The 57,671-nt window shown below is 71.9% G+C and carries 45 protein-coding genes, 2 pseudogenes and 2 CRISPR repeat arrays (1 of these 49 cut by a window edge); of the genes and pseudogenes, 18 read left to right on the forward strand and 29 right to left on the reverse strand.

Annotated elements, in window-relative coordinates:
- The 4 genes from P3T29_RS03915 to P3T29_RS03930 form a co-directional block, all read right to left on the reverse strand.
- A protein-coding gene (locus P3T29_RS03915) for an SAF domain-containing protein (protein ID WP_280714830.1) crosses the window boundary here: on the reverse strand, positions 1 to 273 show its 5' end (the start). Its footprint begins 516 nt before the window's first position; the window shows 273 of its 789 coding nt (coding positions 1-273); the start codon lies at positions 271 to 273; its stop codon lies off the left edge, out of view.
- 43 nt (positions 274 to 316) lie between these two features.
- Complete coding sequence (locus tag P3T29_RS03920; protein WP_280714831.1) at positions 317 to 1,048, reverse strand: hypothetical protein; 732 nt, start codon at positions 1,046 to 1,048, stop codon at positions 317 to 319.
- A gap of 209 nt (positions 1,049 to 1,257) precedes the next feature.
- Complete coding sequence (locus P3T29_RS03925; RefSeq protein ID WP_280714832.1) at positions 1,258 to 1,881, reverse strand: hypothetical protein; 624 nt, start codon at positions 1,879 to 1,881, stop codon at positions 1,258 to 1,260.
- Positions 1,882 to 2,019: 138 nt separating this feature from the next.
- Entirely contained in the window at positions 2,020 to 2,874 is an 855-nt protein-coding gene (locus P3T29_RS03930; protein WP_280714833.1) for a hypothetical protein, read from the reverse strand.
- A gap of 146 nt (positions 2,875 to 3,020) precedes the next feature.
- Between P3T29_RS03930 and P3T29_RS03935 the strand changes: the two genes are divergently transcribed.
- The 3 genes from P3T29_RS03935 to P3T29_RS03945 all read left to right on the forward strand — a co-directional run bounded on the left by P3T29_RS03935 (position 3,021) and on the right by P3T29_RS03945 (position 5,485).
- Entirely contained in the window at positions 3,021 to 3,467 is a 447-nt protein-coding gene (locus P3T29_RS03935) for a pyridoxamine 5'-phosphate oxidase family protein (protein ID WP_280714834.1), read from the forward strand.
- 65 nt (positions 3,468 to 3,532) lie between these two features.
- Complete coding sequence (locus tag P3T29_RS03940; protein ID WP_280714835.1) at positions 3,533 to 3,988, forward strand: MaoC family dehydratase; 456 nt, start codon at positions 3,533 to 3,535, stop codon at positions 3,986 to 3,988.
- Between the two features lie 312 nt (positions 3,989 to 4,300).
- Positions 4,301 to 5,485 carry an MBL fold metallo-hydrolase gene (locus P3T29_RS03945; RefSeq protein WP_280715081.1) on the forward strand — a complete coding sequence of 395 codons (1,185 nt, stop codon included), beginning with the start codon at positions 4,301 to 4,303 and terminating at the stop codon, positions 5,483 to 5,485.
- 37 nt (positions 5,486 to 5,522) lie between these two features.
- Here the strand turns inward: P3T29_RS03945 and P3T29_RS03950 are convergent, their stop codons facing one another.
- A complete protein-coding gene (locus tag P3T29_RS03950) occupies positions 5,523 to 8,135 on the reverse strand; it encodes a DUF6493 family protein (protein ID WP_280714836.1) in 2,613 nt (870 codons plus the stop codon).
- Complete coding sequence (locus P3T29_RS03955) at positions 8,132 to 9,541, reverse strand: SWIM zinc finger domain-containing protein (protein WP_280714837.1); 1,410 nt, start codon at positions 9,539 to 9,541, stop codon at positions 8,132 to 8,134. Before P3T29_RS03955 ends, P3T29_RS03950 begins: the two co-directional genes overlap by 4 nt.
- 114 nt (positions 9,542 to 9,655) lie before the next feature.
- Between P3T29_RS03955 and P3T29_RS03960 the strand changes: the two genes are divergently transcribed.
- From P3T29_RS03960 to P3T29_RS03970, 3 genes are all read left to right on the forward strand, one after another.
- Positions 9,656 to 10,555 (forward strand): acyl-CoA thioesterase II, encoded by a 900-nt coding sequence (locus tag P3T29_RS03960; protein ID WP_280714838.1) that lies wholly within the window; start codon positions 9,656 to 9,658, stop codon positions 10,553 to 10,555.
- Positions 10,556 to 10,847: 292 nt separating this feature from the next.
- Positions 10,848 to 12,050, forward strand: a complete 1,203-nt coding sequence (locus P3T29_RS03965) for a hypothetical protein (RefSeq protein ID WP_280714839.1) — start codon at positions 10,848 to 10,850, stop codon at positions 12,048 to 12,050.
- A gap of 35 nt (positions 12,051 to 12,085) precedes the next feature.
- Positions 12,086 to 12,295, forward strand: coding sequence for a hypothetical protein (locus P3T29_RS03970; RefSeq protein WP_280714840.1), 210 nt, complete (start codon positions 12,086 to 12,088; stop codon positions 12,293 to 12,295).
- Here the strand turns inward: P3T29_RS03970 and P3T29_RS03975 are convergent.
- On the reverse strand, positions 12,256 to 13,914 hold the full coding sequence (locus P3T29_RS03975; RefSeq protein ID WP_280714841.1) for a DUF2398 family protein: 1,659 nt from the start codon (positions 13,912 to 13,914) through the stop codon (positions 12,256 to 12,258). The two genes, P3T29_RS03970 and P3T29_RS03975, sit on opposite strands and share 40 nt — an antisense overlap.
- Before the next feature lie 151 nt (positions 13,915 to 14,065).
- Here P3T29_RS03975 and P3T29_RS03980 point away from each other — a divergent pair, with 151 nt between their 5' ends.
- Together P3T29_RS03980 and P3T29_RS03985 are read left to right on the forward strand one after the other, a co-directional pair.
- A complete protein-coding gene (locus tag P3T29_RS03980) occupies positions 14,066 to 14,926 on the forward strand; it encodes a sterol desaturase family protein (protein ID WP_280714842.1) in 861 nt (286 codons plus the stop codon).
- Positions 14,923 to 15,627, forward strand: a complete 705-nt coding sequence (locus P3T29_RS03985; RefSeq protein ID WP_280714843.1) for a lysoplasmalogenase — start codon at positions 14,923 to 14,925, stop codon at positions 15,625 to 15,627. The genes P3T29_RS03980 and P3T29_RS03985 overlap by 4 nt, the downstream gene beginning before the upstream one ends.
- 18 nt (positions 15,628 to 15,645) lie before the next feature.
- Here the strand turns inward: P3T29_RS03985 and P3T29_RS03990 are convergent, their stop codons facing one another.
- The 11 genes from P3T29_RS03990 to P3T29_RS04040 form a co-directional block, all read right to left on the reverse strand.
- Positions 15,646 to 16,449 (reverse strand): exodeoxyribonuclease III, encoded by an 804-nt coding sequence (locus tag P3T29_RS03990; protein WP_280714844.1) that lies wholly within the window; start codon positions 16,447 to 16,449, stop codon positions 15,646 to 15,648.
- Positions 16,450 to 16,623: 174 nt separating this feature from the next.
- Complete coding sequence (ggt, locus tag P3T29_RS03995) at positions 16,624 to 18,426, reverse strand: gamma-glutamyltransferase (RefSeq protein ID WP_280715082.1); 1,803 nt, start codon at positions 18,424 to 18,426, stop codon at positions 16,624 to 16,626.
- A gap of 131 nt (positions 18,427 to 18,557) precedes the next feature.
- A CRISPR array of direct repeats spans positions 18,558 to 20,416; the repeat unit is 29 nt; unit sequence CGGCTGACCCCCGCTCGCGCGGGGCGGAC.
- A gap of 21 nt (positions 20,417 to 20,437) precedes the next feature.
- On the reverse strand, positions 20,438 to 20,758 hold the full coding sequence (gene cas2e / locus P3T29_RS04000) for a type I-E CRISPR-associated endoribonuclease Cas2e (protein WP_280714845.1): 321 nt from the start codon (positions 20,756 to 20,758) through the stop codon (positions 20,438 to 20,440).
- Positions 20,759 to 20,792: 34 nt separating this feature from the next.
- The gene (cas1e, locus tag P3T29_RS04005) at positions 20,793 to 21,716 is read right to left on the reverse strand and encodes a type I-E CRISPR-associated endonuclease Cas1e (RefSeq protein WP_348532792.1); all 924 of its coding nucleotides are present in this window, start codon (positions 21,714 to 21,716) and stop codon (positions 20,793 to 20,795) included.
- A 71-nt stretch (positions 21,717 to 21,787) separates the two neighbouring features.
- A complete protein-coding gene (gene cas6e / locus P3T29_RS04010) occupies positions 21,788 to 22,432 on the reverse strand; it encodes a type I-E CRISPR-associated protein Cas6/Cse3/CasE (protein ID WP_280714847.1) in 645 nt (214 codons plus the stop codon).
- Positions 22,429 to 23,259 carry a type I-E CRISPR-associated protein Cas5/CasD gene (cas5e, locus tag P3T29_RS04015; protein WP_280714848.1) on the reverse strand — a complete coding sequence of 277 codons (831 nt, stop codon included), beginning with the start codon at positions 23,257 to 23,259 and terminating at the stop codon, positions 22,429 to 22,431. The genes cas6e and cas5e overlap by 4 nt, the downstream gene beginning before the upstream one ends.
- Positions 23,256 to 24,431, reverse strand: coding sequence for a type I-E CRISPR-associated protein Cas7/Cse4/CasC (gene cas7e / locus P3T29_RS04020; protein WP_280714849.1), 1,176 nt, complete (start codon positions 24,429 to 24,431; stop codon positions 23,256 to 23,258). Before cas7e ends, cas5e begins: the two co-directional genes overlap by 4 nt.
- Before the next feature lie 52 nt (positions 24,432 to 24,483).
- On the reverse strand, positions 24,484 to 25,161 hold the full coding sequence (gene casB / locus P3T29_RS04025) for a type I-E CRISPR-associated protein Cse2/CasB (RefSeq protein ID WP_280714850.1): 678 nt from the start codon (positions 25,159 to 25,161) through the stop codon (positions 24,484 to 24,486).
- Positions 25,158 to 26,720 (reverse strand): type I-E CRISPR-associated protein Cse1/CasA, encoded by a 1,563-nt coding sequence (gene casA / locus P3T29_RS04030; RefSeq protein ID WP_280714851.1) that lies wholly within the window; start codon positions 26,718 to 26,720, stop codon positions 25,158 to 25,160. The genes casB and casA overlap by 4 nt, the downstream gene beginning before the upstream one ends.
- 214 nt (positions 26,721 to 26,934) lie before the next feature.
- Entirely contained in the window at positions 26,935 to 30,009 is a 3,075-nt protein-coding gene (gene cas3, locus P3T29_RS04035) for a CRISPR-associated helicase Cas3' (protein WP_280714852.1), read from the reverse strand.
- Between the two features lie 22 nt (positions 30,010 to 30,031).
- Positions 30,032 to 31,828: direct repeats of the CRISPR family, unit length 29 nt; unit sequence GTCCGCCCCGCGCGAGCGGGGGTCAGCCG.
- Between the two features lie 15 nt (positions 31,829 to 31,843).
- On the reverse strand, positions 31,844 to 32,908 hold the full coding sequence (locus tag P3T29_RS04040) for an ROK family glucokinase (RefSeq protein WP_280715083.1): 1,065 nt from the start codon (positions 32,906 to 32,908) through the stop codon (positions 31,844 to 31,846).
- Between the two features lie 667 nt (positions 32,909 to 33,575).
- Here P3T29_RS04040 and P3T29_RS04045 point away from each other — a divergent pair.
- Complete coding sequence (locus P3T29_RS04045; RefSeq protein WP_348532789.1) at positions 33,576 to 34,658, forward strand: alpha/beta hydrolase-fold protein; 1,083 nt, start codon at positions 33,576 to 33,578, stop codon at positions 34,656 to 34,658.
- Positions 34,659 to 34,743: 85 nt separating this feature from the next.
- Here P3T29_RS04045 and P3T29_RS04050 read toward each other — a convergent pair whose 3' ends face one another.
- The 4 genes and pseudogenes from P3T29_RS04050 to P3T29_RS04065 all read right to left on the reverse strand — a co-directional run bounded on the left by P3T29_RS04050 (position 34,744) and on the right by P3T29_RS04065 (position 41,400).
- Positions 34,744 to 36,612: a glycosyltransferase family 39 protein gene (locus P3T29_RS04050; protein WP_280714854.1), complete on the reverse strand. Its 1,869-nt coding sequence runs from the start codon at positions 36,610 to 36,612 to the stop codon at positions 34,744 to 34,746.
- On the reverse strand, positions 36,612 to 37,652 hold the full coding sequence (locus tag P3T29_RS04055) for a glycosyl hydrolase (RefSeq protein WP_280714855.1): 1,041 nt from the start codon (positions 37,650 to 37,652) through the stop codon (positions 36,612 to 36,614). The genes P3T29_RS04050 and P3T29_RS04055 overlap by 1 nt, the downstream gene beginning before the upstream one ends.
- A gap of 323 nt (positions 37,653 to 37,975) precedes the next feature.
- Positions 37,976 to 39,499 (reverse strand): annotated as a pseudogene (locus tag P3T29_RS04060) (glycosyltransferase family 2 protein); the annotation flags it as partial.
- Positions 39,500 to 39,807: 308 nt separating this feature from the next.
- Positions 39,808 to 41,400 carry a PucR family transcriptional regulator gene (locus P3T29_RS04065; RefSeq protein WP_280714857.1) on the reverse strand — a complete coding sequence of 531 codons (1,593 nt, stop codon included), beginning with the start codon at positions 41,398 to 41,400 and terminating at the stop codon, positions 39,808 to 39,810.
- Between the two features lie 482 nt (positions 41,401 to 41,882).
- Here P3T29_RS04065 and P3T29_RS04070 point away from each other — a divergent pair, with 482 nt between their 5' ends.
- From P3T29_RS04070 to P3T29_RS04110, 9 genes and pseudogenes are all read left to right on the forward strand, one after another.
- Positions 41,883 to 42,773 (forward strand): FAD binding domain-containing protein, encoded by an 891-nt coding sequence (locus P3T29_RS04070; protein ID WP_280714858.1) that lies wholly within the window; start codon positions 41,883 to 41,885, stop codon positions 42,771 to 42,773.
- A complete protein-coding gene (locus P3T29_RS04075) occupies positions 42,770 to 43,255 on the forward strand; it encodes a 2Fe-2S iron-sulfur cluster-binding protein (RefSeq protein WP_280714859.1) in 486 nt (161 codons plus the stop codon). The genes P3T29_RS04070 and P3T29_RS04075 overlap by 4 nt, the downstream gene beginning before the upstream one ends.
- On the forward strand, positions 43,252 to 45,612 hold the full coding sequence (pucD, locus tag P3T29_RS04080; protein WP_280714860.1) for a xanthine dehydrogenase subunit D: 2,361 nt from the start codon (positions 43,252 to 43,254) through the stop codon (positions 45,610 to 45,612). Before P3T29_RS04075 ends, pucD begins: the two co-directional genes overlap by 4 nt.
- 281 nt (positions 45,613 to 45,893) lie before the next feature.
- Complete coding sequence (locus tag P3T29_RS04085; protein ID WP_280714861.1) at positions 45,894 to 47,387, forward strand: NCS2 family permease; 1,494 nt, start codon at positions 45,894 to 45,896, stop codon at positions 47,385 to 47,387.
- A gap of 73 nt (positions 47,388 to 47,460) precedes the next feature.
- Positions 47,461 to 48,672: an XdhC family protein gene (locus tag P3T29_RS04090; protein WP_280714862.1), complete on the forward strand. Its 1,212-nt coding sequence runs from the start codon at positions 47,461 to 47,463 to the stop codon at positions 48,670 to 48,672.
- Positions 48,673 to 48,763: 91 nt separating this feature from the next.
- Positions 48,764 to 49,057 (forward strand): hypothetical protein, encoded by a 294-nt coding sequence (locus tag P3T29_RS04095; RefSeq protein ID WP_280714863.1) that lies wholly within the window; start codon positions 48,764 to 48,766, stop codon positions 49,055 to 49,057.
- A gap of 95 nt (positions 49,058 to 49,152) precedes the next feature.
- Positions 49,153 to 49,365 carry a CopG family transcriptional regulator gene (locus P3T29_RS04100; protein ID WP_280714864.1) on the forward strand — a complete coding sequence of 71 codons (213 nt, stop codon included), beginning with the start codon at positions 49,153 to 49,155 and terminating at the stop codon, positions 49,363 to 49,365.
- A gap of 162 nt (positions 49,366 to 49,527) precedes the next feature.
- Positions 49,528 to 49,980 carry a universal stress protein gene (locus P3T29_RS04105; protein WP_280714865.1) on the forward strand — a complete coding sequence of 151 codons (453 nt, stop codon included), beginning with the start codon at positions 49,528 to 49,530 and terminating at the stop codon, positions 49,978 to 49,980.
- A 3-nt stretch (positions 49,981 to 49,983) separates the two neighbouring features.
- A pseudogene (locus P3T29_RS04110) lies at positions 49,984 to 50,227 on the forward strand (flavoprotein); the annotation flags it as partial.
- A 128-nt stretch (positions 50,228 to 50,355) separates the two neighbouring features.
- Here P3T29_RS04110 and P3T29_RS04115 read toward each other — a convergent pair.
- The 7 genes from P3T29_RS04115 to P3T29_RS04145 all read right to left on the reverse strand — a co-directional run bounded on the left by P3T29_RS04115 (position 50,356) and on the right by P3T29_RS04145 (position 57,554).
- Positions 50,356 to 52,074 (reverse strand): SDR family oxidoreductase, encoded by a 1,719-nt coding sequence (locus tag P3T29_RS04115; protein ID WP_280714866.1) that lies wholly within the window; start codon positions 52,072 to 52,074, stop codon positions 50,356 to 50,358.
- Positions 52,071 to 52,907: a M24 family metallopeptidase gene (locus tag P3T29_RS04120; RefSeq protein WP_280714867.1), complete on the reverse strand. Its 837-nt coding sequence runs from the start codon at positions 52,905 to 52,907 to the stop codon at positions 52,071 to 52,073. Before P3T29_RS04120 ends, P3T29_RS04115 begins: the two co-directional genes overlap by 4 nt.
- Before the next feature lie 11 nt (positions 52,908 to 52,918).
- Positions 52,919 to 54,001 carry a PDR/VanB family oxidoreductase gene (locus tag P3T29_RS04125; protein ID WP_280714868.1) on the reverse strand — a complete coding sequence of 361 codons (1,083 nt, stop codon included), beginning with the start codon at positions 53,999 to 54,001 and terminating at the stop codon, positions 52,919 to 52,921.
- 15 nt (positions 54,002 to 54,016) lie between these two features.
- Positions 54,017 to 54,916, reverse strand: coding sequence for a metal-dependent hydrolase (locus P3T29_RS04130; RefSeq protein WP_280714869.1), 900 nt, complete (start codon positions 54,914 to 54,916; stop codon positions 54,017 to 54,019).
- Positions 54,917 to 55,160: 244 nt separating this feature from the next.
- A complete protein-coding gene (locus P3T29_RS04135; RefSeq protein WP_280714870.1) occupies positions 55,161 to 55,829 on the reverse strand; it encodes a hypothetical protein in 669 nt (222 codons plus the stop codon).
- Between the two features lie 82 nt (positions 55,830 to 55,911).
- Positions 55,912 to 56,691, reverse strand: coding sequence for an IclR family transcriptional regulator C-terminal domain-containing protein (locus P3T29_RS04140; RefSeq protein ID WP_280714871.1), 780 nt, complete (start codon positions 56,689 to 56,691; stop codon positions 55,912 to 55,914).
- Positions 56,692 to 56,957: 266 nt separating this feature from the next.
- The gene (locus tag P3T29_RS04145) at positions 56,958 to 57,554 is read right to left on the reverse strand and encodes a TetR/AcrR family transcriptional regulator (RefSeq protein WP_280714872.1); all 597 of its coding nucleotides are present in this window, start codon (positions 57,552 to 57,554) and stop codon (positions 56,958 to 56,960) included.
- Positions 57,555 to 57,671 lie beyond the last annotated feature (117 nt).

Genomic DNA, 57,671 nt, shown 5'->3' on the forward strand with positions numbered 1-57,671 from the left:
CCGGGCCACCACCAGGTCGTCGGCGGTCAGCGTCTGCCCCATCGGCACGTCACGGGCCACCGCCAGCACGGCGATCCGCTGCCCGGTGCTGTTGTAGAGCACCGCGCCGCCGAGCCCGCCCGCCGCGATCAGCGCCACCGCCATGGCGAGCACGGCGGGCCTACGGCGGCGGGCGCGCAGGGTGCGCGGGGGCGTGTGCGGCGCCGCCCGCGCCGGCTCCGGGGCGAGGGTGGCGGTGCCGGGGCTCGGCGACGGGAAGGTTCGGTTCTCCACCGGGCTTCGGCCTTTCGTACGAGGGCGGGACAGTTGCTGACGGTCAGTTGTTGAGGACCTGCATCTCGCCGACGCGGAGCGGCAACGGCTGGTCGGCGGGGACCTGGTAGTCAAAATCCAGGACCTGTTTCTGCGTGCTCACCACCGTGGCCGTGACGTGCCAGGTCACCACGGCGGTCAGATAGAAGTTGTGGTCCGCCTTGAGCGCCGAGCCGGTCTTGTAGACGTAGGCGCAGTCGGTCGCGTCGGCGGGCGCGCCCGGGGTGTACGGGGTGCCGGGGGTGGTGCAGTCGAGGCCCGGCGAGCCGTCGCCGGTGTCCCAGTGCACGCTCTTGACCACGGCGGTGGCCGTGACACTGATCTGCCGGCCGGGCACCGTGGCGGACTCCGGACCGGCGCTGGCGGCCGTCCGCTCGTACCAGAGCCAGACCGGGGCGCCGACCAGGGCGGTACCGGCCGGGGCGGCGTGCAGCTTCGGCGCCGCCAACTGGATCATCCCGGCGGCCTGCCACCCGAGGTCGACCGGATTGTCGGGCGGGGGCGCCCCACCGGGCGGCGCGGCGAAGAACTCCGGTGGCTTGGGCGACAGCCCGCCGCCGACCTGACGGCAGTTGACCTCGTACATCGCGCCCTTGGCCGGGTCGTTCCCGCCCCACTCCGGGTCACCGGCCGGCGGCTGCGGATCCGACCGGTGGTAGTAGCAGCCGTCGGAGGTGTTGAACCACCCGAGATCGTTGTCCCAACAGGGCCACTGCTGCCCGTTCCAACTGCACATCTGCACCCCTCCGCCGCCTCCCCCCGACCCGCCGGGGCTGGTACTCCCGGGGCTCGGATTCCCGCCGGGTTCGGTGATACCGATGCAGATTTCGTTCACCGCACACGGATTCACACCACCCGTCGGATCGGCGGCGACCGCAGGGGTGATCGTGGCGGCGATCATTCCGAGCAGCACGGTGGCGCGAATCATCATTCGCCAACCAGACTTCAGCATGTTCGGCCCACCTCGCGTTTGAAGTCGACGATCATCCAGCGGCCATCCGATTTACGGAGCGAAACAGTGGCGGTGTAACGGGTGAGGCGCTGCGGCGGATCCTTCGGCGTCTTGGTCACGGCATCGGCCTGGTGCCAGTCCGTCACATCGAGGCAGTCCTCGATCACCGAAGTCTGCGGATCGGTTGTGAGATCGAGGGTCTTGACCACCGGGGCGTTACGTGGTGCACCAATCATCACCAGCTTGGCTTCGTGCAGTTGGTGCAGGCTGGCCAGCGTCTGACTCAGAGCCAATCCGGTGGAGAGCGCCCGAAGCTGGGAACCGTCGGAATCCGATTGACCGAAAGCCGCAGTCTGAGCGTCCCACCAGCTCTGATACGCCATCAGCACCACCCGCCCCATCGCCCCCACCGGACCCTCGGTCGGGGCGATCGCACCCGGGCCCGAACCACTCGAAGGAGTTACCGGAGCTGCCTGGCCGAGACCGGCCCCGGGCGTCGCGAGACGGTCGGCGGAACCGGCCGAAGGGTCGCCGCCGCAGGCGGTCAAGAACGTCAGCAGAAACACCCCGCCAACGCCAACCACCCCAGAGCGCATCATGATTCCGCGCTGCCGCATCGCCCCACCTCATCGCGACCGACCCGGTCAGTGGCCGTGGTCGCCAGAAGAAAAACCGCCGTCCCGCCGGGTGCCCTTCGGGGGCATCGATTCTTCGCCAACCAGCCCCGCCCGGGCAACACCTCGGGCCACTTGACCTTACGCGGAAGGCGGATCGGTTGGGGCACTTTCGCGCCACAGAACTGCCAACAGTTCGTCGGAAAGCGACAATCCGGCCAATGCGCCCCGCACCGAGGCCCGATTGCGCATCAGCAACCGGCCACCGCCGCCGGGTACGGGCACCAGCAGCCGCGCGCCGTCCAGCCCGACCTGCTGCAACTCCGCCGCCACGGCGGGCTGCAGCTCCTCCGGGCCGACGGCGGCCGGCGCCCCGGGGACGCCCTGCTCCAGCACCCGCCCCAGCGCCCAGCTGAACGACCCCTCGCCGCCCGGCAGTACGGCCTCCCGGCCCCGGCGGACCGCCTGGCCCCGCCGTCCGGCGAACAGCCCGACCCGGCCCCAGAGCGGCACCCGCGAGTGCGCCAGCAGCTCCCCCGCCCCGTCCTCGCCGCCGCGCTCCAGCGCCGCCCACGCCGCCCGGTCGGCGACGGCGTCGACCAGCAGCAGGGTCTCCTCCTGGTCGCCGTGGACCATCGTGCTGACCACCCAGTCCCAGGCCAGCCCGCGCCGGTACGCGTTGTCCGGCGTGCTCCCGCCCGTCACCAGCGCCAACCGTCTACCGCGCGGGTCGGCCGCGACCTGACCGAGCAGGCAGACCACCAGCCAGCGGGCCGGCCGCTGGGACGCCGCGCGCAGCGCGGTGAGCATGGCGTTGGCGTCCGCCTCCGGCGGCACCAGCGTCACCCGGCAGCCCCGGGTGCCCGCGTCGAAGGACCGGCCCGGCAGCGCGTCCGCGAGCAGCCGCGCGCCCTCCGCCGCCCTGGCCGACCCGGCGTGGGCGCGCTCCGGGCCGCCGTCCGCACCGATCACCACCAGTTCGATACCGCCGCTCATCCGCACCGTCCCCTCCCTTGCTCCACAGGGTCCGGTGTGCCCCGTACGCCGGACAAGCTATCGCTGCTGCGGGACCGTCCGAATCGGGCCAGGTCAGGGACCATGGACCCTGGTGGCACCGGGGCGGGGGCCGCATCATCGGAGGCATGGACCGTGACGACCGTTTGCAGAGCCTGGGCGAGGCGGAGTGCCTGCGGCTGCTCGGCACTGTGCCCGTCGGGCGCGTGGTGTACACCGAACACGCGCTGCCGGCCGTACTCCCGGTGGCCTTCGAGGTCGGGGCCGACGGGCGGTTGGCGCTCGCGCTCCGGGCGGGCGACGGCGCGGTCCGCGCACTCGACGGCACGGTGGCCGCCTTCCAGGCCGACCAACTGGACCCAGCCACCCGGACGGGCTGGAGCGTGCTGGTGCACGGCCGCGCGGAGGTGGTCCGCGACCCCGTACTGCACGAGCACCTGCTGCTCACCGGCCCGCGCCCCTGGATCGACGGCGATCGGCAGATCTTCGTACTGCTCACTCCGGAGCTGGTCAGCGGCCGTCGGCTGCGCTCGTCGCCGCAAGGGGCGCACTCCGGCGCGGGGTGCCCCCGCTGACAGCTGACCCGCGAGTAGGCATACTCTCCGGAGTCCTGCCAGGCGCATCCCCCCAGGAGCACGTTGTGACGACCTTCGCCTCCCTCGCCGACCTGACCGCAGCCGTCGGCACCGAGCTGGGCACCAGCGAGTGGCACACCATAGACCAGGAGCGGGTGAACCTGTTCGCCGAGGCCACCGGTGACCACCAGTGGATCCACGTGGACCCGGAGCGCGCCAAGGAGAGCCAGTTCGGCGGCACCATCGCGCACGGCTACCTGACGCTCTCGCTGATCCCGGTGCTGGCCAAGGAGTGCTACAGCGTGGAGGGCGTCCGGATGGCCCTCAACTACGGCTCCGAGAAGGTCCGCTTCCCCGCCCCCGTCCCGGTCGGCACCGCCGTCCGCGCGCGGGCCGAACTGGTCTCGGCAGCCGAGGTCCCCGGCGGGGTCCAGGCCGTGGTCCGCTTCACGATCACCAGCGAGGCCGGCACCAAGCCGCACTGCGTGGCCGAGACGATCACCCGCTTCTACGCGGCATAAGCGCCCGGCGGGAGGTGGACCGGGGGCGCGGGGGGCTACGCGAAGCGGGAGAGTGCGGACCGTTGCCTTCCGATTTCGCGCACGCAGTTGATCAAGCAGAGCCTCGCGCCCCCAAACCGAATACGCCCGATCCCGTACGCCGAACGGCGCTCGCCGCCAGGTCCGGACGGGCCGGGGCCGGTAGTGTCCCGTTGAGATGATTGCCGCTGGGAAGGACACGCCCGTCGACCGCGGCGACCCCGCCGTACGGACAGTCCCGACGATGGAGGTTCCGTGCCCAGTCCAGTCCCCTGGAGCTCTCGGGTCACCTCGCTGACCGACCAGCTCGGCTGTGCCACCGGCACCGCCTGGCGCCGTGCCCGGGCGGACGCCTTCGGCGCCGAGCCCGCCGGTGAGCGGCTGGCCCGGATCGAACGCTCGCCGAACTTCGCCGACGGTGCCTTCCAGAACCCCGTACCGACCCGCCGCCTGGTCTACGAGCGGTCCCCGCTGGAGATCACCCGGGCCCAGCTGACCGCCAACCGCACCCGTCGGCTCCCCGCCGCCCCCGTGCCGCTGCACCGCCTGCAGCCGATCGAGCTGGCCGAGCCGCCCGCCTCCGGCCTGCGGCTGACCTGGCTCGGCCACGCCACCGTGCTCGCCGAGCTGGACGGCCGCCGGGTGCTGTTCGACCCGGTCTGGAGCGAACGCTGCTCGCCGTTCGCCTGGACGGGCCCCAAGCGGCTGCACCCGGTACCGGTACCGCTCGAGGAGCTCGGCCCGGTGGACGTGGTGGTGATCTCGCACGACCACTACGACCACCTCGACATGCCGACCGTACGGACGCTGCTCGGTACCGGCGCGGTGTTCGCCGTGCCGCTGGGCGTCGGCGCGCACCTCGAGCACTGGGGTGTGCCCGCCGAGCGGATCGTCGAACTGGACTGGTGGGAGTCGGGCGTGGTGGCCGGCCTCACCCTGACGGCCACACCCGCCCGGCACTACTGCAGCCGGGGCCCGCGCACCAGCACCCACCTGCTCTGGGCCTCCTGGGTGGTGGCCGGGCCCGAGCACCGGGTCTTCCACAGCGGCGACACCGGCTACTTCCCGGGCTTCGCCGAGATCGGGCGGCGGTTCGGGCCGTTCGACGCGACGATGATGCAGATCGGCGCGTACAGCGACTTCTGGCCCGAGGTGCACATGACGCCCGAGGAGGGCGTACGGGCCCACCTCGACCTCGGCGGCGAGGTGCTCCTCCCGATCCACTGGTGCACCTTCAACCTCGCCCCGCACCCGTGGGAGGAGCCCGCCGAGCGCTCGGTCGCGGCCGCCCAGGCGCTCGACGCCGTGCTCGCCGTACCCCGGCCCGGCGAGCCGTTCGAGCCGGCCGACCCGCCGGCGCTCCAGCTCTGGTGGCGTGCGGCGGCGGCCCTGCCCAAGGGCGCCGAGCTGCTCGTCCCGGACTACCTGCCCCCGGTCGGCGGACGCCGGGCGGAAGAGGACGACGACGTCACGGTCTGACCCACGGCCCGGGCGCACCCCGGGCATGGCGGGCCCCTCAGTCACCCGTCGCGAGCACTTCCCGCAGCACCTTCGCCTGCTTCACCACCTGACTCGCCCCGCCGCGCCCGGCGGCCTGAGAGACCTTCGCGATCGCGCCCCGCGCCCCGCTGCGCTGCGCGCAGTCCGCTGCCACCCCCAGCAGCTCGCCGAGCCCCCGCGCCGACGTACGCGAGAGCAGGCCGGGCAACGCCCCCGCCAACACCGACCACACCGTCCCGTACGCCCCGGTGTCGGCTGCCGTGCGGAAGGACTTGGCGAGCCGGGCGGGCTCGGCCAACCCGCATGACGCCATGTCGGCCAGCATTCCCCCGAGCAGCGCGCCGTCCAGATCGCCCCGGGCCGCGAGCACCAGCAGGCCGTCCACGGCGGCCAGCCGGTCCTCGGGAAGCCGGGCACCCAGCCCGTACCCAACCGCGAGATGCACGGCCGGCCCGGCGGGTCCGGCCGCCTCGGCGAGGTGTGGCAGCAACCGCGTGCACCCCTTGACCTCCGGGTTGGCGACGCCACCGGACCAGGTCAGCATCTTCGCGGCCAGCAGCTCCCGGTGGTTGGGGAACACCGAGAGCCAGTGGGCCGACTCGGGCGAGCGGCTCACGTACATCCGAGCAGCGGGGGCCTGCGGCTGAAGCAGCCACCGGCAGTCGGCCGCGAGAGGCTCGTCGGGAACAGCCAGGGACTGTTCGACCTGCTGCGACACGGCATCCAGCCGCCGGATCACCTCCCACGGCGCGAGTCCGGGCTCCGCTGCCGTCCCGAGATAGCCGGGCCCGGACAGTCGGGCCGGCAGGCCACCGGCCTTGAGCCAGCGTGCCGTCCGCTGCCCGGCAGCGGAGGTGAGGCGCTCGGCGGCGGCCAGGACGTCGGGGTCGTCGGTCGGCACGACACGGAGCAGCGCCTGCGAGAGATCGGCGTCCCCGCCCTTGGCGTCCACCGCCTCGTACCCGGCCAGCCGCTCCACCAGGACGGCCGCGTCCAGCGCGCCCGTGCCCGAGGTCGGCGTGGCCAGCAGGTACGGGGTCCGGCGGGCGATGATCAGCCGAGCCGCCTCCTCCAGGCGGCCCGCGAGCTGGTGGCCGAACGGCGAGGTGTGGTCGCGGCTGCGCAGGGCACCGGTCGGCGCGTACCCGGAGGTCGCCGCCCTGGCGACGTGGAGCAGGTCGCGGGCGGTGCAGTCCTCCCAGTCGCGTCGGGCGTGGTTGTGGCCCGCGAGTACCGGCAGCAGCGCCTCGGTGAGTGCCGGCCGACTCAGGTGGGCCTGCCGTACCAGCCCGTCCAGGGCCCGTTCGAAGGCGACCACGTCCGGGTCGCCCAGGAGGATCGCGCTGAGCTCCTCGGCCACCTCGGCCGGGCTGCCCAGTGGTCCGGGGACCAGCGCGGGTTGCGGTACGGGCGGCAGCAGCTCCTCGTACGTGCCGCTGGGCAGCTGGGCTCCGAGCAGCTCACCGGCCGACGCCGTGTGCGCCGGGTGGAGCGCTTCGGCGGCCGCCCGCAGCTGTGGCAGCACCCCCTCGCCCGCCGCCGCCAGATGACGGGCGATCAGCTTGAGCGTGTGCTCCTGCACCTCCGGATCGGGGTGCCCGAAGGCGTCCGAGGCCGCCAGCACCACCTGTCCGGCCAACGCCGGGTCACGGCCGGCGGCCTTGTCCAGCCGGGCCAACTGAGTGCGGACGAGCTTCTTCTCGGTCCGGAACAGCACCGTCCCGGACGCTTCGACGAGCAGGTCGGCCGCCAGCAGCCCGGCGTCGTCCAGCTCGCCGAGCACCTGTTGGGCATGGACCGCGACGGTGGACACGGCGTCGAGCAGCGCGAGATAGCTCCTGACGCGGGCCGCGTTCTCCTCCGTGGACGGCGCGAGGGACTGAAGCACCTTCAGGAAGACCCGCTGATCGCCCACCCTGCCTCCCCGCACCAGGCGGGCCAGGCAGCCGTCGAGCATCTCGGCGCGGTCCAGGACGCCCCGCCCGGTCAGCCGCGCCAGGCAGACCGGCCACCCGCCGCCGGGCTCGGTCACGTACCAGGAGCGGTCGAGGCTGGTCCCGATGTCGGCGATCTCGAACAGCCGGGGCACCAGCAGCGGGACGAAGGAGTCACCGGACAGCCGGTCCCACAGGTTGTCACCGGGCATCCTGCCGGTCAGGTGGGCGGGTAGGTCGTAGTGCTTGGCCGACCGCTCGTGCACCCAGCTCAGGACGAACTGGTCGGAGGTCGGCACCGGACACCCGGTTGTGCGCACAAGGTGCTCCAGCAGCCGGTACTCCCCCCACCAGCGCCCGGGCCGCCGCTCGGCGAGCCGGGCGACGACGTCGTGCTGCCACTCCAGCGGCTGGCTCTCGATGACGGCCAGCAGGGCGGGGTGGCGCGAGACCTCGCTCCAGCCCAGGCCGGGGCCGCCGATCCAGTCCGCCGCACCCGAGGGCGAGGTGTGGCACCCGAGCCCGGCGATCAGCACCGGCTTGGCATCGGGCGCCGGCCACTCGGCGTCGCGGATCTCCTTCCGGATCACCTTCAACTCCGGCAGGAAAGCACGTCGCTGATCCGGCGTCAGCCCGGCCAGCTCCCGGACGATCCCGTCGATGTCCTCCGCCCGTACCAGCTCGATCAGGTTCATCGCGCCCCCTCCCGGTTCTCGTCCCGGTTCTCGTCCCGGTTCTCGTCCCGCGCCAGGCCCACCGCCAGCGCATGCTTGCACGGCCCGCGCCCGCCCCGGTACTTGGCCCACCACAGGCAGGTGCAGCTCAGCCGCCCGTCCGCCCCGGCCCGCACCCGCTGGACGTGGTCGTCCACCGTCACCAGCGCGCCGCCACCGGCCTCGGGCCGGACCGCACCGGCCGCGACCAGCGCGCGGGCCGCCCGCAGGCGCGGGTTCTGCGAGTCGGCGCGGCCGGAGTCGTACGGCAGCTGACGGTGGAAGTACGCGGCCTCGGCCGGGTCGTAGCCGATCTGCCCGGCCGTCCCGAGCCTGGTCAGCGCCGCCCGGACCCGCTGGACGGTCAGCCCGGACTGCTCGGCGAGCTCGGCCGGGTCGACCCGGGGCTCCCAGGCGAGCAGCACCGAGACCAGTTCGGCGTCGGCCGCCGCGTCCGGGGTGGCGAGCGCGTCCAGCACCCCGCCCTCGCCGGAGAAGCCGCGCGAGGCGTCCGGCGACAGCGTGAGCGTCAGCCGCATGCCCGGCAGCACCACCTCCCACGCGGCCGCCAGGGCCGACGGGCCGGCCGGCGGCCCGTACACCCGCAGGGCCAGCGCGTGCCGCAGCACCCGCTGGAGCGCGGCCAGCCGCTCCGGCCCCGGCAGGCAGACCGCGCCGGGGACGGGCCTGCTGGTCGGGCGCAGCGTACGGCCGGCCGGCACCACCCACTGCGTGGTACGGGCTCCCGCGCGGCCGGTGCCGCGCGGGAGCGAGCGCAGGAAGCGGACGGCCTCGGCGGCCGGCACCTCGGCGCGCAGGTCGAACCCGGCTGCCAGCACCTGGGTTTCGGCGAACCCGCGCAGCCAGCGGTCCGGCAGCGGGACCTTCTTCTCCAGCACCGGGCCGTCGAGGGTGGTCACCTCCAGCGTCTGGGGGCCGACCGCGAGGTGCAGCGGCTCGGCGGCGCCGATCCGGGCGAGCGCGTCGCGGAGCGGGTTGTTGACGTCGACGTTGGTGGTGCCGTGGCCGATCTCGTCGCCGTCCAGGCCGCCGGCGAGCACGTCGAGGCGGGCGTAGACGCCGCAGCAGCCGGAGAACGACTCGAAGCGCAGCCGGTCGCCGTTGGCGGTGACCACCGGGTCGAGCGAGGCGGGCCGCAGGGGCTGGTAGTACCGGGTGGCGGCCACGTCGGCGACGGCGAGCAGCGCGGCGGCGGCGATCGCGGGGGCGGTCAGGAACCCGCTGAAGAAGCGCGGGTTGGCAGCCGGCCCGGCCGGGGTGGCGCCGCCCGAGGTCGCCAGGGCGAGGCTGCGGCCGCCGGTGCTGCTCGCGTTGTCGAGCACGGCGGACGGGCGGAGATATGCGTACGTCTGTACGGCCTGCGTCATGCCGAGAACGTTAGGTGAGCACACTGACAGAGTGTGACTTCTGAAACCTGTTCCACATCCCGCCCGTAACCCACATCACACCGTTGATCACACGCCATCTGCGACTATGGGCAGGTGAACGACGCCATCAGACAGGACACTCCCCGCCGGCCCGGGGCCGAATCGTTCGTCGACCTGCTCCGGATCGAGGAGCTGGACAAGAACGTGTTCCGTGGCAGCTGCCACGCCGGGGCACCAATGCGCACCTTCGGCGGCCAGGTCGCCGCCCAGGCCCTCACCGCCGCCGGACGGACCATGACACCCGGGCGGCTGGTGCACTCGCTGCACAGCTACTTCCTGCGCCCCGGCGACCCGAGCCGGCCGATCACCTACCAGGTGGACCCGGTCCGCGACGGGTTCTCGTACGCCACCCGGCGGGTGACGGCGGTTCAGCGGGACGAGGTGATCTTCACGCTCTCGGCCTCCTTCAAGGTGCCCGAGAAGTCGCCGCAGCGGCAGCGCGACATGCCGCCGGTGCCCGGGCCCGAGGAGTTGCCGGACCCGTTCCTGGCCTGGCAGCGGGCCAACCCGGCGGACTACGAGCGGGCCATCGCCTTCCGCACCCTGGACATGCGCTTCATCCCCGCCGACGCGCCCGGCATACCGGCCGAACTCCCGGGCGTACCACAGCAGTTCGTCTGGCTGCGGACGAGCACCCCGCTGCCGCAGGACGACCCGCTGCTGCAGGTCTGCGCGCTGACCTACCTCTCCGACCTGACGCTCGCCTCGACCACCGCACTCCACCTCCAGCCGAACCGGGTGCAGCGGACCCTCCCGCCCCAGGTCCAACTGGCCTCGCTGGACCACGCGATGTGGTTCCACCGTCCCTTCCGCGCGGACGACTGGCTGCTGTTCGCCCAGCGCAGCCCGTCCGCCGGGGACGGACGCGGCCTGGCACTCGGCGAGTTCTACAACCGGGACGGCGAACTGGTCGCCTCCGCCGTCCAGGAGGCGCTGCTCCGCGAGAAGCCGTAGGCGATCCCCGGGGGATACCGCTCGGTGCGCCCGGCCGGGCGGCACCGGCGGCCGCGCCTCCCCCGTCCGAGTGAATCGCGGCCGCCCCCACCGGCTCCCGCGAGCACGGCGGACCCCGTACCCGGCTTGGCCGAGCACCCCCGGCACACCCCCTCCCAACCTTGTCACCCAACGCAACCCAGCATTACAGACAGTCAGATCAGTGGCATGCTGGCAGGCGCACCACTCGCCTGACCAGCGCCGCCGCCCTGGCCGGGCCCACATCCCCGACCCGTCGAGAAAGCCCGCGCCGATGTCCGTACGAGCGTCCTGCCTCCCGCGCTCGGCGCGGCACGCGGCGCCCCACCCCGCCGGGTACGCGGCCCTCACCACCGACCGGACGGTCCGTTCCCACCTCGCTCTCGCCACCCTGGTGGCCTGCGCGTTCGGCTGCGCGGTCCCGGGAGCCGCCGCCGTGGTCCGGCACTGCCACCCCGCACCCGGGGTGACTCCGCCGATGCTGATGCTGCTCACCGCGATGTTCGTCGGCGGGTTCGAGGTCCGTGCGGCGGAGGTCGCCAGGGTGCTGCTCCGGCCGGGGCTGCTGCTCACCGGGCTAGGCGTGGCGCTGCTGCTGCGGATGGTGATGCTGCTCGGCGCCGAACGGGCGGCCGGCTGCTGGCCGGACCAGCGGGAGGCGCTCTGGCTGGTGGTCGGGCTCTCGGTGACCGCGACCATGCCGGTGGCCGGCGCCGCGCAGACCTGGGGCGCCAAGGCCCACGCCGACGCGCCGCTCGCCCTCGGACTGGTGCTCGCCACCACGCTGGCCAGCCCGCTGACCGTGCCGCTCGGGCTGGTACTGGCGGAGGAGCCGGAGAGCGCCGGTCCGCGCCGGGTGCTCGACGGCCTGGCGCGGGCCGACAGCACCTTCGGCTTCATGGCCCTCTGGGTCGCCCTGCCCTGCCTGGCCGGGCTCGCCGCCCGCCGGTTCACCCGGGGGATCGCGGGCGGGCGGGCCCGGGCCACCGCGCTGCCCTGGCTGCGGCTGCTCGGGCTGGTGAACGCCCTCGGGCTGACATACCTGAACGCCGCCGGGGTCTTCGGCGAGATCGCGCAGCACCCCGACCCGAGACTGGTCGGGCTCGCCCTCGTCGCGGGCGCGGCGGTCTGCGCACTGCCGTTCCTGGCGGGCTGGCTGACCGCCCGCCGGGCGCACAGCGGGCGCGGCGAGACCGCCACCCTCACGCTCGCCACCGGGATGAACAACACCAGTGCGGCGGCCGCACTCGCGGGCAGTCAGTTCAGCGCCCACCCCGCCGTGCTGCTGCCGATCTTCTTCTACGGGATGGCGCAGCAGCTGCTGGCCGCCTGCGTCCCCCCGCTGCTGCTCCCCCGGACGGTCCGGACCGCCCAACGCGCGCGGACGGCCCGGCGGGCGCGGACCGGCCGGACGGCCGCGACGACCTGCGGCGATGTCCCGATGCCCAGCCCCCGCCCAGACTTCACCCACGCGTAGTCATCGTTTAACGACACCCTGGAAAGCTCTCTGCCATGAACGCCCTACCCAGCACGGGCCCGCAGGCCCCGCAGCCGGAGCGCTTCCCGCTCCCCCAACGGCACCGCCGCTTCCTCGCCTGCGCCGCCGTCGCCGCCTCGGTCGCCCTCGGCAGCCTCGGGGTCGCCGCCACCGTCGAGACCGTCGGTCAGAGCAACACCGTCGGTCAGAACAACACCGTCGCGGTGGGCGCCGCCGCCCGGTAACCGGTCGTCGGCCGGGAGTGCCGCCCCGAGCCGGGGGCGGGGTGCAGCTCGGCCTCCGGGGCGTACCGCGCGGCCGGTGCCCGGAGCACCCAGGCCCGGCCGGCCGGGGCGATCAGCTGCATCCGGTGGAGCAGGTCGAGCGCGTCGCGGCGGAAGGCCGTCAGGTCGGCCAGGTAGTCCCGGCTCCAACCGGCCTTGAGGCCGTACTCGTCGGTGATGTCACCGAGCGCGCCGTCTATCAGCGCGTCCGAGATCAGCACTGCCGGCGGTACGGCAGGGGGAGCCGCCGCCTCGGGCAGCGGGCGCAGCTCCTCCACCAGCCGTTCGACCAGTAGCAGCGCCGCCTGGGCCAGCGTCCCGGAGCCGGGCAGGGCCAGGTCGGTGAGTTCGTCGGCCGGGTCCAGCAGGGCCATCCCCTCGGCCCTGATCTCCGCCTCCAGGCCCAGGAAGTCGGCGAACAGCTCCGCCTCCGCCTGCTGGTGGTCGAGCAGCCAGCGGCGCTCGGGGGCGGTGAGCTCGTCCAGCAGCACCACCGGCGTCTCGGCGAGGCGCCGCCGTACGGCCAGCTCCGGCGTGGTGGCGGGCGGCGCGGCGAGCGGGCCCAGCGCCCGGGCCAGCTCCCGGTCCACTTCCCGCTCCACTTCCCGCTCCACCGACGGCGCGCCGTGCCCACCGGGCGTCAGCACCTGCCAGTCCACCAGCAGCTGACGGACCCCGGGCTCATCGAGCTCCGCCTCCCGCCCGTCCGCGAGCGCGGGCAGCGCGCGCACCAGACAGGCGTACGCGGCGGGGGTGAAGCCCGCCAGCCCCCGGGCCGGGAGCCCGGCCTTGTGCAGGCGGGCGTACGAGTGGCCGATGGTGAGCGGGTAGCCGAGCAGGGTCAGGAACCGCTCGGCGAGCCAGTCGGCGTGCCGCCTGATCAGCGGGAACCCGGCGCCGTGCGGCCCGGCGGCGGTGACCAGCGGATGGGCCGCCAGCAGCCGGGCGGCGGTGCGGCGTTCGACCGCGATCTCGTGCGGGGTGCTGCCGGGCGAGCGCTCGGGCTTGCGGTGCCGCCCCCGGGGTGCGCCGCCCACCGGCGGCCCCGGCTCCACCCGGGGAGCCCGGCGCAGCCCCCGGACCGGTCGGCACTCCCGCAGCCGCAGCGCCGCCGACAGGTGCACCGTCGGCCCGTGCCACCAGCTCGTCCCGGCCGGGACGGCGTGCTCCGGGCTCAGCGCGCCACCGAAGTGCCGGGCGCCGTACAGGCCGAAGGCGGCGGTGAAGAGGTCATGGGCCGCCGCCGGATCGGCCTCCGCGAGCCGCTGCGCCAGGCCCGGCTGCGCGGGCGGGACCTCGGCGGCCGGCTCGGCGCGGACGGCGGTACGCGGCCCGGTGGGTGGCTCGGTGCTCGGACCGGTACACGCCTCGGTTCGCGGACCGGCATGCGGCTCGATGCTCGGACCGGTGCGTGGCTCCGCTCGCGGACCGGTACGCGGCTCCGGCGTTCGGCCGGACGGCAGTTCGGGGTGCACGTCGGCACACGCGTAGGCGGTGAGCTGCCCTGCTCCCACCCCGCGCCCGCCTGCCGCGCCACCGGGACCCTCCCCGGGGCCGGTCGCGTACTCGTGCTGCTCCATGTCGTCCACCAGACTAGACGGTGGGCGCACCGGTCGTGGCACCGTCCGGCAGCGGGCCGCGCGAACCGTCATGAGAAATGACCTACGCATGACCTACGCGCGAGTAACAACCCCTTCCGCACCCCGCCTGCTGTCGCCTATCGTCACGGTCATGCCGAACCTGCCCAACGTCGTCCTCTGGTCGATACCCGCCTTTGTGCTGCTCACCGTCCTGGAGATCGTCTCCTACCGCTTCCACCCGGACGACGACGAGCAGGGGTACTCCGGCAAGGACACCGCGACCAGCCTCTCCATGGGCATCGGCAGCCTGCTCTTCGACGCCGGCTGGAAGATCCCGATCCTCGCGATCTACTCCGCGCTGTACGAGCTGACGCCGCTGCGCATACCCGTCCTGTGGTGGACGGTGCCGCTGATGCTGCTGGCGCAGGACTTCTGCTACTACTGGTCGCACCGGGGCCACCACGTGATCCGCGTCCTCTGGGCCTGCCACGTGGTGCACCACTCCAGCAAGAACTACAACCTCTCCACCGCCCTGCGCCAGCCCTGGACGAGCGCCACCACCTGGGTGTTCTACGTACCGATGATCCTGGCGGGCGTCCACCCGGCCGCGCTGGCGTTCTGCTCCTCGGCCAACCTGGTGTACCAGTTCTGGATCCACACCGAGCGGATCGACCGGCTGCCCCGCCCGCTCGAGTACGTCTTCAACACCCCGTCCCACCATCGGGTCCACCACGCCTCGCAGGGCGGTTACCTGGACCGCAACTTCGGTGGCATCCTGATCGTCTTCGACCGGATGTTCGGCTCGTTCACCCCCGAGACCACCAAGCCGGTGTACGGGCTGACGAAGAATCTGGACACCTTCAACCCCCTGAAGGTCGCCACCCACGAGTACGCCTCGATCGCCCGGGACATCGCCAGGGCCACCACCTGGCGGGACCGCCTGCACCACCTCACCAAGGGCCCGGGCTGGCAGCCGGGCACCACCGACCGCCCGGAGGGCACCCCCGCATGACCATCACCCGACGCCTGCGCGCCGCCCGCGGCCTGCTCTCCACCTACGCCGCGACCTCGGCCGCCCATCTCGGGGCGATCGTCACCGGTACCACCGCACTCCAGCACGTCACCAAGCCCGCGCTGATGCCGCTGCTGGCCGCGCACACCCTCGCGACCGCCGAGAAGGGCCCCAAGCTGCTCACTCCCGCGCTGCTGCTCAGCGCCGGTGGCGACGTCCTGCTGCAGGTCGGCGGCGAGGCCGCCTTCCTGGCCGGCATGGGCTCCTTCGCGGCGGCGCACGTCTGCTACGTGACGATGTTCGTCAAGCGCGGCGCCCTCGACGACCGGCGGCGCACCGCCGTGGTCGCGGCGGCGTACGCGGCGGCCTGGGCGGCGATGATCAGCCAGCTCTGGCCGGGGCTGGGCGAGCTGAAGATCCCGGTGGCCGTCTACAGCCTGCTGCTCGCCTCGACCGCTGTCACCTCGGCCCGGCTCGGCTGGCGGACGGGCCTGGGCGGAGCGCTGTTCCTGCTCTCGGACACCCTGATCGCCACTCAGCTGGCCGACTGGCGCGAGCTGCCCGGCCACGAGTTCTGGATCATGGCGACCTACGTCGTGGCCCAGTACCTGCTGGCCAGCGGCACGGTGAAGGCCCACCAGGACGTGGCCCGGACCCCGTCGACACGGCTCAGCGCCCCGGCGGCCTCCACGGGGCGCTGAGAACCTCCGGACAGCGCCTCAGAGCGCCAGGTCGACCACGACCGGCGCGTGGTCCGAGGTGCCCTTGCCCTTGCGCGCCTCACGGTCCACGTAACTGTCGGTGACGGCGTCCGCGAACGGCTTGTTCCCGTACGTCAGGTCGATCCGCATGCCCCGGTTCTTGGGGAAGGCCAGCTGCCGGTAGTCCCAGTAGGTGTAGGGGTGGTCGTACTTCAGCGGGCGCGGGACGACGTCCTGCAGGCCGGCCTCCCGCAGGCCCGCGAGCGCGGCCCGCTCGACCGGGGTCACGTGCGTCAGGCCCGCGAAGGCGGCCGGGTCGAAGACGTCGTCGTCGGTGGGGGCGATGTTGAAGTCGCCGAGCACGGCGAACGGGCGGTCACCGGCCGCGTCCGCCAGGACGTCCGTACGCAGCGCCTCCAGCCACTCCAGCTTGTAGCGGTAGTGCGCGTGGTCGACCTCGCGCCCGTTGGGCACGTACACCGACCAGACCCGGACGGGCCCGCAGGTCGCGGCGATGGCGCGGGGCTCGACCTCGGGCAGCAGCGCGTCGTCGGCGAGGAAGCCGGGCTGGTTGGGGAGTCCGCGCACGACCTCGTCCAGACCGATCCGGGAGACGATGGCGACACCGTTCCACCGGCCGGTACCGTGCGCGGCGGTCTCGTAGCCGAGCGCGCGGACCTCCTCGTACGGGAAGGCGTCCGTGGCGCACTTGAGCTCCTGGAGGCAGAGCACGTCGGGCTTGGCGCTCTCCAGCCACTCCAGGAGTTTGGGCAGCCGAGCGGTGACGGAGTTGATGTTCCAGGTGGCGATGCGGACTGTCACGGCTGGCGGCCTTCCCGGGTGGTACGGACGAGGGGTGGAAGCCCCGAAAGGCTTCCACCCCGAACATACCGCCCGGCACTGACAGGTTCGGGCAACCCCAGGGGCGCGGGGAACTGCGCGAAACCGGAAGACACCGACCTGCAGCCTCCCGCTCCCCGCAGTCCCGCGCGGGACTCAGCGCCGCGTACGGACCACCGCCGCCGAACCGCCGCCGCGCCGGACGGGCTCGGCCGCCGCGATCCAGCGGCCGTCCGGCAGTCGCTCGACGCCGGTGGCGGCCCCGATCTCGCCGCCGTTCACGAAGGACTGGCCGAGCGCCTCCAGTCCGGACAGCTCGGGCAGCGCGAGGAAGGCCGGCTCGGCGGCCGTGGTGGTGGCGTTGCGCTGGCTGGCGCGCGGGGCGGCGATGGCCTGTTCCAGCGTCAGGCCCCGGTCGATCCGGCCGAGCAGCACCTGGAGGACGGTGGTGATGATGGTCGCGCCGCCGGGCGAGCCCGTCGCGAAGAACGGCTTGCCGTCACGCAGCACCATGGTCGGCGAGATCGACGAACGCGGACGCTTGCCCGGCCCCGGCAGGTTCGGGTCCGGCACGCCGGGCGTGTTGGGGACGAAGGAGAAGTCCGTCAGCTCGTTGTTGAGCAGGAAGCCCCGCCCGGGGACGGTGATGCCGCTGCCGCCGGTCTGCTCGATCGTCAGGGTGTAGACGACCACGTTGCCCCAGCGGTCGGCCACGGTGAGGTTGGTGGTGCTGGGGCCCTCGTACGTCTCGGTGACGGCCGGCCCGGTCGTCCCGCAGGCCGTGGGGTGGTACGGGTCGCCGGGGGCGAGCGGGCTGGTCAGGGCGTGGTCCGGGTTGAGCAGGCAGGCCCGGGCGGCGGTGAAGGCCGGCGAGAGCAGCTGCCTGGTCGGGACGTCCACCGCACTCGGGTCGCCCACCCAGCGGTTGCGGTCGGCGAACGCGAGCCGGCTCGCCTCCAGGAAGTGCTGGTAGTACTGCGTGCTGCTCAACCCGCTCAGGTCGCTGTGGTTCAGGATGCCCAGCGCCTCGCCGACGGTAGTCCCGCCGGAGGAGGAGGGGGCAACCCCGTAGACGTCGTAGCCCCGGTAGTCCACCTTGGTGGGCTGCTGCTGACGGACCTGGTAGGCCGCCAGGTCCGTGGTGTCCACCTTGCCGGGCCGGGCGTTCCAGCCGGAGGCGGGATCGACGGGCGGGTTCTGGAGGGTACGGACGATGTCAGCGCCCAGATCGCCCTGATAGAGCGCGCGGATGCCGTCACGGCCCAGCTCGCGGTACGTCTTCGCGAGGTCGGGATTGCGGAACGTACTGCCGACCACCGGCAGCTGACCACCCGGCAGGAAGAGCGCCCGGGTGGCCGGGAAATCCTGGAAACGGGCCTGGTTGAGCGCCGTCTGATCCTGGAAGGTCTGGTCGACGGTGAATCCCCGGTCGGCGATCCGCTCGGCCGGCCCGAGCGCCTGCCCCAGAGAAGTGGTACCCCAGAGCTTCAGCGCCTTGTCCCAGGTGGCGGCAGTGCCGGGCACCCCGACCGAGAGCCCGCTGGTGACGGCATCGGCGAAGGCCAGCGGCTTGCCGTTCTCCAGGAACAGCGACTGATCGGCGGTATGGGAGGCGGTCTCCCGACCGTCCAGGGTGGAGACCTTGCCGGTCCGGGCGTTGTAGTAGACGAGGTACCCACCCCCGCCGATCCCGGCCGAATACGGCTCAGTCACCCCCAACGCCGCCGCCGTGGCAACCGCCGCATCCACCGCATTCCCGCCCTTACGCAACACCTCGATCCCAGCAGCAGTCGCCTCAGCACTGACGCTGGCAACCGCCCCGCCGTACCCGACCGCCTCGGGCACCTTGGACGGCGGGGACGACGCACCTTCCGCCTGCGCGGGCGCAACAGCGGCACAGACACAGACCAGCGCGGTGGCCAACACGAGCGACGGGGTGAGACGAGTCAGCGGTCGCATCATTCTCCTCCTGCAGTGGCGTCAACTCCCTTTTCTTTCACAGCTCTTCGCACGCCACAACCGCTTCCCCAGTCAGCTTTGCGCCACTACTCGCGGGTAGGTTCGCTCGAGTTGTTCAGGGAGTCCAGCTGCAGCTGACCCCGCTCGAGCGGGGCGGAAGCGTTCACCACCGCCCGGGCCGCCGGGTCGTACGGCTGACCCCCGCTCGCGTGGGGCAGACGCGAAGTCGTCACGGGAGTGGCTGTGGGTGACCGGCTGACCCCCGCTCGCGCGGGGCGGACTAGGCGGCGCCGTGGGCCTGCTCCTCGTCCCACGGCTGACCCCCACTCGCGCGGGGCGGACGCAGCGGATACGGCCGGTGCGCTGCCACTCGGCGGCTGACCCCCGCTCGCGCGGGGCGGACCCTGGGACGGTCCACGGCGATGGTGCGGCGGCCGGCTGACCCCCGCTCGCGCGGGGCGGACGCAGCGGATACGGCCGGTGCGCTGCCACTCGGCGGCTGACCCCCGCTCGCGCGGGGCGGACAGGTATGCGGCGGCGATGCTCCGGCAGTCGGTCGGCTGACCCCCGCTCGCGCGGGGCGGACCTGACACGTCCCGCCAGGTATGCCGGTGGGATCGGCTGACCCCCGCTCGCGCGGGGCGGACGGGAGTTGGGCGTTGCCCTTGGTGGCGCCGCCCGGCTGACCCCCGCTCGCGCGGGGCGGACACATGGGCGACTCGATCCTCTACCAGCGGGTCCGGCTGACCCCCGCTCGCGCGGGGCGGACTCTCCTACTGAGGCGGGAGCGCCATGACCAACCGGCTGACCCCCGCTCGCGCGGGGCGGACGGGACGAGGACGGCCAGCTCAACCACATCCGGCTGGCTGACCCCCGCTCGCGCGGGGCGGACAGCATCACCACCAGCAGCGCGACGCGGGTCTCCGGCTGACCCCCGCTCGCGCGGGGCGGACGCCCCGCTGCGTTTCAGCATCTCCCGGTCGACCGGCTGACCCCCGCTCGCGCGGGGCGGACCGAATCCCACATGGTCAGGCCCTCCGGTTGTACGGCTGACCCCCGCTCGCGCGGGGCGGACTTGATCACGACCAGGAAGGGGATGTTCCTCGGCGGCTGACCCCCGCTCGCGCGGGGCGGACACCACCGCCCCCACCGAGACGACCGCCGACCGCGGCTGACCCCCGCTCGCGCGGGGCGGACCCTACACCTTTTCCAGGGGGACGAAGGGTGATCGGCTGACCCCCGCTCGCGCGGGGCGGACGCTGCGCCCGCGGGCGATCCGGGGACGGATCGCGGCTGACCCCCGCTCGCGCGGGGCGGACAGGTCGATGCGCGGCAGCATCACCTCGGTGGTCGGCTGACCCCCGCTCGCGCGGGGCGGACACAGCGGCAGTCCCCGAGGCCGAGCGCTGCACCGGCTGACCCCCGCTCGCGCGGGGCGGACCCTGCGGCCGGTGGCTGCGGGCTGCTGCTGGGCGGCTGACCCCCGCTCGCGCGGGGCGGACGCCAAGCGCGTCGGCGACGACCTGCCGTTCCTCGGCTGACCCCCGCTCGCGCGGGGCGGACTCCTTCTGGATCTGCGCCGCGAGCTCGCCCCACGGCTGACCCCCGCTCGCGCGGGGCGGACGCCCTGCGGGGCCTGGACACCGGGCACTGCCACGGCTGACCCCCGCTCGCGCGGGGCGGACCTCGGCACCGGTGGGCAGGACCACTTTGGTCGTGGCTGACCCCCGCTCGCGCGGGGCGGACGTCTGCTGGCTGACGCCGTAGTCCTCGGCCAGCGGCTGACCCCCGCTCGCGCGGGGCGGACAGAGGGGGGCTCAGGCCGCGTGCGGGGTGGTTCGGCTGACCCCCGCTCGCGCGGGGCGGACCGGCTGGGGATGTGCGCCTGCCGCACCTGCGACGGCTGACCCCCGCTCGCGCGGGGCGGACACCTTGTAGACACCGCGCTCCCGCTCCCGGTACGGCTGACCCCCGCTCGCGCGGGGCGGACACTTCCTGACCTGCGACGCAGCTACGGGTTTGCTGTTTCTTTAACCTCATTCACGTTGGCTTTTCCGAACGCCAGCAGCGTCAGACCGTCGAAGTCCACCGGGCGGCGGCGTTGTTCGCCGGCTGTTCGGAGCTCGAAGCCCTGCTCGTTGGCGGCCGGGTAGACCAGGACGGCTACGCCGTCTCCCGCGCATCCACTGGCGGCGGACCAGAGTTCGTCCCGGACCTTGGCCGAGACCGTTCCGACGTAGAGGTGGGGTGTGACCTCGAGAAGCCAGCGGGTGAGTGCGCCGCGCAGGTGGTCGGGGACGGCGGTGACGGAGAGCGCGATCATCGAGGCCATGACTGCCTCCGTTGGCCGAAGCCGCCGATCGTGGTCATGGCGTCTCCGTGGCAGCGTAGTTGACACCGCCGGGGATGATGCCGGACACGGGGTCCCACAGGTCGACCAGCTGTTCGTCCAGGTCGGGGGCGGCAATGTCCGCTTCGGGGGCGAGGAGGCGTTGGATGTCGGTGACGATGCGGGGCAGGAGCTGGAAGAGGCGCAGCCCGTCGCGGAAGCTCCGGCGGGCGTCTTGCTCGGGGTTTGGTGAGTTGTGGAGGGAGAAGGCGAGCGGAATGGTGAGTTTCGCCTTGTAGAGGTCCGCGATGTCGTAGACGAAGGCTTGCTGGTTTCCGCTGTGGACGAACCCGAGAGCGGGTGAGCAGCCCAGGGCGACGACGGCCGCGTGGACGATGCCGTACAGGCATGTGTTGGCGGACGAGAGTGCGAGGTTGACGGGGTCCTGGGTGTCCCAGGAGGACGGGTCGTAGGCGCGGCGGAATCGGCCGATGCGGTGTTGCTGGGCCAGGAGGCGGTAGTGGGCTTTGACTCGTTGGCCCTCCATTCCACGGAGTTGGGCGAGTGTTGTGCCGGGTGGCACGACTCCGGCACCGAATCGCTGTTCGTACATGGCGGTGGCAATGGCGAGGCGTTGGTGGTCGTCGGCCCAGGCGCGGGCCTGGCGTTCCAGCCAGTTGGTGCTGAGGGAGTCGGGGACGGCGCTGGCGTAGCAGCGCACGCCGCCTGAGCCTGTGATGACAACGGTGGTGCCGTGGCGGGCGAGCGTGGCGAGGGCCCGGGCGGTGATGGAGGTACCTGGGCCGAGCAGGATGCAGCTGAGGGCGGCGGTCGGTAGGTAGAGCGTTTCGGTGCCGTGCTGAGGGCTGTTGACTTCCGCGCAGACACCGGTGTCGTCCTGGACGATGCGGACGATGTCCAAGTAGAGGAAGGACAGGGAGTCGGCGACGCGCGGCAGCATCGCCACCGTCGGGGCGGCCAGCTTTCGGCGGGCCGCCGAGCTGTTCGTGGGGCGGGCGTTGTTCATGGGCGCTACCGGACCGGTGCGAGGCTTAGGAGGCCACAGCCGTAGGCCTTGCCCTTGCCGATGCCGGCGGTCACGCAGGCGCGCAGGTGGTCGGGTTCGGTGATGAGGGCGGTGCCTTCGAACTGGGTACGGGCGTGTTTGATGGTGCGTTGGTCTTGGCGGCGGGTGCCTCGGGCCGCGTCGAGGGGAGTGGAATGGACGGTGATGACCTTGAGCCCAGCTGACTCTGCTTGGCGGGTCCACCAGTCTTCGGCGGCTTGGCCGTTGAGGGGAATGACAGAGCTGAGGTTGTAGAGCTCGCGGGTGGTGCGGCCGGGTTTGCGGATGGCATTAGCCGCGATTCGGTAACGGACCGTCAGGTCGGGGCGCAGGGCGTCCAGCAGCGGGGTGAGTGGCTTGGACTGGGCGGTTCCGTATCCGGCGGGGAGGCGGGTGGTATCGGGTTGCTGTGCGCTCTGGAGTAGGACGTGGGTGCCGGTGGGGCCGTCCTCGATGCGGAAGAGGACGCCGAGGTGGCTGCGTGCCTGGTCGCCGAGGTGGTCGGGGAAGAGGGCCATGAGGCGGTGGTGCATGTCGACTGCGCCGGTGAGGTCTCTGCGGGCTTCGCGGCTTCTCGGGTCGGGCTGGATTCGGGTGAGCCACAGGGTCATGCGTGGCCCCTTTCGGGGAGGCGGGTGTGCTGGTCGAGGTAGGTGCCGAGGGCGGTGAGGTAGGCGATGCCAAGGCCGGCGCACTGGGTGGTTGGCAGGGTGAGGGTGCGTTGGTAGCGGGCTCGGGCCCGGTAGGCGCGCTTGCGGGGGTGGAAGTTCAGCGGGTCGTCGTTGACCTGTCCTGCGGGGATGGCGCCTTCGCCGGTTCCCGGGTCGGCGGTGAGGAGCCGGTCCAGTGGCCGGTCGCCGTGGAAGACGATGCGGACCGAGCCGTTGTCACTGCTGCGTGCCCGGGCGGCGAGCGGCAGGTGGACCAGGTGGTGCAGGGGTTGGTCGACGAGGCCGAGCAGCAGCGGTCCTTCTGGTGGGCAGGAGCGGCGGCCGAGATAGGGCGGCCACTTCGGTGCCCGCAGGGCATCCGCGCATTGCGCCAGTAGTGCCGGGTCGCCGGTTACGACTGCGGTGAACGCCGCGTCGGCGAGGTAGTAGCGGTGCGAGAGGAGGGTGGCGGTCGCGCCGCTGCGTTTCTTGCCGTCGGCGGTGGTGACGGTGTCACGGCCGCGCAGGCCGCCGCCGACGGTGTGCAGATCGCGCAGGAGTACGCCCGGGCGGTCGGTGCGGACGGTGAGGGAGAGGGTGGCGAGGTCGCCGATCGGCTGGTCGCGGGTTCGGCCGAGGGCGGAGGCGAGGAGGCCGGTGATGCCCGAGCGGGTGGGGAAGCGGGCGGTGTCCCGTTCGTTGAACTGGCTGTGCTCGCCCCAGGATTGGAGCGGGCCGGCCAGGTGCAGCAGGAGTCCGGGCGTGGCCGGGTCGTCGGGGGTGCTCACGCGTGGACCTCGGCATCGGCCGGGCCGAGGGCGGCGGTAACGGCGAGGTCGATGAGTTCGGGGAAGGACTCGGTGCGGGTGCCGAGTCCGTTGAGGTCCTTGTCGTCCAGGCTGGCCCAGCCCGAGGCGAGGACGCCGCGCCGGCCGAGGAGCTTGTGCGCGGCGGTGGCGTACGCGTCGAGGGCCGCGCGGGACGGGCCCGCGTAGCCGCCGTCGTGGTGGGAGCGGACGGGCTTCTCGAACGCGGCGGCATAGGACAGCGGACGGTCCGAGCGGACGGACAGGTGGACGAGGTCGGGGATGGTGTGGGGGGCGGTGGCGGTCTTCTTCGCCTGCGGCAGCGAGAGGATGAATGCCTCGATGAACGCCTCGGTCAGCTCCTTCGCGGCCGGGCGGTCTCCGCCGAGGTTGGTCAGGAGGTCGGAGATGTCGACGGTGGCGTAGCGGTAGAACACTCCGGCACTGAACTCGGCGTGGCCCATGTGGGCGCTGCCGGTGGTGTCGCCCCAGGTGGAGGTGACGTCGTCGACGGCGGAGAAGTAGTCGAGTTCGACGTCGGTGCCATGGGTGGTGAGCGCGTGGGCGACCTGCACGGCGCCGTCCACACCCGCGTCGTCGACCTCGGCGAGCATCCGGCCGAACAGGTTGATGACACCGTTGCGGGAGCGCAGGATCGTGTCGATGCGGTCCTGCGGGAGGACGCTCTTGTCGGTGCTCTTCTTGATGTCCTTCGCGCCATCGAGCGCGGCGCGGAACTCCTCTGCCAGGTCGGCGAGTTCGGTGACGGCTGTACCGGGGACGTAGACCATGGCGTTGGTGAGGACCACGGGTTCGTTCTTGCCGATCTCGAACTTGATGCTGCTGCCGGCCGCCGCGTGCTGGCCGGCGCGCTGCGCGAGGCCGGTGGGCCACCCGCGCTCGTTCTCCAGCAGGTGCGCGACGCGTGCGCCGACTCGGCGGGTTCGCAGGGCGTGTTCGCCGATGCTGTGCTGGAAGTACTGGCGCACGGCGCGCTTCCAGGACTGGCTGCTGACCCGGGTACGGTCGGTGTCGCCGTACCGGACGGTCTTGACGGAGTTGTTGTCGTCGCGGTTCAGGTTGGCGAACGGCACGCTCTGGACGACGTGGATGTCGATGAACCGGGCGGAGGTGTAAGCGGCTGCGGATGTCACAAGTTGCTCTTTTCCTATGGCGGGGAAGGTCGTTGAAAGGCGGGGCGGAGGCTCAGTCGGTTGGGGCTGCGGGGTCGGCGCGGCGGGCCTGGTCGTACTCGGTCGTGCGACGGGCGCGGTAAAAGTCCTGTAGCCAGCGGCGCTTGATGCTGCCGGAGTGGCGGCGCCACCGGCTCAGGTCCACGAGGAGCTGCGCCCAGTCGACTTCCACGTTCTTGTCGCGCAACTGGCGGACGGAGCCCGGCAGGTGGCGGTGCAGGCCGTTGACGCTCTGGCGGGTCAGGAGGTTGAGCCGGGTCTCGGCGGAGCTCTCGCGGATCCCGGCCTCTGTTCCCTTCGCGACGCCTGTCGCGAATGCCGCACCCAGGCTGGTGCCGTAGGGGCGCTCCGGGGCCGGATTTCCGCTGTCCTGCTTGGTGCTGGCCGCGGCGTACTGGTCGCGGCGTTGAGCCGCGACGAGCGACGCGACGGTGTAGTACGCGCGTTGGGTGTCCAGATCGCGCAGGTGCTCGGCGGTCAGCCAGTTCGCCACGAACCTGTGCATGTACGGGACGTCGTCCAAGGACCTGCCAACGCCGCGCCTGAGGGCCGCACGTACACCTGGGTCGGCGTAGCACCGCTGGTCGATCCACCGGACGAAGGCCCTGGCGTGCCCGATCGGTGAGCCCGTCCGGTCGTCGGCGGGAGACTGGCTGCTGTCGGGCCGGGAAGCGGTTACGGTGTCGCTCACGTGTCCTCCGGGGTGGTGGCGCGGCGGGTGCCGCCGACCTTGGCGGGGGCTTTCGCCGGGCCCCCGTACAGTTCGGTGCGGGCCTGCGAGCAGGCTTTGGCACCGCGCAGGGTGCCGAGGGCTTTGGCGGTGACGTCGTCGTAGACCTGTTCGGCGAGTGCGCGGAAGGACGCGGCGGCCGTCGCGAAGTCGGTGTTCTCCAGGCGGTGCCAGAACTCCGCCTCCGCTGCGGGCCAGTAGCGTGCCGCCGCGTCGGCGGACCAGGTGCAGTCGCCGCTCTTCGGCGCGTCGGTGTAGACGGCCCAGGCCTTCTTGACGGCGCGGTCCAGTCGGGCTCCGTACGTCTCGCCGAGGATGCGCAACTTGCCGATCTCGCGGGCGATGCGGGGCTGGCGGTCCTCGGCGAGGCCGATGACGGGTGGAGTGGAGGCGTCGACGAACTGGGTGTCCTTGGCCTGCCCGTCCTGCTCGAAGCCGAGCGCGCGGACCCGCAGGTCTTCGGAGACCTGGTGTGCGGTGGAGAACACCTTCGGCCGTTGCGGTAGGGCTGTGCCGCTCGGTTTCTTCAGCAGCAGGGCATCCAGGTCGCGCCACAGTGCGCGGTGGGAGTCCGCCGGGCGCGGATAGGGGTTGCCCTCTTTGCTGGTCTGCCAGATCAGATAGGCGTCTCCCGCGCGGGAGTTCTTGTTCCGGTAGGCCCAGGTGATGAAGGCGTCGCGGACGTGCTCGCCGGTGGCGTCGGGGACGAGGAGCAGTGCGTGCTGGGAGCGGGCCGTCAGGTCGGAGCACATGCCGCCCAACGGGGGTGGCGCTTCGAGAGGGTCCGGCGGTTCGTCCCGTTCCCACGGACACAGGTCCTGCTTGGGACGGACGGTGCTGGCCGGCTCGGGAAGTCCCGCGAGCAGGGTTTCGAAGAGGGAGTCCCCTTCGGGGTGGTAGGAGAGCGTGCTGCGCAGCGGTCCGGCGAGGGCGTTGGCGGCCTTCGTGGTGCCGATGGTGCGGCTGGAGCAGCGCCCTGAGGGTCCGTAGTAGTGCCAGACCAGCAGGTGCAGGACGGCCTCGCGCGTGGTCGGCAGGTCGGGGTTGGGGTCGGAGACGTGGCGGAACCACGCGTGGTTGTTGCCGGAGGGGCGGGTGGTGACCAGCTTGTTGACCCCGGCGGTGTTCTGGGGGTCGCACTGGCGGGCGAGGCGCGGGTCCTGGAGGAAGGGGTGCTCGGGGTCGAAGAGGTCGAACCGACGGTGGTTGGCCTGGACGAAATCCTCGATCGTGCCGGTGTCCAACTGCCGTTGCTCGACGAGGTCGTAGCGACGCTCGGCCCAGTCACCGGGCCCCTGCTCGTCGAGCCCGGTGATGCGGGCGGTGATGGCGTACAGGATGCGGTAGAGGCCGGAGAGCGCAGGTGGCAGGGCGACGGCGATGTGGGTGATCTCGTGGCTGCGGAGCAGGAGTTCGCGCAGGCCGACCGCATCGGGCAGTGGCGCGTGGGCGTCGGCGTTCCAACGGACAGGAATCCAGGGTTCGTCGAACAGGTTGTAGCTGGGGGTACTGGGCGGCATCCTGCCTCCGGTCGAGGACTGGCGGGTTACGGCTGGGTAGGCTCTCGGGCGGGAGATCCTCGCACCCGAGCGGGGGTGGGCCCTATGGGGTTCAGAAAACCGCCCACGGCGGTCACTCCTCCCCGCGTGAGCGGGGGCCGGTGTCGTCCCGGCGAGGCATGCACGCGCCGGGACGACACCTCTTACGCTACACACAAGTATGGAGTTCAGAAGGTCAGTTCACGGAAATCCCGATGTCGGAGATCTCGATCTCCCGCGTGCCGAGCAGGCACGTCCAGCGGCCGTCGAGGCCTTTGCGCATCGGCAGCAGGAGCAGGTCCGCGAGGACCGGGCGGCTCGCCCAGGACTGGGGGACGTCGTGCTCGGCGCTTCGCCCCGCGGCCCACCGTCCGGGCAATGGAACGGCGTGACGCATCACCAGAGCAATCTGGTACTGCCTCAAGTTCCTGCCTCTGGTGTCCGGTAGGTCGACCGTTCCTTCGGGGTCGAGGGTGCGGGAGCCGTCCGCGTGGACGTACACGCAGACCGCACGGCCGGTGTCAGCGCCCAGCCGCGTCGTCAGCAACTCCTCCGTGATTCCCGGGTCCGAGGAGCTCAGCACGGACAGGTCGCCCCTGACGTCCTGGGGTGCCGGGATGGTCACCATGTCCGCCAACTGGCCCTGCGCCGCTGCCGTGGCGATCCGGGCGGCATCCATGCGCGCCAGGGCAACGCGCTCAGCGGCGTCCTTCAGATGCTCGCCAAAGTCGTCCGTGTACACATCGTCCACGAGCGCCTGGACATCACCGGGGACGGCGATGGCCTTCCCCTCTTGCTTGCCCAGCAGGACGCTGGTGCGGCGCAGCAGAGCCGCGTCGTACACCGTGCCCCAGGTTTTCGGCGCGGCCACCGTTCCGTCCTCGCCGAGGGGTTCCAGCACGACCAGGCGGGGGCTTGCCGGGTCGCCGGTCCAGGCGGGCCTGGTGGGGCGGTGGTGGCGCTTGCCGCGCCCGGCCCGCTGGAGGAGTTGGGCGAGCGGGGCGAGGTCGCTGACGACCAGGTCGAAGTCCAGGTCAAGGGACTGCTCGACGATCTGGGTCGCAACCAGGATGGCCGGCGCTCGCACGGCCGCCGCCGCCTGGTCGTTGGCCGGCTTCCCGAAGGCGGTCTCGCATTCGGCGGTGATCCGCTGCCGCTCGTGCGCCGGGTAGCGGGAGTGCAGCAGCCGCAGGCCGCCTTCTCGGGACGCGAGTTCGGGGAACGCCTGTTGCAGGTCGCGGTAGGTACGCTGCGACTCCTCGACCGTCGTGCAGCAGACCAGGACGCAGCCGCCCTGTTCGGTCACCGGGGCGAGCAGGGTCCGCAGTGCCTCGCGGCGCGTACCGGGGAGCGGGATCTCCTCGGGCGGCTCCTTCACGTCCCAACGGACCTGACGGGTCTCCACCTGCAGGTCACGCTTGCGTTCGCTGTCCAGCCGGCGCGGCTTCGAGACATCACCCGAGGCGGCATCGACGTACAGCCAGCCTGGGTAGCACGGCTCCACCTGCGTCGACTCCGGGCAGCCGGCACCCCGGCGGTACGCCTCGACCAGCGACGACGCGGCCCGGCCGGTGAGGGTGGCGGACAGCAGGACCACCGGCGCGCGCAGAGCGCCCAACCACTCCAGCAGCCGAACGAGCAGGCTGTGCATCCAGGCGTCGTAGGCATGAGCCTCGTCCACGACGAAGACCTTGCCCGAAAGGCCGAGCAGACGAAGCACGTTGTAACGCACCGGGAGAACAGCGGTGAGCGCCTGGTCGATGGTGCCGTTGCTCAGCGGAGCCAGCAGACCCCGGCGGGCCGTACGCAGCCACAGGCCCGCCTCGATCCCGCTCCGGGCGTCCGACAGAACCGGCGAACCCCCTTCCTGCTCCTCGGATTCGGCGTAGGCCGGGCTGAGCCAGGCCATGCTGTGCAGGAGGGTGAGGGCTCGGCCGCCCTCGACGCTGTGCTCCGCAAATCGCTTCACGCGCTTGAACATCGCGTCGGCGGTGGCCATCGTCGGCAGCGCGAAGTACAGGCCGCTCGCGCCGGAGGCCCGTGCCATCAGCGAGGCCGCGTGGAGCGCGGCCTCGGTCTTACCGTCCCCGGTCGGAGCGGTGACGAGCAGCAGGCCCGGCCCAGCCAGCAGGGCGGGCAGCCGCTCGGCGATGTCGGCCTGCAGCCTGTTCGGCTTGAACGGGAACTGCTCCGCGAACGGCTGAGGCGGGAAGACCGCCCGGCCAAGTCCCGCATCGCGCACCAGCGCAGGCGATATCGCGAGCGCACCTTGCCAGTGCGCCTCGAGATCACCCCAGGCCCCCTTCCAACCGGGGCCGGGCAACCGAGGCTCGATCGCGTCAGCCTGGCTCGCGAGCCAGTCGGCGACGACCACCAGCCCGGTAACCACTGCCGCCGTCGGCCCTGACAGAACCTTCTTCGGCACTCGCGCCGCACCGGTCATCCTGCGGACCGCAGCGGCATGCGCGAGGCGCTGCGCTCGCCACCCCTCCCCACCGAGGCCCGGCTCATACGCGGTGGCGTTCCGAAGCTCCTTCTTCAGGAGGACGTCACCGAAGCACCCGTGATGCCCACCCAGAAGCTGCGCGATCTGATGACCGACCGAGCGACCGATCAGCGCCTGCTCGGGATAGCCGCTCTGGGCGAAGAACTCCACCAACGCCCAGTGCGTCGCCCTCTCGTGCTGCAGCCCACGCTCCCCCGCCGCCGCCCCCGCGCCGTCCGCGTACGCCGGATCGGCGGCGACCGCCGCGAACAACTCCGGAACCTTCACCTGGAAGGGCGGCGAGACCTTCCCGACATCGTGCAGCCCAGCCCACAGACAGACCACCTGCCGTGCGTCGCCGTCGGACATGCCCAGTTCCTCACAGATGCGCGCGCGGGTCTGCGCACTGAGCATCTCGTCCCACAGCACCCCCGCGACAGCGGCCGTGTCGAGCAGGTGGCAGATCACCGGGTACGGCTGCGTCAGACCGTCACGCTTGCCCCAGAACCGGACATCTACGCCAGGATCGGCACCTTCAGTGATCACTCCATCATCCTCAGTCATGCCTGAAGAGCTATCAGCCACCACTGACAATCCGGCCTCCGAACCCAGCCACCGCCCGACAGCTTCGTTCCGCCAGGACCGCGAATCACCCAAAAGGCCAGCTGATCGACCAACAGGTCGAGCTGTACGGTGGGTCGCAGAAACGCGCACCATCAACACCGAGACCTGGCACGATGCTTCAGAGCCACCCAGCGGGATCTGCAAAGAATTGGCAAAGTCCACCTAACAGCGCAGGTCAGAAAGTGTCCGCCCCGCGCGAGCGGGGGTCAGCCGGCGGTTGGAGAGAGCGGAGAGCGCGGCGTAAAGTCCGCCCCGCGCGAGCGGGGGTCAGCCGCCTGACCCCGATCCGAGAGGATGGACCCATGAGTCCGCCCCGCGCGAGCGGGGGTCAGCCGTTGGTGTTCTCGGTGATGTCGCGGGTGTCGCAGTCCGCCCCGCGCGAGCGGGGGTCAGCCGTAGTTTTTAAGACAGGCTTATGTACTGTCATGGTCCGCCCCGCGCGAGCGGGGGTCAGCCGCCCCCGAGGAATTTTCCTCGGGGGCTTGCGTTGTCCGCCCCGCGCGAGCGGGGGTCAGCCGCTGCTGGAGACCATCTGGACACAGGGCCGATCGTCCGCCCCGCGCGAGCGGGGGTCAGCCAGGTGGCTGGACAGTTTTTGCGGATGAGCTGTAGTCCGCCCCGCGCGAGCGGGGGTCAGCCGTACTCCTGCTGGCTGGTCGTGTTGCCCGCATAGTCCGCCCCGCGCGAGCGGGGGTCAGCCGCTATCGCGTAGGGCTGCCCCAGGGGGGCCGACGTCCGCCCCGCGCGAGCGGGGGTCAGCCGTGACGGTCGACGCGGCGCGCCTCGAGGGCACCGTCCGCCCCGCGCGAGCGGGGGTCAGCCGTAGTCGGTGGGTTCCCCTGCGGGAATCCGGACGTCCGCCCCGCGCGAGCGGGGGTCAGCCGGATCTGCCACTCGGACGTGGTGCCGATCAGGCGTCCGCCCCGCGCGAGCGGGGGTCAGCCGCCCCCGAGGAATTTTCCTCGGGGGCTTGCGTTGTCCGCCCCGCGCGAGCGGGGGTCAGCCGGTGATCAGGCTGGGGCGGATCGGCCGCAAGGCGTCCGCCCCGCGCGAGCGGGGGTCAGCCGCCCCCGAGGAATTTTCCTCGGGGGCTTGCGTTGTCCGCCCCGCGCGAGCGGGGGTCAGCCGACGGGACCGTCCACATGTCGCCGGAGGCCATCGTCCGCCCCGCGCGAGCGGGGGTCAGCCGCTTCGGGGGCTTCGAATGCAATGATCGAGTCGGTCCGCCCCGCGCGAGCGGGGGTCAGCCGGACGTGCAGGTGGCTGTGCCAGCCGTTACCGCGTCCGCCCCGCGCGAGCGGGGGTCAGCCGCCGAGGCCGCGTGGACCAGGGTGGGCCCGCAGGTCCGCCCCGCGCGAGCGGGGGTCAGCCGGCGCTGACCGCCATGGGCATCCAGGTCACCACGTCCGCCCCGCGCGAGCGGGGGTCAGCCGCGACCTTCCACTCCTACGCATCACGACCCACAGTCCGCCCCGCGCGAGCGGGGGTCAGCCGAGTGCTTGCAGGCTCTTCACGGAATTAGCAGCGTCCGCCCCGCGCGAGCGGGGGTCAGCCGGTCAGTGAGGGCTCGATGACCTTGGTGTAGTGGTCCGCCCCGCTCGAGCGGGGGTCAGCCGCATAGAACCCACGGACCCAACTGCGTACGATTGTCCGCCCCGCGCGAGCGGGGGTCAGCCGGGGCTTCGGATGGACGGTGTGGTGGGTCCGGAGTCCGCCCCGCGCGAGCGGGGGTCAGCCGAGGTCGTGGTGATCAACCCGGAGGCCAGTGAGGTCCGCCCCGCGCGAGCGGGGGTCAGCCGGTAGCTGACGGACCGTCACTGATTCCGGGCTGTCCGCCCCGCGCGAGCGGGGGTCAGCCGTTGCCCTGCGGTCGGCAGCACCTGGTGTTCCCGTCCGCCCCGCGCGAGCGGGGGTCAGCCGGCGCTGGTGTACGACCCGAGCGGGTTCAGGTGGTCCGCCCCGCGCGAGCGGGGGTCAGCCACGCCCGCCCGCCCCCTCAACCCAGCGCCGCCCGCTCCACCCGGTGGCGCTTGATGGTGCGGAAGCGACGGGCCACCTGGCGGGCCAGGTCGGCGGCGCCGACCAGGCCCGCGTCGTTGCCGAGGGCGGCGTGGACGATCTGGGCCTCGGGGCGGAAGCCGCGGCCGCTGAGGGTGCGTCGGAAGGCGTCCTGGGCGGGGACGATGAGGAGGTCGCCCGCCTCGGAGACGCCACCGCCGATGACGAAGCGTCCGGGGTCGAGGGCGGCGGCGAGGTTGGCGATGCCGACGCCCAGCCAGGTGCCGATGTCGTAGAGCAGCTCGACGGCGACGGGGTCGCCCGCCCGGGCGGCCTCGGTGACCAGCGGGCCGGTGAGGCCGTCCGGGGTGCCGCCCGCGCGGGCGAGCAGCGGTTCGACCACCGGGGACTCCTCGGCCACCAGGCTGCGGGCCTCGCGGACCAGCGCGTTGCCGGAGGAGTACTGCTCCCAGCACCCCCGGTTGCCGCACGGGCAGCGGTGCCCGCCGGGCACCACCTGCATGTGGCCGAACTCGCCCGCCAGGCCGTACTTGCCCCGGTCGACGTAGCCGTCCCGGACCACCGCGCCGCCGATGCCGGTGCCGAGGGTGAGCATCACCATGTGGTCCTCGCCGCGCCCGGCGCCGAACCGCCACTCCGCCCAGGCGGCGGCGTTGGCATCGTTCTCGACCACGACCGGGAAGCGCAGCCGCGCGCTGAGCGCCTCCTGCAACGGCTCGTTGCGCCAGTTCAGGTGCGGGGAGAAGAGCACCCGGGAGCGTTCGGCGTCCACCCAGCCGGCCGCGCCGATGCCGACGGCGTGCACGTCGTGGCGGTCGGCGAGCTGGAGGACCAGCTCGACGATGATGTCCTCCACCACTTTGGGACTCTTGCTCTTGTGCGGGGTCTCCGTCCGGAGCTTCTCCAGCACCTTGCCCTCGCCGTCCACCACACCCGCGACTACCTTGGTGCCGCCGATGTCGATCCCGACCGTCGGCAGCCGCAGCAGGCCGACAGGCAGGGTGCGGCGGCGGCGCTCCGCGCGTGGGCCGATGCCGAGCAGGGTGGGCAGGGTCACGGGCCGGGTGGCCGGCCGGGCGGTGGGCCGGGTCGCGGGGTTGGGGCTGGTCACTGGCTCGGACGCTCCTTCGGGTCGGTACGGGCGTCGCCCGAGTCGGTACGGGCCCGCCCGGATCGGTACCCGACATCCTCCCTCGTTCGAGCGGGTTGAAGTGGTCTCCGGCCGGATACGCGTGCCGCGGGTTCCGGGTGCAGCAGAGGTGCGGTAGGTCTCATGTCCTCGGCCTGTCGTCCTGGTCCACCGGCTCGGTGGTTCCAGTGTCGGCTGCCGGAAGCCGGGCCGCCGCCGGGCCGCCGCCGCGAGACCGCCCACCAATCGCCGGTCGGTCCGAGAAGGAGTTGACGGACCGACAGGTGTGAACGGAACCACAGAGTCCGTTCGCCGACTCTCTGGGAGAATCCTGGACCCCTTCCACGGATACCCCCAGACGGGTGGCAGACTGGACCCGACATTACAGCCGATTCTCACAAAAGTGTGATGTTCCTCTCAGCTTCTTCCCAGCGTCGAGAGCAACTGATCTCCCGTTCGACACCGTCTGATCCCATTGGAACGCGTACCGGGCAAGCGGGGCCCGGGCGGCTTGCTACCCGGATACGAGAACTTGATGCAACTGACAGGCACCCCATTCCTCATCTGCACGGTGATCCTCGTGCCCGTCTCGATCGCAGTGGCACTGCTGCTGTGGGGGCGGGTGCGCGGGCCCAAGCCGCTGCAGTTCCTGGCCAGGCTCGTCATGATTCTCTTCGCCCAGATCACCGCCGTGGTGATGGTCTTCGTCATGGTCAACAACGCCAACCTGATCTACGGCAACTGGGACGACCTGCTGGGCACCGGCAACCACGTCCGGGCCGTACCTCAGGTGCCGGCCGACCTCGGCACGGCCGGCAAGGGCAGCAACGACGCCAGGACCGAGCCCAAGGTGCTCCAGTCCTTCACCCCGGTGGACGACCCGAAGGTCCCCAAGGACGTCCAGCGGACCGACCTGAAGGGGCGGCTGTCCGGCGTCGACGGTGAGGTTCTGGTCTGGCTGCCGCCGCAGTACAACGACCCCGCGTACAAGGACAAGACCTTCCCGGTGGTCGAGCTGCTCCCCGGCTTCCCCGGCTCGTCCAGCACCTGGTACGGCACCCTGAAGGTGTCCACGCAGCTCGCGCCGCTGATGAAGAACGGCACGGTCACCCCGTTCATCCTGATCTCGCCGCGCACACTGCTGCTCGGCAACAGCACGGACACCGGCTGCGCGGACGTCCCCGGCAAGGTCAACGCCGACACCTGGCTGTCCCGCGACGTACCGCAGATGATGCTCGACAACTTCCGGGTCGACCCCTCCGCCGACCGCTGGGCCGTGGCCGGCTACTCGGCCGGCGCCCACTGCGCGGAGAAGCTCGCCGTCGAGCACCCCAACCGCTACCGCGCCGGAATCAGCATGTCCGGCTACAACGACCCGGCTGCGGAGTCGGCCGCGCTCACCGCGAAGGACCCGCACCTGCGGGAGATCTCCAACCCGCTCAACATCCTGAAGGCCGCTCAGACCCCGCCGAACGTCGCCCTCTTCATGAGCGGCAACAAGGGCGACGGCTACGAGAGCGCGATGGCGATGAAGGCGGCGGCGAAGGCTCCGACCACCGTCACCGTCCAGGAGACCACCGGCTCCCACAGCAGCGACATCTGGGGGCCGATGGTCCCCGAGATCTTCAAGTGGCTGACCGGCATCATCCCGCCCCAGCACTGACCGACACCGTGGCAGCACTTCGCCCCGCAGGGTTCCCACCCTGCGGGGCGAAGTCGTCTGTTCGGTGATTCAGGCGGCCACGCTGCTAGCCCTGGGAAGAAATCGCGACCGGGGCCACCGCGCTGCGGAGCCAGACCTCGAAGTGGCCGGTGCCGGCCGAGGTGCGGTACGGGAGGGCGCTGGAGAGGCGGTACTTGCCACCGGTCCGCATCTCCTCGCGGACGGCGCGGGAGACCTCGCCCGAGCCGTCGGAGACGTCGAGCACCACGCCGTCGAACCAGCCGTCCTGGATGGCGGCCCGGTAACCGGCCACGCCGGAGAGGTGCTGCCCCTTGCGACCGGTGTAGTCGATGTAGAAGACCGAGGTCCAGTACTGGTACTTGGTCCGGTGCAGGTCGGTGAGGTAGTAGACCGGGCCCTCGTGCGGCTCGCCGAGCCAGCGCTGGCCCGGCTGGACCTTGCTCGAGAGGTCCTTGATCAGGTACGTGGTGTCGGGCCAGATGCCGAAGTTCTTCGCCGACTGGGACATGCCCATGGTCAGCGCGATCACGCTGATGGCGATGGCCAGCTGCGGGAACTTGAAGTGGGCGCCCATCAGCCGGGCCGTCCCGACCCCGGCCATCGGGGCGGCGAAGAGCAGGCCGAAGCCGACGTGCTTCTGCAGCGAGGTGCTGGTCGACAGGTGGATCTGGTAGATCGGGGCGAGCAGCGCGGTCGAGGTGAGCAGCACGCCGAGCGCGAGGCGCCAGCGCGCGCCGGGCACGGCCTGCCGCCAGCCGGGCATCTCGCTGAGCCGGGCACGGCGGGCGTAGAGCGTGGTGCCGACGCAGGCGACCAGGAAGAGCAGGCCGCCCCAGCGCGCACTGTCCTGGATCATCGCCATGGTCGGGGTGTCGCCGTGGGCGCGGGCGGTGGTGGTGCCGCTGATCGCCGTCATGTAGCCGGAGACGGTCAGACCCACGCCGAGCAGGCCGCCCGTACCGGCGGTGAAGAGCGCCGTGCGCAGCACCGCCCGCAGGACGCCGTGCCGCTGGTAGGCGACCAGCAGGAGCAGCAGCGCGATGGTCGGCAGGTAGAGCGCCGAGGCGTACTTGACGCCGACCGCCAGCGCCGCGACCGGGGCCGCGAGCAGCGGGAGCGACCAGTGACCGTGACCGACCCGGACCACGATCCAGGTGGCGGCCGCGAGCAGCAGTACGGCGGCGGCGTCGTAGGTCGCGAGGTTGCCCAGGAACAGCGTGGACTGGGCGAACGCGAAGAGTACGGCGGCGCAGAGCCCGGCCCGCTCGTTGAAGAGCCGTCGGGTGAAGGAGTAGAGCAGGCTGTTGGCCCCGAGCATGAAGAGCAGGCTCATCGCCCGGACGCCGGTCAGGCCCCAGAGCGAGTCGACGGCGGCCGCCAGGACGGGGTAGAGCGTGGGCGCGCCGGAGAAGTAGCCGGCGAAGCCACCGTAGTCCGGGGCGCCGTGGAAGAGCTGGGCGATCTCGGCGTGCCCGGCGTACAGGTAGAGCGCCTCGTCCTCGAAGGCCGAGTTCCGCAGCCGCAGGGTCAGCACGGACTGGACGATCAGCAGCGCGAGCAGCAGTCCCCGGCTGATCCAGGTACGGCGCCGACTCGCCCGGGCCGACCAGGCGACGTCCGGTACGGGCGGCAGCGTCCAGCCGGGGCGGACGGGCTCGGCGAAGGCGTAGCCCGGGTCGGGCTCCGACTCGGGCTCGGGCAGAGCCCGCAGCTGCATCGTCTGCTCGTTGTCGTACCCCGGTGGCGGCTCCGGCGGAGCTGCCGGAGCCGTCGGCTCGGCGGGACGCCGGTGCTGTGCCTGACGCGGCGGCTGCGGCGGCTGCTGCTGCTGCTGCTGCTGCTGCTGGCCAGGGTCATGCTGCTGCTGAGCGTGCTGCGGTTGGGGGAACCACGAGCCCGGGGTGGGTTCCGTCGCGGGGGGGCGGGTGTCCATCAGGGGTGCTCCACGTCGAAACCGATGCGCGGGTCGGCGGCCGCGCTGCGGAAGGCTGCCAGGGCGTCCGGGGCGCTGTCGACCCGCCAGTCCGTCTCCTTGCGCAGGTTGAACCAGACGAACCCGAGGATGGCGGGGTCGGCGAGCACACCCGCGAACAGGTCGGCGATGTCGACGGGCTTGCGCGGGGTCGGTTCGGAGGCGGTCTCGGCCAGCAGGACGGGCTTGGTGCTGAACGCCCGGATCTCCTTGAGCGTCGGCCCGAAGAGCGTGGCAAAGGTGTGCGGCCCGGTCCTGGCGTAGTAGCCGACCACGCCGAGCCAGTCGACGTAGCCGTCGCCCGGGTAGTACGGCTTGAGCCGTACCGACGGCACCGGGTTGATGACGTTGGGGCTCCACACCCAGATGACGTTGGAGCAGCCGACGTCCTGGAAGCGGTCGTGGACGCGCCGCCAGGCCTTGACGAAGTCGTCGGCGTTGCTGTCCTTGGTACCCCAGGGGTACCAGCCGCCGTTCATCTCGTGCCCGAAGCTGATCGCCACCGGCACGTTGAGGTCCCGGATCGCGATCGCGGTGCGGCGGATGTAGTCGTCCTCGCCGCCCGCGCCGATCTGGGCCAGGGTCTTCTTGAACGGCTCCCAGGCTATGTACGGGAGCATGCCGTGCCGCCAGACGGCGTCCGTCTGGTCGGTCTGGAACTCGTCGCCCCAGCCGAGGTAGTAGACCAGCAGGTTGGGCGCCTTGCCGACGGTCGTCCGGAAGGCGTCCACGGCGGTCAGGGACTGCGGCACGCCGTCGAAGGTCGCGCCCAGGAACTTCTTCTTGGGCATCAGCATCGAGGTGATGTCGTACGGCAGGCGCGGGGCCGCGGGCGAGGCGGAGGCGCTGCCGCCACCGGCCACGGCCGGCGCCGCGCCGTTGCCCCCGGCGCCGATCGGCGCGGTGGTACTGGGCGCGCAGGCGGCCGTCGTGCTCCCGAAGGCCAGGGCCCCGAGTGCGCCGAGCAGCGCGGAACGCCGACTGATCTCGGGCCGGCTCACGCGCCCGCCTCCTCGTTCTGGGTGGGGTGGCGCTCGCGGCGGTACGACTCGGTGCGGTACGGCTCGGTGCGGTACGACTCGCCGGGGTAAGGCTCACTGTTGTACGACTCGGCCCGGTAAGGCTCGACCCGGTAAGGCTCAGTGCGGTACGGCTCAGCGCGGTACGACTCGACCCGGTGCGGCTCGCTGCTCGGGTCGGGGATGCCCGGGATCGCGAGGTAGGGGCTGCCGAGGTAGGGACCCGCGACGTGCGGGGCCAGCGAGTTGGCGGTCTCGACGTACACGCTGGTCTCGGTCGGCTCCTCGGCGTTCATGCCCTCGGTGCGCGGCTCGACCAGGACTCGGCCGACCGAGACGGCGTAGAACACGCCGGAGCCGAGCATCAGGGCGAAGTTCTCCGGGACCATGGTGGACATCCGCCACACCGCCGCCCCGATCCAGAGCACGGCGGTCGGCATGCTCCAGGCCCACATGCCGATCCAGAACCGGCGGGTCTTGTTGTTCTTGGCGTTGGAGGAGCCGGAGGGCTGCCAGCCCATCGGGCGGCGGCGCAGCAGGTCCCAGATGGCGAAGGTGTGCGCCCAGCCGTACATCACCCGGGTGGCCCAGGCCTCCAGGCGGTAGGGGTTGCGGTGCCAGAGCGGGTAGACCACGGTCAGGTAGACCACGCTGGGCAGCACGTACCACATGTTGGTGGCCTGCAGCTGCTCCGGGAAGAAGAGCAGCAGGGCCAGTGCGATCAGCGGGCCGGTGAAGGTGAGCAGCGCCGTCTCGATGTAGTAGACGAAGCCGGACATGTAGCAGAGCCGGCTGACGAACCGCATCGGGACGCGCCAGAAGTCCTTCATGCTGCCGAGCATGCTCATCGAGGCCATGCACCAGCGGTACTGCTGGTTGTAGTAGGCGCCGATGGTGTCCGGGCAGACGCCGGTGGACAGCGCGAGCGGGACGTACCGCAGGTCCCAGCCCCGGGCCCGCAGGTCGAAGCCGGTGTGCATGTCCTCGGAGTGCTCGATCAGGCTGGTGCCGCCGATCTCGGCCAGTGCGGTGCGCCGGTAGATCGCGCAGGAGCCGACGCAGATCGAGCCGTCGCTGCGCTGCCGGGAGACCTGGACGGAGCGGTAGAAGAGCTCCTGGACGGCGCCGGCGCCGCGCTCGATCCAGTTCTGCTGGTCGAGCACCCGGAAGTACTGGGGTGACTGGACGATCGCGGTGCGCGGGTCGTCGTCGAGGTAGGGCAGCAGCTCGTCCAGCAGGTCGTGCCTGGGGGCGAAGTCGGCGTCGAGGATGAGGACGACGTCGCTGTCGGAGTTCTCGAAGCCGTGGCGGAGGTTGCCGGCCTTCTTGAACCAGCCCCGATTCGGGCGGACCAGGTAGCGGAACCCGAAGTCGGCTGCCATCGCGGCCAGTTCGGGGCTGTCCGAGTCGTCCAGGACGATCGCGGTGACCGGCCCCTGGTAGGCGTCGGCCATCAGCTGCACGTACGTCCAGGTGTTGTGCAGCACCTCGACGGGCTCGCCGCAGACCGGCAGGAAGACGTCCACCGACGGGTGGCGCCCGGGGTTCCAGGCGCGGACCAGCCGGCGGTGCGTCTTGAGGTCGAAGCTGGGGGTGAACGCCTCCAGACGGAGGCCGATCAGGAAGCCGACGACGGAGAGCAGCAGCACCGGGGAGAACAGCCAGATCCACATGCTGTGCCGCGCGGTGTCCAGCTGGCTGTAGAAGACGAAGCCGAAGCCGACCAGCGAGGAGAGCGTCAGTACCCAGCTGTAGCGCTTGACGTACGAGTACTTCTCCCGGTCGTCGGGAGGTGCCGGGAGCAGGCCGCTCCGGCGGGGGGCGGCCATCGGCTTGCGAGGCGCTCGGCGGCGCCCCCCGGAGTTCGCCGCGGGGCGTTGCGGCGGAACTTGGTGCAGCGTGTTCACAGGGTAGGGCTCCGCCAGATACCGGACACGTCAGGGCCAAAAGCCGTGACATTGGTCTTATCCGATTAACTTAGCGAAACCGACCCGCCACCGAAACCTCACGCAGCTAACAAGTGAGCAACGCAATCGTGCAGGACATGTAGAAATGGCCATCAGATGGCCCTGTGTCAGGCCACCAGATGTACACGTCAACTGATGTCAGGGCCAACCGGCCGCAGGACCGGATGACGTCAGGCCAGCTCCAGCGCCAGGTAGAAGTCCACCCGGTCCTCCAGCCGGGAGAGGTCACGCCCGGTCAGTTCCTCGATCCGGCCGATCCGGTACCGCAGGGTGTTCACGTGCACGTGCAGCTGGGCCGCGCAGCGCGTCCAGGAGCCGTCCGAGCGGAGGAACGCCTCCAGGGTGCGGACCAGGTCGGCCTGGTGCTCGATGTCGTACGCGATGACCCGGTCCAGCAGCCGGCTGCGGAAGGCCCGGCGGACCTCGTCCGGGACGGCGGCCAGCAGCAGGACGTGCGAGGCCAGCTCCTCGGGGCCGGCCACGCAGACCCGGCCGACCCGGGCGGCGGCGATCCGGCGGGCGTGCCGGGCCTCCTCGAGGGCGCCGCGCAGGCCGCCGGCCTCCAGGGCGGGGGCGGAGACGCCGAGGGTGATCCGGCCCTCGGAGCCGAGACCGGCCTCCAGCGGGGCGAGCAGGTCGCGCAGCGCGTCGGCGGGGACGGCGCTGTCGGGTGCGGGCAGCACCACCACCGCGCCGGTGCCGACGCCGGCCACCAGCGCGCGGTCGGCGGTGTCGGTGAGAGCTTCCTCCAGGATCAGCCGGACCGCGCCGTCGGGCAGGCCCGTCCCCTCGGCGCTGAGCACCAGCCAGCTGCCGTCCGTCTCCATCGGTTTCGGCTCGGCGCCCTCGTAGCGGGCCGCCATCGCCGAGGAGGCGTACAGCGCGCGGCTGATCTCCGCCGGGTCGGCGTCCCGCTGAAGCAGCGTCAGGACCTCGTCGGCGATCCGGCGGCGCAGCCGGCGGCCCTCGTCCCGGCGGACGCGCTCGGCGGCGACCAGGCGGGCCAGGTTCTCGGCGAGCTGCTGGCGCTTGCCCGTCCACTCGGTGACGTCCCCGGCGACGGCGAGCACCCAGTCGGCCAGCGAGGCTTCGGCCTCGGTCGAGGCCGGGGCGGGCAGCAGCGAGTACGAGCCGGAGGCCAGCCGGGCCCGGTGCGGGGGCCGGCGGCGTTGGCGCTGTGCGGCGAGGTGGGCACGGACCAGCTGGTCGCGGTCCTCGGCGGAGAGCCGGTCGGCGGGGCCGGCGATCACCCGGCCGGTCGAGGTCAGCACCCAGCAGTCCAGGTCCAGGTCGCCGCCGAGCAGGTCGAGCACCGCGTCCAGGCCGCCGCCGCCCGCTGCCGAGACCAGCAGCCGGTGCCGGTCGACCAGCGCGGCGAGGTCGGCGGCCCGGTCGGCGGAGACCTGGCGGCCGATGAACTCGGTGAGCGAGCTGAAGGCGATGTCGTCGGGCACGGCGAGCAGCGGCAGCCGGTGCCGGCGGCAGGCGTCGATCAGGTCCTCGGGGACCGGGCCGACCTCGGCCTCGCCCGCCGCCAGGGCCACGGCGCCGCCCGCCACCAGGGTGCGGACGAACCGCTCGGAGTCGGCCGGCGCGGTCCGCCACAGCATTCCGGTGAGCACCAGCTCACCGCCGTGCAGGTACCGGCCGGGCTCCTGCAGGTCGGTCGTCATGACACCACTGACCTGCCGGTCGAGCTCGTCCTCGGCGGCGAGCAGCCGCAGCCGCGGGGCACCGGGGGCGAGCAGGTCACGGACACGCATCCGCAGACTCCTTCGTCTGAGTGGGGGGTGAGGGGGCGCCTCAGAGGGTCCCAGTGGGTTTAAGAGGGGTCCCAGTGGGCCGGGGGGTCACAGTGTGCCCGACGCCGACCGCTGGGTGTTACGTATCAACACGCTCCCGGGTCACGGGCTCATCGCTCGGGAATCACGGCCGGATTACGGTCGTAGGTAGCGGTTCACGAACCGCTGTACAGGGCAATTGTCCGCCTTAGAGGAACGTACAGGATGCCGGGCGGGAGCGAGGCGAGGGCTTCATGCCATCGGTGACTGCCAGTGGGCGGGGTCACAGCGGTTCACTGGCCACACGCCGCCGGACACACCCCGGTGACCAGGACTCAACGCCCGGGCAACGAACGGGCGAGAAAGTCCGAGACACCGAGTGTTTGGACCCTGGCGCAGCGCTCCCGCTGGAGCGGGCCCCGCAGGGTTCCGGGCGACAAACGACGACTTGAGGAGACACCCGCATGGAGTTCCTTCGGCCCGCTACCTGGGACGAGGCACTCGCGGCGAAGGCTGAGTACCCGACCGCGCTGCCCATCTCGGGCGGTACGGACGTCATGGTCGAGATGAACTTCGACGTGCACAGGCCATCCGCGATTCTCGACCTGAACCGCATCACTGAGCTGTCCGAGTGGCAGATCGCCGACGATGTGGTGCAGCTCGGTGCCTCGGTGCCGTACACCCGGATCATCAACGAGCTGTCCGGACCGCTGCCGGGCCTGGCGCTCGCGGCCCACACGGTGGGTTCGCCGCAGATCCGTAACCGTGGCGGCGTGGGCGGCAACCTCGGCGGGGCCTCCCCCGCCGGTGACGCCCACCCGGCGCTGCTTGCGGCCGGCCGGGACGTCTTCGTCGAGGTCGCCTCCCAGGCCCGTGGCACCCGGCTGATCGCGATCGACGACTTCTACGTCGGCGTGAAGCGGAACTCGATGGAGAAGGACGAGCTGATCCGCCGCGTCCACATCCCCGTCGCGGACGGCCCGCAGCAGTTCTCGAAGATCGGCACCCGCAACGCGATGGTCATCGCGGTCTGCGCCTTCGGCTTCGCGCTGCACCCCAAGAACGGCACCGTCGGCACCGGCATCGGTTCGGCCGCTCCCACGCCGCGCCGGGCCGTCGAGGCGGAGGAGTACCTCGCGGGCGTGCTCGCCGAGCGCGGCCTGTGGCAGTCGGGTGACCTGCTGGGCACCGAGGTGATCCAGCGGTTCGGCGAGCTGGTGAAGGCCGCCGCCTCCCCGATCGACGACGTCCGTGGCACCGCCGAGTACCGGCGGCACTCACTGGCCGTGATGGCCCGCCGCACGCTCACCTGGACGTGGAACGACTACAGCAAGCAGATCAGGAGCGCGGCATGAGGGTCACATTCACCGCCAACGGCAAGCCCGTGGAGGCGGACGACGTCTGGGAGGGCGAGAGCCTCCTGTACGTGCTTCGCGAGCGGGTGGGCCTGCCGGGCTCCAAGAACGCGTGCGAGCAGGGCGAGTGCGGCTCCTGCACGGTCTACCTCGACGGCACCCCGGTCTGTTCGTGTCTGGTCGCGGCCGGGCAGGTGCAGGGCCGCGAGGTCCGTACCGTCGAGGGCCTGGCCGACGAGAGCGGCCTGGATCCGGTCCAGCAGGCGTTCATCGACGCCGGCGCCGTGCAGTGCGGTTTCTGCACCCCGGGCCTGCTGGTCCAGACCCACGACCTGCTGGACCGCCAGCCGCAGCCGAGCGACACGGACATCCGTGAGGCGCTCTCGGGCAACCTGTGCCGCTGTACCGGCTACGAGAAGATCATGGACGCGGTGCGGCTCGCTTCCGCCCGCAAGTGCGAGAAGGCAGGTGCCTCCGAATGAGCACGCGCACCATCCAGGGTCAGAAGAACCTGCAGGACATCAACCAGGCGAGCAAGGACGGCATCGGCGGCTCGCCACTGCGCCCGGACGGCACGCTGAAGGTCAAGGGCGAGTTCGCGTACTCCTCCGACCTGTGGCACGAGGACATGCTCTGGGGCATGGCGCTGCGCTCGCCGCACCCGCGCGCCAACATCCTCTCCGTGGACATCTCCGAGGCGGTCAAGCTGCCCGGCGTCTACGCGGTGCTGACCCACGACGACATCCCGGGCTCGAAGTTCTACGGCCTGGAGATCCAGGACCAGCCGGCCCTGGCCATCGACAAGGTCCGCTACCACGGTGAGGCCATCGCGATCGTCGCGGCCGACCACCCGGAGACGGCCCGCCGCGCGGTGAAGAAGATCAAGGTCGAGTACGAGGTACTCACCCCGATCGTCACCGAGGAGCAGTGCCTCGACCCCGAGACGTACGGCTACGTCCACGAGCCGCACGAGTTCAAGTCGCACGGGCACGGCAACATCTGCCACAGCCAGAAGCTGGTGCACGGCGGCGGCGTGACGGACGAGATCCGCGCCCTCGCGGACGTGGTGGTCAGCGGCCACTACGAGGTCGGCATGCAGGACCAGGCCTTCCTGGGCCCGGAGTCCGGTCTCGCCGTGCCCGCCGAGGACGGCGGCATGGACCTCTACGTCGCCACCCAGTGGCTGCACGTGGACCGCCAGCAGGTCGCCCCCGTGCTCGGCATCCCGGAGGAGAAGCTCCGGCTGACCCTCGCCGGTGTCGGCGGCGCCTTCGGCGGCCGCGAGGACCTGTCGATGCAGATCCACGCCTGTCTGCTCGCCCAGCGCACCGGCAAGCCCGTCAAGATCGTCTACGCCCGCGACGAGTCCTTCTTCGGCCACGTGCACCGCCACCCGGCCAAGATGTACTACGAGCACGGCGCCACCCGCGACGGCAAGCTGGTCTACGCCGACGCCCGGATCGTCCTGGACGGCGGCGCGTACGCCTCCGCCTCCCCCGCCGTGGTCGGCAACGCGGCCTCGCTGGGCCACGGCCCGTACAACATCCCGAACGTGCGGATGGAGGCCATCGCCCTCTACAGCAACAACCCGTCCTGCGGCGCGATGCGCGGCTTCGGCGCGGTGCAGGCCTGCTTCGGGTACGAGACCCAGATGGACAAGCTCGCCGCCGAACTGGGCATGGACCCGGTGGAGCTCCGCCAGCTGAACGCCATGTCGGAGGGCGACCCGATGCCCACCGGCCAGGTCATCGACTCGCCGGCCCCCGTCGCCCAGCTGCTGCAGATCGTCAAGGACCGGCCGCTCCCGCCGCCGCTGGACCTGGACAACCTGGACGTCCGCACGCTGCCCGGCGCGCTGTCCAACACCTCGCACGGCGAGGGCATCGTGCGCGGCGTCGGCTACTCGGTCGGCATCAAGAACGTCGGCTTCTCCGAGGGCTTCGACGACTACTCCACCGCCCGGGTCCGCCTGGAGGTCATCGGCGGCGAGCCGGTCGCCATGGTGCACACCGCGATGGCCGAGGTCGGCCAGGGCGGCATCACCGTGCACGCCCAGATCGCCCGCACCGAGCTCGGCGTCGAGCAGGTCACCATCCACCCGGCCAACACCGAGGTCGGCTCGGCCGGTTCCACCTCCGCCTCGCGTCAGACGTACATGACGGGTGGCGCGGTGAAGTACGCCGCCGAGGCCGTGAAGGCCGCGCTGATCGAGAAGGGCCGCCGTCGCTACGGCTGGACCCAGACCGACATCATCCTGCTCGGCGGGAAGGTCATCTCGGAGGCGGGCGGCCCGCTGGTCTCCATCGTCGACCTGCTGGGCGACGAGGCGATCGACCTCACCCGCGAGCACCACCACCGCCCGACCGTCCCCTTCGACAAGGAGACCGGGCAGGGCTTCGGCCACGTCCAGTACACCTTCTGCGCCAACCGCGCGGTGGTCGACGTGGACATCGAGCTGGGCCTGGTCAAGGTGGTCGAGCTGACGGCCGCTCAGGACGTCGGCAAGGCGCTCAACCCGCTCTCGGTGATCGGCCAGATCCAGGGCGGCTGCACGCAGGCGCTCGGCCTGGCCGTGATGGAGGAGATCATCGTCAAGGACGGGAAGGTGCGCAACGCGTCCTTCACCGACTACCTGATCCCCACCATCCTGGACGTCCCGCCGATCCCGGTGGACATGCTGGAGCTGCCCGACCCGCACGCCCCGTACGGGCTGCGCGGTGTCGGCGAGGCTCCGACGGTGTCCGCCACCCCCTCGATCGTCGCGGCCATCCGGCAGGCGACCGGGATCGCGCTCAACCGCATCCCCGTCCGGCCCGAGCACCTCACCGGGACGCTCTAGCCGAACCCGCCAGACCTCCCCGGGGCGGCGACCGTCTTCCCCGCCGCCCCGGGGCAGCAAAAAAGTGCAAACAGCGAAACAAGTGCACCAGGCCCGCTGCCTCTCCCACGCCGGGGCTCTGCAGCGGTGCGCACCACCCTCCCCCGGCCTCCGGCTGGGGCCCGCACCGCAGGCACCTCTGAGTGCACCTCGTGAGTCGATTTCGTCCCCCTGTGCCCACTCTTGTCGGCAAATCAGGTCGGCTCGCCCACCCCAACCCCCTGTGAACCTTGGGAGTGGACATGACCCGGATTTCTACGGAGACCGGCACCACTGAAGACGACAGACCCGTCACCGAAGGCGCCCCCACGCCGACGGCGGCAGTACAGCCGAAGAACGCGCTGGACGCCTACTTCAAGATCTCTGCGCGCGGTTCCACCTTCGCCAACGAGCTGCGTGGTGGCGTCACGACCTTCATGGCGATGGCGTACATCATCCTGCTCAACCCGATCATCCTGAACGGCGCGGACGTCACCGGTGCCAAGCTCAGCCACGGCGAGCTGACCACCGCGACGGCGCTGGCCGCCGCAGTCACCACCATCCTGCTCGGCGTCGTCGGCAACGTGCCGCTGGCCGCCGCCGCAGGGCTCGGGGTGTCCGGCGCGGTGTCCGCGATCGTCGTGCCGCACACCACCTGGGCCCAGGCCATGGGTCTCTGTGTGATCTACGGTCTGCTGATCGTGCTGCTGGTGGTCTCCGGTCTCCGCGAGAAGATCATGAACGGCATACCGCTGCCGATCAAGCACGCGATCACCATCGGCATCGGCCTCTTCATCGCGCTGATCGGCCTTTTCAAGGCCGGCTTCGTGCACCACGGCTCGGACCCGTTCGGCCCGCCCGTATCGCTGGGCCCCGACGGCAACCTGGCCGGCTGGCCCGTCCTGATCTTCTGCCTGACGCTGCTGACGATCTTCGTGCTGCTCGCCCGCAACGTCCGTGGCGCGATCCTGCTCGGCATCACCGGCGGTACGGTCGTCGCCTTCATCGTCCAGGCGGTGGGCAACCTGCCCGCACACACCTGGAGCAGCTCCGTCCCGAAGTGGCCGGGCAGCCCCGTCGCCACCCCCGACTTCGGCCTCTTCGGCCACGTCGACATCCTCGGCGCCTTCGGCGGCAAGGGCATGGGCGCCATCAGCGCCTCGGTCGCCGTCTTCACCCTGGTACTGGCCGGCTTCTTCGACGCGATGGCCACCATCATCGGCGTCGGCACCGAGGCTGGTCTCGCCGACAAGCAGGGCCGGATGCCCGGCCTGAGCAAGGCACTGCTGGTCGACGGCGCCGGCGGCGCGATCGGCGGCCTGGCCGGTGCCTCCGGCCAGACGGTCTTCGTCGAGTCCGCGACCGGTGTCGGCGACGGCGCCCGGACCGGCCTCGCCTCGGTGGTCACCGGCAGCATCTTCACCCTGATGCTGTTCTTCTCCCCGATCGCCGGACTCGTCCCGGTCGAGGTGGCGTCCGCCGCCCTGGTCGTGATCGGCTCGATGATGATGGCCCAGGCCCGGCACATCGACTGGTCGGACCGCGAGGTCGCCATCCCGGCCTTCCTCACCTGCGTCCTGATGCCGTTCACCTACAGCATCACCGCCGGTGTCGCGGCCGGTGTCCTCTCCTACACCGTCATCAAGGCGGGCACCGGAAAGTGGCGCGAGCCCGGCCCGCTGATGTGGATCCTGAGCGTGGTCTTCGTGGTCTACTTCGCGCTCACGCCGGTCAAGGAACTGCTCGGCGTCCACTGACGCCACCCACCCCGGTGCGGCCTGGCCGCACCGGGGTACACCCCCTACACAAGCCCGTAAGGAGCACCCGACAATGCAGGACATCGCCGAGCAGCTTCACGCCTGGCACTCGTCCGGGCGCTCCTTCGCGGTCGCGACTGTCGTCGGCGTCTCCGGCAGCGCACCACGCGACCCGGGGGCCGCACTCGCCGTGGACTCGGCCGGCGAGGCGATCGGCTCGGTGTCCGGCGGGTGCGTCGAGGGCGCGGTGTACGAGCTGTGCCAGGAGGCCATCAGCTCCGGGCAGTCGGTGCTGGAACGTTTCGGCTACAGCGACGAGGACGCCTTCGCGGTGGGTCTGACCTGCGGCGGCATCCTCGACGTCTTCGTCCAGCCGATCACCCCGGGCGCCGACCCCGCGCTCGACGCCGGGATCACCTACATCGCCTCCGGCACCCCCGTCGCCCTCGCCCGGGTCATCGACGGCCGCGCCGGACTGCTCGGGGCCACCGTCGCCGTCACCGCCGACAGCCACCACGGCTCGCTCTCCCCCGCTCCCACGACGACGGGCGCCCTGGAGCGCGCCGCCGTCGCCGAGGCCCGGGCCTTGCTGGACGCCGGCCGCACCGGCCGACTCGTCCTCGGCCTGGACGGGCGGCCCTGCGACGAGGCCGGCCAGGGCACCGTCACCTTCTTCGTCGAGTCGTACGTCCCCGCGCCCCGCATGATCGTCTTCGGTGCGATCGACTTCGCCGCCGCCGTGGTCCGGATCGGCAAGTTCCTCGGCTACCGCGTCACCGTCTGCGACGCCCGCCCGGTCTTCGCCACCGCACGGCGCTTCCCGGACGCCGACGAGGTCGTGGTCGACTGGCCGCACCGGTACCTGGACTCCCAGCTGGCGCTGCCGGACGGGAAAGCCGGGATCGACGGCCGGACGGTGCTGTGCGTGCTCACCCACGACGCCAAGTTCGACATCCCGCTGCTGGAGCGCGCCCTGCGCCTCCCGGTCGGCTACGTCGGCGCGATGGGCTCCCGCCGCACCCACCGCGACCGCAACGCCCGCCTGCGCGAGGTCGGCCTCACCGACGCCGAGATCTCCCGGCTGCGCTCCCCCATCGGCCTGGACATCGGCGCCCGCACCCCCGAGGAGACCGCAGTCTCCGTCGCCGCCGAGATCGTCGCCCACCGCCGGGGCGGCAGCTGCCTCCCGCTGTCGGCCGGCCAGGGCCCGATCCACCACGACCTCAGCCGGGTGGACGAGCCCGCGACGCCGGAGGCTCCTGTGGCGAAGTCGCACGCCGCCTGACCGGATTGCGGGCGGTGGCGGGCGGCGGGAGGCTGGGGTAAAGGGACCGGAACGGCCCCTGTACGCTCCCCGGAAAGGTGGTGCGACGACCATGCGCACCCTGATCGAGATCGAGCTGGACACCGCGACCGCGAACCAGGCCATCACCGACGGCACGCTCGAAACCAGCATGGGCAAGATGCTGGAGGCGCTCAAGCCCGAGGCCGCCTACTTCTTCCCCCGGATGGGCCGCCGCTGCGCCCTCCTGGTGGTGGACCTGCCCGACGAGGCGGCGATCGTCCCCACCGCCGAACCGGCCTGGCTGGCCCTCAACGCCGACGTGACGATGACTCCCTGCATGAACGCCGACGAACTCCGCGCCGGCCTCGCCCGGTTGGGGCGGTAGCTGACGGTCAGTCGGCGAGCGCGAGCTTCACCCCGAAGCCGACGACCACCACGCTCCGACACGCCAACCAGGTAGGCGTGCGGCACCATACACACGTGGTTCTGAAGCGCACCACGGTCTACGCCGAGTCCGAGGATCTCGCCGTCATCAAGGAAGCCGCCGCGCGGCGAGGCATCACGGAGGCCGAGATCATCCGTGAGGCCATCCACCTGGCCGCTATGGCCAACCGGACCTGGGACGAACCCTTCTTCAGCACCACCTACCCCGCCCAGGGAGATTCCCGGAGCAAGACCGACGCCCACGAGTGATAATCGCGGCCGCCGATACCTCCGGGCTGCTCGCCGCCCTCGACAACGCCCACCCGGCCGGCCCGGCTTCGCGCGGATGGGGCGGCTGATGGCCGAGCGGCTCAGGCCGGCGCGGGGCGGATCGCCTGGTGAACCCGTCGCGGGGGCTGGAGAATAGGGCTTATGTCGGCTTCTGAGAACCCTTTCGAACTCGGTACGGACGGCCCGGCGACCATCGTGGCCGCCATCGATGGATCGCTGACCTCGCTGCGTGCCGCCGCCTACGCGGGTGGGTTGGCCCGGCGCCAGGGCAGTCGGCTGCTGGCGATCTATGTGGAGAGCGTCGGCACGCTGGCTGGCGTCAGCGCGGCGGGCGTCGTGGCGTCGCGGGAGGCTACGGAGGCGACCGCCGAGGATCTACGCCGGCTGGTCGAGCTGGCGCGGCAGCGCGGGGTGGAGCTCACCTTGACCACCCGCACCGGCGACCCGTACACCGAGATCACCAGATTCGCCGAGGAGGTTCGGGCGGACGCCCTGGTGGTCGGCGCCTCCGAGCACCTGGGGCACCGGCTGGTGGGCTCACTGGCGGTGCGGCTGGTGCGCGCGGGGCGCTGGCCGGTGACTGTGGTGCCCTAACCCGGCATCCTCTGCGAGGCGTACGGACTCGGCATCCCGACCGCCGTCCAGCCGTACGTCAAATCCAGCCCAGGCGGCGCACCCGGCGTACAACGAGAGCCTGGCGCGGCTCCGCTCGATGGGCGTCCTGATCGGCGACTACGTACCCCACAAACCCAAGGCCGGCGGAGGCCGTGACAACTACAACTGGACCCACGTCCTCGACCTGCTCCGCCCACTCATGAAGCTGGGCACGACAGGCCAGTAAGCCCGACTCGGTACGCACCGACGCCGGACCTTACGGTAGAAGCCGTCTCGGAGCCTCCCGATCACTACGGGCCTGCGACGTCGGAGTCGAACGTATCCGATATCGCAGGCCCGGTCGGGACCGCTGCCTCACCCCACGTCGAGGCGGGCGGCGAGGCGGAGGAGGGCCGGGGAGAGGCGGCCGAGGAGGCGGGCGGCCTTGGCCTCGAAGGTGACGGGGACGAACGGTTTGCCGGTGCGGACGGCGCGGAGGATTTCGGTGGCGACCTTCTCGGGTGGGAAGCCTCGACGGGCGTAGAGCTTGGAGACCTTCTTCTGTTTGGCCGACTGCTGGGCTGCGGTGAGGCCGGAGAAGGTGGTGGTGCGGGTGATGTTGGTGTTGACGATGCCGGGGCAGATCGCCGAGACGCCGATGCCGGTCGGGGCCAGTTCGGCGCGCAGGCAGTCGGAGAGCATCAGGACGGCGGCCTTGCTGGTCGCGTACGCGGCGAGCAGCTTGGACGGCAGGTAGGCGGCGGCCGAGGCGAGGTTGACGATGTGTCCGCCCTCGCCGCGTTCGGCCATCATGGTGCCGAAGGCCCGACAGCCATGGATGACGCCCCAGAGGTTGACGTCCAGGACGCGCTGCCACTCCTTCTCGGTGGTCTGCAGGAACGTTCCGGAATGGCCGACCCCCGCGTTGTTGACCAGGACGTCCGGGACGCCGTGCTCGGCAGCGACCTGCTGGGCGAAGGCGTCGAACGCGGCGCCGTCGCTGACGTCCAGCGCGTACGCGTACGCCCGTCCGCCGACCAGGGTGCAGAGTTCGGCGGTGCGCTCGGCGGCCGGGAGGTCGCGGTCGCCGATGACGACCCGGGCGCCCTGTTCGGCGAAGGCGAGCGCGGTGGCCCGGCCGATACCGCTGCCGGCACCGGTGATGACCACCAACTGGCCGGAGTCCGGCGGGGATTGGGGCTGCCCGGCGTCGACGCGGGAGGTGAATTCGCGGACCAGCTCGGCCACCACGGGCCCCTTCTCCAGTAGCGCGGACCAGTGGGTGGCATTGAGCGTGCGCCGGGTGAGCCTGGGCACCCAGCGTTCCAGGCCGTCGGAGAGGAACTCGTTGACGTAGTGGTCGTGGGCGAGCGTGATCAGCTGGACGGGCACCTCGGTCGGCCGCTCGCGCGGGTGCCGCACGGTCGGCCGCATGTTGGCCCGGTACAGCTCGATGCCGCGTACCGCGTCCTGCTTCAGAGTCGGCTGCGGGTGGCCGGGGCGCGGGTTGACGCCCTCCAGGTCGCGCAGCACGCGCGGCCAGGCGCGGGCCAGCCAGAGGCGCCAGGTCGCGGGGGCGAGCACAGGCAGGTGGAAGGCGGTGATGTACCAGGAGTGGGCGCCCTGGACGGCGAGTTGCTTCAGGTGCTTGGGCGTCGGCCGGCGCAGCCGGTGCCGCAGCCAGAAGCCGAGGTGGTCCAGCGAGGGCCCGGACATGGACGTGAACGAGGCGAGCCGTCGCTCCGCGCCGGGCTCGGTGACGGCCTCCCAGGACTGCACCGAACCCCAGTCGTGCGCCACCACGTGCACCGGCCGGCCCGGGCTGACGGCGTCCGCGACGGCGAACAGGTCGGCCCCCAGCAGCTCCAGCCGGTACCCGTCGCGGGTGGCCGGCACACCGGACGCGCCCGCGCCCCGGACGTCGTACCGAACCACGTGGTGGTCGACCGCGAGCTCGGCGGCGACGTCGTCCCAGACCACGTGGGTGTCCGGGTAGCCGTGCACCAGTAGGACGGTCGGGTTGGCCGGGTCGCCCTCTTCGAACACCGCGAGCGGCAACCCGCCGGAGTGAACGGTACTGCGGCGGATCGTCATCGGGCTTCCTCCAGGGTGCTCCAGCGGCGTACGTGCGGCAGGTCGTCGTCGAGCCAGTAGGCATCGTCGTCGGTGACCACCAACAGCTCCTCGAACTTGATACCCACGTCCCGGAAGCCGATGTGCGGCTCGACCGCCCACAGCCCGGGCGTCGGCGCGTGGTGGGACGAGCGCCCGTCCGCCCAGAGCGGCGAGCGGCCGTGCAACCGCTCGCTGATCAGCTCGCGGCCGAGGGTCTGCAGCGTACGGACGCCGAAGCCGAACAGGTTGACCCCGGCCGGGCCGCGCGCGGTCGTCCTGGTCACCTGGTGGCCGATCACCCGGCCCGGGTAGACCTGGTGGCGGTTGTCGTAGCCGTGCGCGGCGATCTGGGCGTCGACGGCGGCGTACACCTCGTTCAGCGGCTTCCGGGCCCGCACCTCACGGAGGATCAGCTCGCGGTACACCTGCAGATCGGCGGCGAGCCGGTCCCAGACCGGGTTGTCGCCGACCTTGCCGCCGTACCCGATGTCGGCGGTGTAGCCGTCGACGACGGGCGCGCAGTCCAGGACGTACGGCATACCCTCTTCGAGCTTCCGGCCGCCCGCGAAGAACTGCAGCGGGGTGTGGAAGTGCCGGAAGGCCGTCCGGTCGCCGAACCAGGCGAACGGGACATGGAAGAAGTCCTGCACGCCCGCCGCGACCAGGCAGCGGCGCAGCTTGGCAGTGGCCTGACGCTCCGTCACCCCCGGTTCGATCCAGGCGGCCACCTGTTCGGCGCAGGCGTACGCGAGCTGCTGGGTCTCCCGGAAGCGGTCGAGGTCGTGCGGGGTGTAACCGAACTCGGGCGTCACGGCGGGGCTCCTCACAGGTCGAGGACCAGTGTCTCGCCCTCAGGGGCGCGCGAGACGCAGGGCAGCAGAGCTCCGGCGGCGCGTTCCTCCTCGGTGAGACGGCGGTCGCGGTGCTCGGGGGTGCCGGAGCGCAGCTGCACCCGGCAGGTGCCGCAGAAGCCCTGGTGGCAGGAGTACGGCAGTTCGGGACGCGCCTCGCGCAGCACGTCCAACGCGGAGCGTTCGGCGGGGACTTCGAGCCGGGGCCCGTCCGCGCCGAGCTGGACGGCGAAGGGCCTGCCGCCCAGGATCGGTGCGGCGCCGAAGCGTTCGAAGTGCAGCGCCCTGGCCGGCGAGGCGTCGAACGCGGACTGCACGACGGCGAGCATCGGGGCCGGGCCGCAGCAGTAGACGGCGGCGCCCTTGGGGGCGCGGGCGAGCAGGTCGGCGGCGCTCGGCACGCCGGTCAGGAAGGTCACCCGCTTCGGGTCCAGGGCGCGCAGCTCATCGCCGAAGGGCATCGAGTCGGCGCTGCGCCCGGCATGTATCAAGTGCCAGTCGAGGCCCCGGCGTTGAGCCTCGCGGGCCATCGGGAGCAGCGGGGTGATGCCGATGCCGCCGGCCAGCAGCAGGACGGCCGGTTCGCCGCAGAAGGCGAAGCCGTTGCGCGGGCGGCGGGCGGTGAGCCGGGCGCCGACGTGCAGGTCGTCGTGGATCTCGCGCGAGCCTCCCCCGCCGTCCGCGATCCGCCGGACCGCGATCCGGTACGTGTCGGCGCCGGCGGGGTCGGCGGGGTCGCCGCAGAGCGAGTAGTGCCGCTCGCGGCCGGAGGGGAGGGTCAGCAGCAGCCGGGCACCGGGCTGCCAGGCGGGCAGCGGGCCGCCGGAGGGGGCGGCGAGGCGCAGCTCGACCACGTCGGTGGCGATCAAACGGTGGCCGCTGACGGCGAGTTGGAGTGGCGGGGTCGGGCGCGGTGCGGGCAGGCCCGGGCGGCGGCGCAGCAGCGGTCTGCCCATGACCTTGGGGTACCAGTCCCCGAAGGCCGTGACCCGCCGCATGAACGGGTCGGGGCCGGGGCGCCCGTAGAGGTCGGGGGGTGGGGTGGTGAGGTCCATCCGTACGGCTCCGGATCAGTGCGACGTGGTGGTGGCGGCGCGGGCAGCCGGGGAGGTGGCGAGGTAGCTGAGAGCCTGGCTGGACGAGCCCTCCTGGGTCGGGTGGTACCCGGGACGGAAGTAGCGGGCCGCCGAGCGGGCCATCCGGCCGGGCTGCGGCAGCAACCCACGGCGGCCGATCAGTTGGGCCTCCCGCCAGGTGGGCTTGACCCGCCCTTCCAGGGTGGGGTCGGCGGCCAGCAGGAAGCGGACCCCGCGTACCCAGAGGTGGACCAGCAGCGGCCCGGCGACCGCCATGCCCCGCACCCGGCGGAGGTACCCGGGGTCGAGGTGGACCATCAAGTCGTAGGCCACGCTGCGATGTTCGACCTCCTCGGCGCCGTGCCAGCGGAGCAGGTCGAGCATCGTCGGGTCGGCCTTGGCCCGGTCCAGGCCCGGGGAGTTGAGCGCCCAGTCGCCGAGGAACGCGGTGAAGTGCTCGACGGCCGCGACGGAGGCCACCCGCTCGATGATGTGCTCGCGCCGCTGCGCCGGTGTCAGGTTCGGCTTGTCGCCGAGGACCCGCTGGAACAGCCAGCTGGTCTGCCGGACGTACGGGCGCGGGTCGAGGCCCTGGGCGAGCAGGTGCTCCAGCACCTCCTGGTGGGCCTCGGCGTGGATGGCCTCCTGCCCGATGAAGCCGAGCACCTCCTCGCGGAGCTGCTCGTCCGTGATCATCGGCAGCGCCTCCTTGAAGAGGCGGACGAACCAGCGCTCCCCCTCGGGCAGCAGCAGGTGCAGCACGTTGATGGTGTGGGTGGCCATCGGCTCGTCGGGAATCCAGTGCAGCGGCAGCCGCGACCAGTCGAAACGGACGTCCCGGGGCTCCAGCACAAGGCTGTCGTGGACGCTGGTGGGCTCGGTGGCGCGGGGCATGGGGAGCCTCCTGACCTGCTGGTGGCGGCGTGACAACCGCAACCTACTCGTGGGTAGTGCGCACGACAAGGGTTTCGACCGTTCTTATCAACATCGAGTCTAATAAGCGGTCCGTCAGCAGCCTCCCGCTGCGCGCACACAGATGATCAGGCGGAGCCTCACACCCCCTGACCGCTCCTCGCGCCCCCGCCGACTACGCGCGCCCCTGCTGACTCCTCGCGCCCACGACTACGCGGGCTTCCGACTACGCGGGCTTCCGCGCCTCGCGGACCCCTCGCCGGCCGGCTGCGGCGATACACAGGGCGAACAGGGCGGTCAGGACGCCCGCGATCGTGGTCTCGACACCGGCACCGGAGAAGTCCCAGTCGCTCGACACCGGCGGCAGCCAGCCGGACGGGTCCACCACGACGGTCTCCCGGTCGCCGACCTGCGTCGGCCCCCAGCAATCACCGCCGGTCAGCTCGGCGTGCGGCAGTGGCCTACCGTCGTACCGGCGGATGTCGCAGGTCCAGATCAGGTTCCCCTTCTTGCCCTTGACGCTGTGGACAGCAGTGACCACCGCTTCGGTCCGCACGCCGCTGTGGGCCATCACCTGGGTCTGGAAGGTCGGCCCGGCGATGACCAGCACCGCGATCCCGGTGACGACGGCCGGCATCAACAGCCACCACGTCCGGCACCACATGAGCACCGCCACCAGCGCTGCGATCAGCACCAGCACCCCGAGGATCAGCCCGAGGGCCTGGTAGTCCGGGTTGGTAGCCAGCACCGACAGCCCGGCCAACACGAGCGGGGCGCCGGTCGCGGTCAGTGCGGTGACCCACCGAGCCGGGCGGCTCCGCACGCTCGGGCCCGGCTCGCGGGCACCGGTCGAACCACTGCTGCTGATACTGCTGCTACTGCTGATCCGGGCCACGGGCTGGTCCTACCACTCGCTCGACCGACTGTCCGCGCCAGTCTGACCGCCCGTGACCCGGCGGAGAAGCCCGGGTACCCGGTCAGACAGCCATCGCGAGCATCAGCGGGGCCGCCCGCTCGGCGAGGAGTTCGGCGGCGGCGCGGAGGCGGTGCACGTTGTCGACGGGCATCGAGGCGGCCAGGCAACCGACCGTGCGGCCCGCCGTGACCGGGACGGCGGCGCAGACCGTACCGAGGGCGTACTCCTGGATGTCCAGGACGGGAACGGTGGCGGGCTGGCGCTCCAGGCGGTGCATCAGCTGCTCGGGGTCGGTGATGGTCCGTGAGGTGAGGCGGGCTATCGGGTGCCGGGAGAGGTGGTCGCGGCGGCCGTCGTGGTCGAGCTGGCTGAGCAGGCACTTGCCGATCGCGCTGGCGTGCGCCGTGGCCCGGAAGTCGACCCACTCCTCCACCGCCGGGGCGTGCTCCGCCGACGCGACCGCCTCCACCGAGAGTTCGCCGTCGTGGTAGCGGCTGAAGTAGACGGCGGCGCCGAGTTCGTCGCGCAGTTCGATCAACTGCTGGTCCAGCCTGGCCCGCAGCAGCTGCTCACGGTTGCGCTGGCCGAGCAGGGAGAAGGCGCCGCCGAGCACCCAGTCGCCATCCTGGCAGAGCAGGTAACCCTCGGTCTCCAGCGCCTCGACCAGCGACTGCACGGCGGCCAGCGGGAGCGACAGCTCACGCGACAGACCGGCCAGGTTCGCCCCGGCGGGGTGGCGGTCCACCGCCTCCAGCACCCGGAGTGCTCGCTGCAAGGTCGCGAACGGGCCCCGACCACCCTCGGCGAGCATGGCCTGACGGTCCCGGCTCTGTGCCGACATGGCGACCCCTTCCGTAGTGTCCCGGCCCGTGGGCGAGGCTGTGACAACCCTCAGAGTATCCACCGTACGGCCCAAGCACGCCCCGCTCGCAGGATATTGCCGCAGGTGGTGAGTACTGCTCGGTTGGCATATGCCACATAGGGGGCAGGTCACTCCAAGCACCTGACGCGCACCCCGGGCCAGGTGCCGACGCGCACGGGCCCACGGCAGCCGTCCCGTCGGAGGCGCAAGGATCCGAACCCGCCTGCCGTCGCCCGTCGTCGGCATCAGGACGACTGCGGTCCCCGTAGTCCCCGAAGGAGCACTTCGACCAGTCGGCGGGGGTCGTAGCGCGGGTCGCCGTCACGTCCGACGCAGAGGTTGCCGATGCCGCGCATCAGCTCGTACGCCTGCGTGCCGGGCCTGATCTCACCGGCGTCGACTGCGGCGTCGAGCAACTGCGCGCAGACGGGCACCAGGCGGTCGAGGAAGTAGGTGTGCAGCGCCTCGAACCCGCTGCTGTCCGACTGCATCGCGTTGGCGAGCCCGTGCTTGGTGACCAGGAAATCGACGAAGAGGTCGGCCCACTGACGGAGCGCCGCGAACGGAGAGCCGGCGCCGGCCAGCAGGCTCGGGCCGGCCTCGGCGCAGGCCTCGACCTGGTGGCGGTAGACGGCGACGACGAGATCCGCCCGAGTCGGGAAGTGGCGGTAGATCGTCCCCATCCCTACGCCCGCCCTGGCCGCGATCTCACGGATCGGCGCGTCGACGCCGGAGGTGACGAACACTGCGGCGGCCGCGTCGAGCAGCGTCTGCTGGTTGCGCAACGCGTCAGCCCGCTTGCTCCGGGCCGGCACCTCCCCGGAGGGGCTTGCAGTGGGCACCACGCTCTCCTTCCGACGGCCGTTGACAAAGCGGAACAGCGCTCCGTATATTAATCGGAACGACGCTCCGCTTGCAGCTTAGCTGAAACGGACACTCCTGACCCCTCGCCCGCCGCC

This window comes from Kitasatospora sp. MAP5-34, assembly GCF_029894335.1.
Lineage (GTDB): Bacteria > Actinomycetota > Actinomycetes > Streptomycetales > Streptomycetaceae > Kitasatospora.

What these genes read in the sequence shown, in the direction of transcription:
- P3T29_RS03920 (WP_280714831.1), bottom strand. Translation starts at nt 1,048, where the DNA reads ATGTGCAGTTGGAACGGGCAGCAGTGGCCCTGTTGGGACAACGATCTC.
- P3T29_RS03925 (WP_280714832.1), bottom strand. Translation starts at nt 1,881, where the DNA reads ATGCGGCAGCGCGGAATCATGATGCGCTCTGGGGTGGTTGGCGTTGGC.
- P3T29_RS03930 (WP_280714833.1), bottom strand. Translation starts at nt 2,874, where the DNA reads ATGAGCGGCGGTATCGAACTGGTGGTGATCGGTGCGGACGGCGGCCCG.
- P3T29_RS03935 (WP_280714834.1), top strand. Translation starts at nt 3,021, where the DNA reads ATGGACCGTGACGACCGTTTGCAGAGCCTGGGCGAGGCGGAGTGCCTG.
- P3T29_RS03950 (WP_280714836.1), bottom strand. Translation starts at nt 8,135, where the DNA reads ATGAACCTGATCGAGCTGGTACGGGCGGAGGACATCGACGGGATCGTC.
- P3T29_RS03955 (WP_280714837.1), bottom strand. Translation starts at nt 9,541, where the DNA reads ATGACGCAGGCCGTACAGACGTACGCATATCTCCGCCCGTCCGCCGTG.
- P3T29_RS03965 (WP_280714839.1), top strand. Translation starts at nt 10,848, where the DNA reads ATGTCCGTACGAGCGTCCTGCCTCCCGCGCTCGGCGCGGCACGCGGCG.
- P3T29_RS03970 (WP_280714840.1), top strand. Translation starts at nt 12,086, where the DNA reads ATGAACGCCCTACCCAGCACGGGCCCGCAGGCCCCGCAGCCGGAGCGC.
- P3T29_RS03975 (WP_280714841.1), bottom strand. Translation starts at nt 13,914, where the DNA reads ATGGAGCAGCACGAGTACGCGACCGGCCCCGGGGAGGGTCCCGGTGGC.
- P3T29_RS03980 (WP_280714842.1), top strand. Translation starts at nt 14,066, where the DNA reads ATGCCGAACCTGCCCAACGTCGTCCTCTGGTCGATACCCGCCTTTGTG.
- P3T29_RS03985 (WP_280714843.1), top strand. Translation starts at nt 14,923, where the DNA reads ATGACCATCACCCGACGCCTGCGCGCCGCCCGCGGCCTGCTCTCCACC.
- ggt (WP_280715082.1), bottom strand. Translation starts at nt 18,426, where the DNA reads ATGCGACCGCTGACTCGTCTCACCCCGTCGCTCGTGTTGGCCACCGCG.
- cas2e (WP_280714845.1), bottom strand. Translation starts at nt 20,758, where the DNA reads ATGGCCTCGATGATCGCGCTCTCCGTCACCGCCGTCCCCGACCACCTG.
- cas1e (WP_348532792.1), bottom strand. Translation starts at nt 21,716, where the DNA reads ATGCTGCCGCGCGTCGCCGACTCCCTGTCCTTCCTCTACTTGGACATC.
- cas6e (WP_280714847.1), bottom strand. Translation starts at nt 22,432, where the DNA reads ATGACCCTGTGGCTCACCCGAATCCAGCCCGACCCGAGAAGCCGCGAA.
- casA (WP_280714851.1), bottom strand. Translation starts at nt 26,720, where the DNA reads ATGCCGCCCAGTACCCCCAGCTACAACCTGTTCGACGAACCCTGGATT.
- P3T29_RS04050 (WP_280714854.1), bottom strand. Translation starts at nt 36,612, where the DNA reads ATGGACACCCGCCCCCCCGCGACGGAACCCACCCCGGGCTCGTGGTTC.
- P3T29_RS04065 (WP_280714857.1), bottom strand. Translation starts at nt 41,400, where the DNA reads ATGCGTGTCCGTGACCTGCTCGCCCCCGGTGCCCCGCGGCTGCGGCTG.
- P3T29_RS04070 (WP_280714858.1), top strand. Translation starts at nt 41,883, where the DNA reads ATGGAGTTCCTTCGGCCCGCTACCTGGGACGAGGCACTCGCGGCGAAG.
- P3T29_RS04075 (WP_280714859.1), top strand. Translation starts at nt 42,770, where the DNA reads ATGAGGGTCACATTCACCGCCAACGGCAAGCCCGTGGAGGCGGACGAC.
- pucD (WP_280714860.1), top strand. Translation starts at nt 43,252, where the DNA reads ATGAGCACGCGCACCATCCAGGGTCAGAAGAACCTGCAGGACATCAAC.
- P3T29_RS04085 (WP_280714861.1), top strand. Translation starts at nt 45,894, where the DNA reads ATGACCCGGATTTCTACGGAGACCGGCACCACTGAAGACGACAGACCC.
- P3T29_RS04090 (WP_280714862.1), top strand. Translation starts at nt 47,461, where the DNA reads ATGCAGGACATCGCCGAGCAGCTTCACGCCTGGCACTCGTCCGGGCGC.
- P3T29_RS04095 (WP_280714863.1), top strand. Translation starts at nt 48,764, where the DNA reads ATGCGCACCCTGATCGAGATCGAGCTGGACACCGCGACCGCGAACCAG.
- P3T29_RS04105 (WP_280714865.1), top strand. Translation starts at nt 49,528, where the DNA reads ATGTCGGCTTCTGAGAACCCTTTCGAACTCGGTACGGACGGCCCGGCG.
- P3T29_RS04115 (WP_280714866.1), bottom strand. Translation starts at nt 52,074, where the DNA reads ATGACGATCCGCCGCAGTACCGTTCACTCCGGCGGGTTGCCGCTCGCG.
- P3T29_RS04125 (WP_280714868.1), bottom strand. Translation starts at nt 54,001, where the DNA reads ATGGACCTCACCACCCCACCCCCCGACCTCTACGGGCGCCCCGGCCCC.
- P3T29_RS04130 (WP_280714869.1), bottom strand. Translation starts at nt 54,916, where the DNA reads ATGCCCCGCGCCACCGAGCCCACCAGCGTCCACGACAGCCTTGTGCTG.
- P3T29_RS04140 (WP_280714871.1), bottom strand. Translation starts at nt 56,691, where the DNA reads ATGTCGGCACAGAGCCGGGACCGTCAGGCCATGCTCGCCGAGGGTGGT.